Source organism: Brevundimonas sp. (genome assembly GCF_035626975.1).
In the GTDB taxonomy this organism is placed as follows: domain Bacteria; phylum Pseudomonadota; class Alphaproteobacteria; order Caulobacterales; family Caulobacteraceae; genus Brevundimonas.
In genome coordinates this window covers 1-55,661 of sequence record NZ_DASPMQ010000012.1, presented here as the reverse complement: position 1 = coordinate 55,661, position 55,661 = coordinate 1, and the positions used below count along the sequence as shown (strand labels likewise).

At 66.6% G+C, this 55,661-nt stretch carries 54 protein-coding genes and 1 tRNA gene; 31 read left to right on the top strand and 24 right to left on the bottom strand.

The window, feature by feature from the left end:
• Positions 1–344: 344 nt before the first annotated feature.
• From VEB62_RS03840 to ku, 5 genes are all read left to right on the top strand, one after another.
• Positions 345–644, top strand: coding sequence for a hypothetical protein (locus VEB62_RS03840; RefSeq protein ID WP_324795621.1), 300 nt, complete (start codon positions 345–347; stop codon positions 642–644).
• A gap of 144 nt (positions 645–788) precedes the next feature.
• Positions 789–2,681: a TOL_0244 family TonB-dependent receptor gene (locus VEB62_RS03835; RefSeq protein WP_324795618.1), complete on the top strand. Its 1,893-nt coding sequence runs from the start codon at positions 789–791 to the stop codon at positions 2,679–2,681.
• 73 nt (positions 2,682–2,754) lie between these two features.
• Positions 2,755–3,222, top strand: coding sequence for a TOL_0243 family YfiR-like periplasmic protein (locus VEB62_RS03830; RefSeq protein WP_324795616.1), 468 nt, complete (start codon positions 2,755–2,757; stop codon positions 3,220–3,222).
• A 4-nt stretch (positions 3,223–3,226) separates the two neighbouring features.
• Complete coding sequence (locus VEB62_RS03825) at positions 3,227–4,990, top strand: ATP-binding protein (RefSeq protein ID WP_324795614.1); 1,764 nt, start codon at positions 3,227–3,229, stop codon at positions 4,988–4,990.
• Between the two features lie 56 nt (positions 4,991–5,046).
• A complete protein-coding gene (gene ku / locus VEB62_RS03820) occupies positions 5,047–5,898 on the top strand; it encodes a non-homologous end joining protein Ku (RefSeq protein ID WP_324795612.1) in 852 nt (283 codons plus the stop codon).
• Positions 5,899–6,095: 197 nt separating this feature from the next.
• Here the strand turns inward: ku and ligD are convergent, their stop codons facing one another.
• From ligD to greA, 3 genes are all read right to left on the bottom strand, one after another.
• On the bottom strand, positions 6,096–8,699 hold the full coding sequence (ligD, locus tag VEB62_RS03815) for a DNA ligase D (protein ID WP_324795609.1): 2,604 nt from the start codon (positions 8,697–8,699) through the stop codon (positions 6,096–6,098).
• 67 nt (positions 8,700–8,766) lie between these two features.
• Entirely contained in the window at positions 8,767–8,910 is a 144-nt protein-coding gene (locus VEB62_RS03810; RefSeq protein ID WP_324795606.1) for a hypothetical protein, read from the bottom strand.
• Between the two features lie 114 nt (positions 8,911–9,024).
• Entirely contained in the window at positions 9,025–9,501 is a 477-nt protein-coding gene (greA, locus tag VEB62_RS03805; protein ID WP_324795603.1) for a transcription elongation factor GreA, read from the bottom strand.
• A gap of 61 nt (positions 9,502–9,562) precedes the next feature.
• Here greA and VEB62_RS03800 point away from each other — a divergent pair, with 61 nt between their 5' ends.
• From VEB62_RS03800 to VEB62_RS03785, 4 genes are all read left to right on the top strand, one after another.
• Complete coding sequence (locus VEB62_RS03800; RefSeq protein WP_324795600.1) at positions 9,563–10,765, top strand: TIGR03862 family flavoprotein; 1,203 nt, start codon at positions 9,563–9,565, stop codon at positions 10,763–10,765.
• A gap of 183 nt (positions 10,766–10,948) precedes the next feature.
• Positions 10,949–12,595, top strand: a complete 1,647-nt coding sequence (locus VEB62_RS03795; protein WP_324795597.1) for a M20/M25/M40 family metallo-hydrolase — start codon at positions 10,949–10,951, stop codon at positions 12,593–12,595.
• A gap of 9 nt (positions 12,596–12,604) precedes the next feature.
• Complete coding sequence (locus VEB62_RS03790; RefSeq protein ID WP_324795594.1) at positions 12,605–13,039, top strand: hypothetical protein; 435 nt, start codon at positions 12,605–12,607, stop codon at positions 13,037–13,039.
• A gap of 42 nt (positions 13,040–13,081) precedes the next feature.
• Complete coding sequence (locus VEB62_RS03785; RefSeq protein ID WP_324795592.1) at positions 13,082–14,215, top strand: serine hydrolase domain-containing protein; 1,134 nt, start codon at positions 13,082–13,084, stop codon at positions 14,213–14,215.
• 25 nt (positions 14,216–14,240) lie between these two features.
• Here the strand turns inward: VEB62_RS03785 and VEB62_RS03780 are convergent, their stop codons facing one another.
• Genes VEB62_RS03780 through VEB62_RS03770 form a run of 3 tightly spaced genes read right to left on the bottom strand, consistent with a single transcriptional unit; the run spans position 14,241 to position 17,772 of the window.
• A complete protein-coding gene (locus tag VEB62_RS03780; protein WP_324795590.1) occupies positions 14,241–15,731 on the bottom strand; it encodes an MFS transporter in 1,491 nt (496 codons plus the stop codon).
• Positions 15,732–15,758: 27 nt separating this feature from the next.
• Positions 15,759–16,688 carry an EamA family transporter RarD gene (gene rarD / locus VEB62_RS03775; RefSeq protein WP_324795589.1) on the bottom strand — a complete coding sequence of 310 codons (930 nt, stop codon included), beginning with the start codon at positions 16,686–16,688 and terminating at the stop codon, positions 15,759–15,761.
• Between the two features lie 37 nt (positions 16,689–16,725).
• Positions 16,726–17,772, bottom strand: coding sequence for an aspartate-semialdehyde dehydrogenase (locus tag VEB62_RS03770; RefSeq protein ID WP_324795586.1), 1,047 nt, complete (start codon positions 17,770–17,772; stop codon positions 16,726–16,728).
• Positions 17,773–17,939: 167 nt separating this feature from the next.
• Between VEB62_RS03770 and zapE the strand changes: the two genes are divergently transcribed.
• Together zapE and VEB62_RS03760 are read left to right on the top strand one after the other, a co-directional pair.
• Positions 17,940–19,052 carry a cell division protein ZapE gene (gene zapE / locus VEB62_RS03765; RefSeq protein ID WP_324795582.1) on the top strand — a complete coding sequence of 371 codons (1,113 nt, stop codon included), beginning with the start codon at positions 17,940–17,942 and terminating at the stop codon, positions 19,050–19,052.
• Positions 19,053–19,106: 54 nt separating this feature from the next.
• A complete protein-coding gene (locus VEB62_RS03760) occupies positions 19,107–19,634 on the top strand; it encodes a YbjN domain-containing protein (RefSeq protein ID WP_324795579.1) in 528 nt (175 codons plus the stop codon).
• Positions 19,635–19,641: 7 nt separating this feature from the next.
• Here the strand turns inward: VEB62_RS03760 and VEB62_RS03755 are convergent, their stop codons facing one another.
• The 3 genes from VEB62_RS03755 to tsaD are packed head-to-tail and all read right to left on the bottom strand — an operon-like array spanning position 19,642 to position 22,176.
• Entirely contained in the window at positions 19,642–20,028 is a 387-nt protein-coding gene (locus tag VEB62_RS03755; RefSeq protein ID WP_324795577.1) for a Rieske (2Fe-2S) protein, read from the bottom strand.
• A complete protein-coding gene (locus VEB62_RS03750) occupies positions 20,025–21,023 on the bottom strand; it encodes an NAD(P)H-dependent glycerol-3-phosphate dehydrogenase (protein ID WP_324795573.1) in 999 nt (332 codons plus the stop codon). The genes VEB62_RS03755 and VEB62_RS03750 overlap by 4 nt, the downstream gene beginning before the upstream one ends.
• A gap of 16 nt (positions 21,024–21,039) precedes the next feature.
• The gene (gene tsaD / locus VEB62_RS03745; protein ID WP_414641978.1) at positions 21,040–22,176 is read right to left on the bottom strand and encodes a tRNA (adenosine(37)-N6)-threonylcarbamoyltransferase complex transferase subunit TsaD; all 1,137 of its coding nucleotides are present in this window, start codon (positions 22,174–22,176) and stop codon (positions 21,040–21,042) included.
• Between the two features lie 43 nt (positions 22,177–22,219).
• On the opposite strand from tsaD, the gene hemC reads away from it, so the two are divergent.
• The 3 genes from hemC (at position 22,220) to VEB62_RS03730 (ending at position 23,965) form a co-directional block, all read left to right on the top strand.
• Complete coding sequence (gene hemC / locus VEB62_RS03740) at positions 22,220–23,170, top strand: hydroxymethylbilane synthase (RefSeq protein WP_324795567.1); 951 nt, start codon at positions 22,220–22,222, stop codon at positions 23,168–23,170.
• Positions 23,167–23,847, top strand: a complete 681-nt coding sequence (locus tag VEB62_RS03735) for a uroporphyrinogen-III synthase (RefSeq protein ID WP_324795637.1) — start codon at positions 23,167–23,169, stop codon at positions 23,845–23,847. Before hemC ends, VEB62_RS03735 begins: the two co-directional genes overlap by 4 nt.
• A gap of 42 nt (positions 23,848–23,889) precedes the next feature.
• Positions 23,890–23,965 (top strand) — tRNA-Thr (locus VEB62_RS03730).
• A gap of 353 nt (positions 23,966–24,318) precedes the next feature.
• Here VEB62_RS03730 and VEB62_RS03725 read toward each other — a convergent pair.
• On the bottom strand, positions 24,319–24,573 hold the full coding sequence (locus VEB62_RS03725; RefSeq protein ID WP_324795565.1) for a helix-turn-helix domain-containing protein: 255 nt from the start codon (positions 24,571–24,573) through the stop codon (positions 24,319–24,321).
• 23 nt (positions 24,574–24,596) lie between these two features.
• The gene (relB, locus tag VEB62_RS03720; protein ID WP_324795562.1) at positions 24,597–24,821 is read right to left on the bottom strand and encodes a type II toxin-antitoxin system RelB family anti-toxin; all 225 of its coding nucleotides are present in this window, start codon (positions 24,819–24,821) and stop codon (positions 24,597–24,599) included.
• A 133-nt stretch (positions 24,822–24,954) separates the two neighbouring features.
• On the opposite strand from relB, the gene VEB62_RS03715 reads away from it, so the two are divergent.
• The 4 genes from VEB62_RS03715 to VEB62_RS03700 all read left to right on the top strand — a co-directional run bounded on the left by VEB62_RS03715 (position 24,955) and on the right by VEB62_RS03700 (position 28,509).
• The gene (locus tag VEB62_RS03715) at positions 24,955–25,776 is read left to right on the top strand and encodes a hypothetical protein (RefSeq protein ID WP_324795559.1); all 822 of its coding nucleotides are present in this window, start codon (positions 24,955–24,957) and stop codon (positions 25,774–25,776) included.
• 615 nt (positions 25,777–26,391) lie between these two features.
• Positions 26,392–27,426: a tyrosine-type recombinase/integrase gene (locus tag VEB62_RS03710; protein ID WP_324795556.1), complete on the top strand. Its 1,035-nt coding sequence runs from the start codon at positions 26,392–26,394 to the stop codon at positions 27,424–27,426.
• A 5-nt stretch (positions 27,427–27,431) separates the two neighbouring features.
• Complete coding sequence (locus VEB62_RS03705) at positions 27,432–27,956, top strand: hypothetical protein (RefSeq protein ID WP_324795553.1); 525 nt, start codon at positions 27,432–27,434, stop codon at positions 27,954–27,956.
• Positions 27,957–28,071: 115 nt separating this feature from the next.
• Positions 28,072–28,509 carry a hypothetical protein gene (locus VEB62_RS03700; protein ID WP_324795550.1) on the top strand — a complete coding sequence of 146 codons (438 nt, stop codon included), beginning with the start codon at positions 28,072–28,074 and terminating at the stop codon, positions 28,507–28,509.
• Positions 28,510–28,719: 210 nt separating this feature from the next.
• Here VEB62_RS03700 and VEB62_RS03695 read toward each other — a convergent pair whose 3' ends face one another.
• From VEB62_RS03695 to VEB62_RS03680, 4 genes are all read right to left on the bottom strand, one after another.
• The gene (locus tag VEB62_RS03695) at positions 28,720–29,187 is read right to left on the bottom strand and encodes a hypothetical protein (protein WP_324795547.1); all 468 of its coding nucleotides are present in this window, start codon (positions 29,185–29,187) and stop codon (positions 28,720–28,722) included.
• A gap of 308 nt (positions 29,188–29,495) precedes the next feature.
• Entirely contained in the window at positions 29,496–29,864 is a 369-nt protein-coding gene (locus tag VEB62_RS03690) for a hypothetical protein (RefSeq protein ID WP_324795545.1), read from the bottom strand.
• Between the two features lie 8 nt (positions 29,865–29,872).
• Positions 29,873–34,177: an RHS repeat domain-containing protein gene (locus VEB62_RS03685; protein WP_324795542.1), complete on the bottom strand. Its 4,305-nt coding sequence runs from the start codon at positions 34,175–34,177 to the stop codon at positions 29,873–29,875.
• Between the two features lie 11 nt (positions 34,178–34,188).
• On the bottom strand, positions 34,189–34,665 hold the full coding sequence (locus VEB62_RS03680; protein ID WP_324795541.1) for an RHS repeat domain-containing protein: 477 nt from the start codon (positions 34,663–34,665) through the stop codon (positions 34,189–34,191).
• Positions 34,666–35,050: 385 nt separating this feature from the next.
• Between VEB62_RS03680 and VEB62_RS03675 the strand changes: the two genes are divergently transcribed.
• Positions 35,051–35,758 (top strand): recombinase family protein, encoded by a 708-nt coding sequence (locus VEB62_RS03675; protein WP_324795538.1) that lies wholly within the window; start codon positions 35,051–35,053, stop codon positions 35,756–35,758.
• 127 nt (positions 35,759–35,885) lie between these two features.
• Here VEB62_RS03675 and VEB62_RS03670 read toward each other — a convergent pair whose 3' ends face one another.
• The 6 genes from VEB62_RS03670 to VEB62_RS03645 all read right to left on the bottom strand — a co-directional run bounded on the left by VEB62_RS03670 (position 35,886) and on the right by VEB62_RS03645 (position 39,885).
• A complete protein-coding gene (locus VEB62_RS03670) occupies positions 35,886–36,458 on the bottom strand; it encodes a hypothetical protein (RefSeq protein WP_324795535.1) in 573 nt (190 codons plus the stop codon).
• Between the two features lie 9 nt (positions 36,459–36,467).
• The gene (locus VEB62_RS03665; protein WP_324795532.1) at positions 36,468–36,977 is read right to left on the bottom strand and encodes a hypothetical protein; all 510 of its coding nucleotides are present in this window, start codon (positions 36,975–36,977) and stop codon (positions 36,468–36,470) included.
• Between the two features lie 104 nt (positions 36,978–37,081).
• The gene (locus VEB62_RS03660) at positions 37,082–38,017 is read right to left on the bottom strand and encodes a CBASS oligonucleotide cyclase (protein WP_324795530.1); all 936 of its coding nucleotides are present in this window, start codon (positions 38,015–38,017) and stop codon (positions 37,082–37,084) included.
• A gap of 3 nt (positions 38,018–38,020) precedes the next feature.
• The gene (locus tag VEB62_RS03655; RefSeq protein ID WP_324795527.1) at positions 38,021–38,884 is read right to left on the bottom strand and encodes a hypothetical protein; all 864 of its coding nucleotides are present in this window, start codon (positions 38,882–38,884) and stop codon (positions 38,021–38,023) included.
• Positions 38,885–38,982: 98 nt separating this feature from the next.
• A complete protein-coding gene (locus VEB62_RS03650) occupies positions 38,983–39,528 on the bottom strand; it encodes a 7-cyano-7-deazaguanine synthase (protein WP_324795525.1) in 546 nt (181 codons plus the stop codon).
• 57 nt (positions 39,529–39,585) lie between these two features.
• Positions 39,586–39,885, bottom strand: coding sequence for a helix-turn-helix domain-containing protein (locus tag VEB62_RS03645; RefSeq protein WP_324795522.1), 300 nt, complete (start codon positions 39,883–39,885; stop codon positions 39,586–39,588).
• A 155-nt stretch (positions 39,886–40,040) separates the two neighbouring features.
• Here VEB62_RS03645 and VEB62_RS03640 point away from each other — a divergent pair, with 155 nt between their 5' ends.
• The 4 genes from VEB62_RS03640 (at position 40,041) to VEB62_RS03625 (ending at position 46,071) form a co-directional block, all read left to right on the top strand.
• Entirely contained in the window at positions 40,041–40,673 is a 633-nt protein-coding gene (locus VEB62_RS03640; protein WP_324795519.1) for an 8-oxoguanine DNA glycosylase, read from the top strand.
• Between the two features lie 461 nt (positions 40,674–41,134).
• Entirely contained in the window at positions 41,135–42,193 is a 1,059-nt protein-coding gene (locus VEB62_RS03635; protein WP_324795517.1) for a carbohydrate kinase family protein, read from the top strand.
• 861 nt (positions 42,194–43,054) lie between these two features.
• On the top strand, positions 43,055–44,593 hold the full coding sequence (locus VEB62_RS03630) for a hypothetical protein (protein ID WP_324795514.1): 1,539 nt from the start codon (positions 43,055–43,057) through the stop codon (positions 44,591–44,593).
• Positions 44,594–44,679: 86 nt separating this feature from the next.
• On the top strand, positions 44,680–46,071 hold the full coding sequence (locus tag VEB62_RS03625) for an AlbA family DNA-binding domain-containing protein (RefSeq protein WP_324795511.1): 1,392 nt from the start codon (positions 44,680–44,682) through the stop codon (positions 46,069–46,071).
• A 53-nt stretch (positions 46,072–46,124) separates the two neighbouring features.
• Here the strand turns inward: VEB62_RS03625 and VEB62_RS03620 are convergent, their stop codons facing one another.
• Both VEB62_RS03620 and VEB62_RS03615 read right to left on the bottom strand, forming a co-directional pair.
• Positions 46,125–46,868, bottom strand: a complete 744-nt coding sequence (locus VEB62_RS03620) for a hypothetical protein (protein ID WP_324795508.1) — start codon at positions 46,866–46,868, stop codon at positions 46,125–46,127.
• A 259-nt stretch (positions 46,869–47,127) separates the two neighbouring features.
• Entirely contained in the window at positions 47,128–47,673 is a 546-nt protein-coding gene (locus VEB62_RS03615) for a hypothetical protein (RefSeq protein ID WP_324795505.1), read from the bottom strand.
• Positions 47,674–48,074: 401 nt separating this feature from the next.
• On the opposite strand from VEB62_RS03615, the gene VEB62_RS03610 reads away from it, so the two are divergent.
• The 4 genes from VEB62_RS03610 (at position 48,075) to trmB (ending at position 51,422) form a co-directional block, all read left to right on the top strand.
• Positions 48,075–48,722 carry a helix-turn-helix domain-containing protein gene (locus VEB62_RS03610; RefSeq protein ID WP_324795503.1) on the top strand — a complete coding sequence of 216 codons (648 nt, stop codon included), beginning with the start codon at positions 48,075–48,077 and terminating at the stop codon, positions 48,720–48,722.
• 99 nt (positions 48,723–48,821) lie between these two features.
• Entirely contained in the window at positions 48,822–49,286 is a 465-nt protein-coding gene (locus tag VEB62_RS03605) for a hypothetical protein (RefSeq protein ID WP_324795499.1), read from the top strand.
• A gap of 150 nt (positions 49,287–49,436) precedes the next feature.
• Complete coding sequence (metK, locus tag VEB62_RS03600) at positions 49,437–50,639, top strand: methionine adenosyltransferase (protein ID WP_324795496.1); 1,203 nt, start codon at positions 49,437–49,439, stop codon at positions 50,637–50,639.
• A 75-nt stretch (positions 50,640–50,714) separates the two neighbouring features.
• Positions 50,715–51,422 (top strand): tRNA (guanosine(46)-N7)-methyltransferase TrmB, encoded by a 708-nt coding sequence (gene trmB / locus VEB62_RS03595; protein WP_324795493.1) that lies wholly within the window; start codon positions 50,715–50,717, stop codon positions 51,420–51,422.
• Here the strand turns inward: trmB and VEB62_RS03590 are convergent.
• Entirely contained in the window at positions 51,419–51,907 is a 489-nt protein-coding gene (locus VEB62_RS03590) for a protein-tyrosine phosphatase family protein (protein ID WP_324795491.1), read from the bottom strand. The genes trmB and VEB62_RS03590 overlap by 4 nt on opposite strands.
• A gap of 218 nt (positions 51,908–52,125) precedes the next feature.
• On the opposite strand from VEB62_RS03590, the gene rimP reads away from it, so the two are divergent.
• The 4 genes from rimP to VEB62_RS03570 all read left to right on the top strand — a co-directional run.
• Positions 52,126–52,665, top strand: a complete 540-nt coding sequence (gene rimP, locus VEB62_RS03585; RefSeq protein WP_414641977.1) for a ribosome maturation factor RimP — start codon at positions 52,126–52,128, stop codon at positions 52,663–52,665.
• 3 nt (positions 52,666–52,668) lie between these two features.
• Complete coding sequence (gene nusA, locus VEB62_RS03580) at positions 52,669–54,417, top strand: transcription termination factor NusA (protein WP_324795486.1); 1,749 nt, start codon at positions 52,669–52,671, stop codon at positions 54,415–54,417.
• Between the two features lie 18 nt (positions 54,418–54,435).
• Positions 54,436–55,104 carry an RNA-binding protein gene (locus tag VEB62_RS03575; RefSeq protein WP_324795483.1) on the top strand — a complete coding sequence of 223 codons (669 nt, stop codon included), beginning with the start codon at positions 54,436–54,438 and terminating at the stop codon, positions 55,102–55,104.
• A gap of 82 nt (positions 55,105–55,186) precedes the next feature.
• Positions 55,187–55,661, top strand: a 475-nt coding sequence (locus tag VEB62_RS03570; RefSeq protein ID WP_324795481.1) for a translation initiation factor IF-2 associated domain-containing protein, incomplete at its 3' end; no start/stop codon positions are given.

Here is a 55,661-nt window from a genome sequence, read left to right as displayed (position 1 = left end):
TCCCGGCGCAAGCCGGGACCCAGTGCTTTGGGTGATGGGGCGTTCGGGGGTGAGGCCGTCGGGTCGTCCTGAGGCGCCGGCGTCAGGCTGGACAGGACTGGGTCCCGGCTTTCGCCGGGATGAGCGGAAGGGGTGGAGCCACCCGCGCCGGGTCGGGCGGCCGGGGGCTGGGCAGGTCGAGCGCGCGGGGCGCGCCGGGGGGGGGATGAGAGGAATGCTGTAGCTGGGAAGGCGACGGTGCGGCGGATGGAGCCCCCTCATCCGGCCCTCCGGGCCACCTTCTCCCTCAAGGGGAGAAGGACGCTGTGGGGTGAACCGCCGCCCTTGCGGGGCGTTCGGCGGGGATGACGCGTTTTCACGATCCACAGACCTGCCGGCGGGCGCTGCGCGAGATCGGGGAGATCGCGGCCGTGGCGGGGCTGGAGGGCGGGCGGATGACCGACCAGGAGGCGCTGGCCAGCATCGCCGCCATCGCCGAATGGGTGATGGAGGCGGCGCCGGGGGCGCGGGCGGACTGCGGGGATGTGGTGCGGCGGCTGGAGCGGATGACGGCCGGGGTGGACTTCGAGGCGCTGGGGGACCGGGAGGCGCAGGGGCTGTTCGGGGAGGTGCTGGGGGTGCTGGAGGGGGCGGGGGCGGGGTGATTTTCTGAACCGCACGCCGGAACAGCGCCGCTGCGTCGGGCAACCGATTGGCGGGCCGGGCGTTTTATCCGATCGCAGGAGGCGAGGGGGGAAGGTGCGATGCGTCATCTCCGGCGGGGCGCCGCCGCAGCCATTTTTCTCGTCATGCCGGCCGTCGTCCAGGCGGAAGAGGCTCCGGCCGCGCCGTCCCATGCGCCCGGCGGCGCGCGGCAGCTGATCGGGGCCGGGTGGCAGGACCCGGACCTGACGCGGCTGTCGCTGGAAGAGCTGTCGATGGTCGAGGTGACCTCGGTGTCGATGCGGCCCGAGGCCCTGGCCGACGCGGCGGCGGCGATCTACGTCATCAGCGCCGACGACATCCGCCGCTCGGGCGCGACCAGCCTGCCGGAGGTGCTGCGGCTGGCCCCGAACCTCAGCGTGCAGCGGGTCAATGCGGTGGACTATGCGATCAGCGCGCGGGGCTTCAACGGCTTCGAGACCTCCAACAAGCTGCTGGTGCTGATCGACGGGCGCAGCCTCTATTCGACCCTGCACTCGGGCGTGTTCTGGGACGCCCACGACGTCATGCTGCAGGACGTCGAGCGCATCGAGGTGATCAGCGGGCCGGGCGGGGCGCTGTACGGCTCCAACGCCATGAACGGGGTGATCAACATCATCACGCGTACGCCGCATGAGACGCGGGGCACGCTGCTCAGCGCCGGCGCCGGCGACGACGATGCGGCCTTCGCCCTGCGCCACGGCGGCGATCTGGGCGGGGCGGGGGCGTGGCGGGCCTGGCTGACGGGCCACGAACGGGGCGCGAGCCGCACCCGGACCGGCGAGGACGCGAATGACGACGCCGGGGGCCTGCGGGCCGGGGCGCGGGCGGACTGGGCGATCGGCGCGAACCGTCTGACCCTGCAGGGCGACGTCTTCGACAACGAGGTGGCGATCGACGCGGACGTGCTCGGCGTCGACACCGGCGTGCGGGGCGGCCATGTGCTCGGCCGCTGGAACCGGCCCCTCGCCGGCGGCGACCTGCAGGTCCAGGCCTATTACGACGTGCTGGAGCGGTCGGGACCGCAGATGCTCGACGAGGCGAAGACCTGGGACCTGTCGGTGCAGCACGCCTTCGCGCGGGGCCGGCACCGGTTCGTGCTCGGCGCCGGTCACCGCGAGGTCGAGTCGCGGATCCTGACGTCATCGGCCGCCGTCTTCCTGGATCCTGCCGATCGCACGCTGACGCTGACCAACGTCTTCGCCCAGGACCAGATCGCCCTGGGGCACGGCCTGACCCTGACGCTGGGCGCGAAGCTCGAGGACAACAGCTTTTCGGGCGAGGAATTCCTGCCCAATGCGCGACTGGCGTGGCAGAGGCCGGGCGGCGATCTGGTCTGGGCCGCGGTCAGCCGCGCCAGCCGCACCCCGAACCGCGTCGAGCGCGACCTGACCTTCCCGGGGTTTCTGGTGGGGGCGGACTTCCGGTCCGAGACGGCGACGGCCTGGGAGCTGGGCTACCGGGCCAACCCGCTGCCGAGAATGTCGTTCTCGATCAACGCCTTCTACAACGTCTACGACGACCTGCGGACCGTCTCGATCACGCCGGTCACCGTCCTGCCGTTGACCCTGACCAATAACGGCGAGGCGACGACCCGGGGCGTCGAGGCCTGGGGCAGCTACGACGTCTCGCCGGCGTGGCGGCTGAGCGCCGGCGTCAGCACCCTGACCAAGGACTATGACGCGACCCCGACGCCGGAGGACACCAGCGGCCTGAGGTCGATCGGCGACGATCCCGACTTCCAGATTCTGCTGCGTTCCCAGCACGACCTGACCGACGCCGTGGAGCTGGACGTGCGGCTGCGCGCGGTGGACGACCTGAAGGTGGTCGACGGCTATGTCGAGGCGGACGTGCGGCTGGGCTGGCGGCTGACCGACCGGCTGGAGCTGTCGCTGACCGGCCAGAACCTGATCGGGGACCGCCGCGTCGAGACCGGTGATCCGGTCCGGGGCCGGGCCTTCGGCCGCAGCGTCTTCGCCGCCCTGCAGGCGAGGTTCTGACATGGGCCCGGGGCGGCGCTCACTCGGGTTGCTGACAGCCCTTCTATGGAGCGTTTCGTCTCCGGCCCCCGCCATGCCCGGGCCTCCCCAGACCAACCTCGAATATTCGGTCAAGGCCAACTACCTGGTGCGGTTCGCGGCCTTCGTGGAATGGCCGCGGCGGGCCTTCGCCACTGACCAGTCGCCGGTGGTCCTCTGCATTGTCGGGCGCGACCCGTTCAGCGGCGCGCTTGACCGGGCCGCGCAGGCCCGGACGGCGTACGGCCGGCCGCTGGCGGTGCGGCGGCCGGGCACGGCGGAGGCGGCGACGGCCTGCCACATCGTGTATGTCGGGCACGGCGGCGGCGGCGTTGTCCCGAACGGCGACCGCCCCGTCCTGCTGGTCACCGACGCCGCCGTGTCGGCCCAGCGGGGCATGGTCCACTTCGTCATCAGCGACGAGCGCGTGCGGTTCCACATCGACCTGCAGGCCGCGTCGCGCAGCGGGTTGTCGATCAGTTCGCGCCTGCTGAACCTGGCCCTCAGCGTGCGGGGAGGCTGACGACATGCCCTGGACCCGCCTCCGTCACAGCCGGTTCCCTCTCGTCGCGCTGGCGTCGCTCCTGGTTCTGCTGATCGCGGGCGTGGCGATCGCGGTGCTCAACGAACGGGCGCTGAGGGTGCAGACCGCGCGGGAAGCGGGCGCCCAGGCCGACCTGCTGGCCTCGGCGGTCAGCGGCGCGCTGGCCTTCGACGACCGCGAGGCCGCCCAGGACTATGTCGAGGCCGTCCAGATCAATCCGAGCGTGCTGGCGGCGGCGGTCTATGACGAGGACCACCGGCTGGTCGCCAGCTTCGTGCGGGACGGCGAAGCCGCGTCCCCGACCGTCGCGCCGGGGGATCGCGCCACTGTTTTCGAGAATGATCGCCTCACCGTGGTGCGGCCGGTCGAGGAAGCGGGGCAGAGGCTGGGCGCCGTCCGTCTGCGCCTGCTGGAAACCCCGGCGGCCCAGCGGTTCAGCCGCTACGCCAGCCTGTTGCTGGTGCTGGGGCTGGCGGGTCTCGTGGTCATCGTGCTGGCGGTGGCGCAGGGAGCCCTGCGCCGGGCCAATCGGCAGCTCGCCGACCGGGCGGCCGACCTGGTGCGGGCGAACAGCCTGCTGCAGCAGCAGATGATCGAGCGGGAAAAGGCCGAGGACGCGCTGCGCCAGAGCCAGAAGATGGAGGCGATCGGCCGACTGACCGGCGGCATCGCCCACGACTTCAACAACCTGCTGATGGTGGCGTCCAGCGGCATCGAACTGCTTGACCGGACGGACGATCCGAAGCGCCGCGAGAGCCTGAGCGCGGGGATCAAACAGGCCGTCGAGCGGGGGGCCGCCCTGACCCGCCAGCTGCTGGCCTTCTCGCGGCGCTCGCCCCTCAAGGCCGAGGTGCTGAACCTGGCCGCGCACATCGACGGTCTGCGCTTCCTGCTGGAGCGGTCTCTGCGCGAGGACATCGAGGTCCTGCTCGACCTGCCCGCCGACCTGTGGCCGATCGAGGCGGACCGGGGCGAGCTGGAGCTGGCGCTGCTGAACCTGGCGGTCAACGCCCGGGACGCCATGCCCCAGGGCGGACGGCTGATCATCTCCGCCTGCAATGAGGAGGGGACAGACGGGGGCGCGGACATGGTCTGCCTGAGGATCGCGGACACCGGGGCCGGCATGCCCGAGGCGGTGGCGCTGCGCGTGTTCGAACCCTTCTTCACCACCAAGGCGGTCGGGCGCGGCACCGGTCTTGGCCTGTCGCAGGTCTATGGCTTCGTGAAATCCTCGGGGGGCGAGATCGCCGTGGAGTCCCGCGAGGGCCAGGGCACGACCTTCACCCTCTGTCTGCCCCGGACCGAGAAAACGCCGCCGCCGCAGGTTCAGCCGGCGCAGCCCCTGCCACCGGTCGGGGACGATGCCGCGGCGAGGAATGTCAACGGTCGGCTGCTTCTGGTCGAGGACGACGACGCGGTCGCCGCCGGGGTGGGCCACATGCTGGATGACCTCGGCTACAGCCATGTGCGGGTGTCGAACGCGGCCGAGGCCCTGTCGGTGCTGGACGGGGACGGCGATTTCGACCTGATCTTCTCGGACATGGTCATGCCGGGCGAGATGGACGGCCTGGGTCTGGCCCAGGAGGTGCGGCGGCGGCTCCCCGCCACGCCGGTGCTGCTGACCACCGGTTTCAGCGAGGCGGCCTCGGCGGCGACCGGCGAGGCCTTCCGGCTGCTGCCCAAGCCCTACGGCATCGAGAGCCTGTCAGAGGCCCTGTCCGCGACCCTGTCCGAACAGACGGCCTGAACGAATCCGCCGCCCGCGGCGTTCGAGTCGCGAAATTCCGCGATGAGGAGGCGATCATGGCCGCGAGACCGACCTGGCAGGGGCATTTGAAGCTGTCGCTGGTGACGTGCCCGGTGGCGCTCTACACGGCGACGTCGTCGGCGAGCCATGTCAGCTTCCATCTGATCAATCCCGAGACCAACAACCGCATCCGCATGGTGCCGACCGATCCGGACGCCGGGCCGGTCGAACGGTCGGACCTGGTCAAGGGCTATGAGGTGTCAAAGGACGAATACGTCCTGTTCGACGACGCCGACTTCGAGAAGGTCAGGCTGGAGTCGACACGGACCATCGACATCGAGCAGTTCGTCGACGAGGACGAAATCGACCGGCTGTACTGGGACGACCCCTTCTATGTGGCGCCCGAGAAGGGCGTCGGGGCGGAGGCCTTCGCGGTCATCCGGGACGCCATGAGGGCGGCCGGCAAGATCGCCATCGGCCGGCTGGTGCTACGCAACCGCGAGCGCCAGATCGCGCTTGAGGTGCGGGGCAAGGGGCTGGTCGCCTACACCCTGCGGCCGCACGAGGAGGTGCGGGACGCCGACGACTATTTCGACGACATCCCGACGGTCAAGGCCGACAAGGACATGGTCGACATCGCCACCCGCATCATCGCCCAGAAGGAGGCGGAGTTCGATCCGACCCGGTTCAAGGACCGCTACGACGAGGCCCTGAAGGAGATGATCAAGGCCAAGCAGAAGGGCGGCAAGGGCCTGGTCGAGGCCCCGGAACCCGACGACACCAATGTGGTGGACCTGATGGCGGCGCTCAGGGCCAGCCTGAAGGGGGCGGCGGGCAGCGAGCGGAAGGCCCCGGCCAAGAAGGCGGCCGCCGGGAAGGCTCCGGCGAAGCGGAAGAAGGCGGCGTAGGGCTCGCCCTGCTGCCAGTAAAGTTCTGCTTCCGGCTTCATCTCCCGCCCGTCATCCTCGGGCTTGACCCGAGGATCAGAGGTTGGGCTGGACTGTGCGTGGATAGCGGCCCGCGATCGCGCCCGTAACGCCTGATACCGAGCACCGGAAAGTCTGATCCTCGGGTCAAGCCCGAGGATGACGGGGTTGGGGTGGAGTCAGAGGATCTTCTTCAGGACTGGCCGCAGGTTCACCGCGCCGTCCCGGAAATCCTTCCACGGGTCGGGTTTCCTGAGCAGGGCGGCAGCGTCGTGGAGGGTGTAGGCGCGCGGGTCGAGGCCGGACTTCACCTGGCCCCACGACAGCGGGAAGGCGATGCCGGCGCCGGGGCGGGCGCGGGGCGACCACGGGGCGACGGCGGTGGCCATGCGGCCGTTGCGCAGATAGTCGAGGAAGATTTTTCCGCCCCGCGCCTTCTTGGCGATGGTGGTGGTGAAATGCTCCGGGTCGCGGCGGCGGACGATCTCGGACACCTCCTTCGCGAAGGCCTTGCACTGGTCCCACTCGATGCGGCTGCGGGAGTCGGCGAGGATCGGCACGACGACGTGCAGCCCCTTGCCGCCGGTGGTCTTGACGAAGGGGTTGAGGCCGAGGCCCTCCAGCTCCTTCTTCATCGTTTTGGCGGCGGCGATGACGTCGTTGAAGTCGAGGCCCTCGTCGGGATCGAGATCGAAGGTGATCTGGTCGGGGGTTTCCGGATCGTCGGGCTTGCAGCCCCACGGGTGCAGCTCCAGCCCGCCCGACTGGCCGATGGCGACGAGGCCGCCGGCGTCGGTGACGCCGACGTAGGGCTTGCGCTCCCGGACGTCGATCAGCTTCAGCCGTGGATTGGAGCCGGGCATGGCGTGGCGCTGGAAGAATTTCTCGCCGCCGATGCCCTCGGGCGCGCGGATGATCGAGACGGGGCGGTCGGCGACGTGGGGCAGGAGGCGCTCGGCCGCCATCTCGTAGTAGCGGACCAGTTCGGCCTTGGTGATCGCCGGCTTCCCGCCTTCGGCCGGCCACAGCACCTTGTCGGGGTTGGAGATGGTCACGCCGGCGACGACCAGCTTGCCCTTTGCGGGCGGACGCTCGCCCGGCATGGCCAGCGGCGCGGCGGCCGAATGCCGGCCGGGCTCCTTCGCGGGATCGGCGGGGGCGCGAGGCCGCTCGGTCACCTCGGACGGGGGCTTGTCCTCGCGCAGGCCCTTGAAGGCGGCCTGGCGCAGCGATCCGGTGTCGGTGTAGCCGCCGTGCTCGACCTCGGCGACCAGCACCGGCTTCGTCCAGTGGATGGTCATGCCGCCGGCGCGCGACTTCTTCGGCGCGTCCTTGCCGACGAAGGGGTTCCGGTCGGTCTCCGCCGCCTTCAGCTTCGGCAGAAGGGTCTTGAGCAGGGTCTGGTTGTAGCCGGTGCCGACGCGGCCGAGATGGCGCAGGCCGTCCCGGTCGTGGACGCCGACGATCAGGGAGCGGAAGCGGTCGCCCTCGGAGGTCCAGCCGCCGATGACCACCTCGTCGCCGCCGCGGCATTTGGACTTCAGCCAGGTGCTGGAGCGGCCGGCCTGATAGGGGGCGTCGAGCTTCTTGGAGATGACGCCCTCGAGGTCCATGCGGCAGGCGCTCTCGAGGATGGCCTGGCCGGTGGTGGCGAAATGGTCGACGTAGCGGATGCGCTTGCGGGCCGATTTGGGGATGCGGTCGATATACGCCTGCAGTCGGGCCTTGCGATGCGACAGCGGCAGTTTGCGCAGGTCCTCGGGGCCCTCGAACAGCAGGTCGAAGGCGAAATAGACCAGGTCGCCCGTTCTCTGCGCCGAGATGGCCGCCTGCAGGGCCGAGAAGTCGGGCATGTGGTTCTCGGCCAGGGCGCAGAGCTCGCCGTCGACCACGGCGTCCGGCCATTGCGCGGCGTCGGCGGCCAGTTCGGGGAATTTATCGGACCAGTCGAGGCCCTTGCGGGTGCGCACCGTGGCCCGGCCGCCGCCCGCCGCGACCTGCAGGCGGTAGCCGTCGAACTTGATCTCGTGGGCCCAGCCGGTCCCGTGGGGCGGATAGTCGGCGATCTTGCACAGCTGGATGGGGACGAAGGCGTGCGGTTTCGCGGCGTGGCTGGTCACGGCGGCGCGGGCTTCCGGCCTGGGCGGGGCGGCCTTGTTCGTCTTGGCCGGCGAGAGCCGGCGCTTCCTGCCCTCGGCGATCTCGGCGAGGCTGCGGCCGGTGACGATGGAGGCGTCGATCTCCATGTTGGCGTCGCCCTCGCCGGGGACGGCGTATTCGTCCTTCTCCTTGATCAGCAGCCAGTTGTTGCGCTTCGACGGCTTGCCGCGATCGGAGCGCAGCCGGATCAGGGCCCATTTGCCGCGCAGGCGCTCGCCGTGGAGCACCATCTTGACGTTCCCCTTCTCGAAGGCGGCGTCGAGATCGTCCTCCTGCGGCTCCCATGTGCCGCGGTCCCACATCTGCACCGTGCCGGCGCCGTAGTTGCCGGCCGGGATGGTCCCCTCGAAGGTCCCGTAGTCGAGCGGATGGTCCTCGACCTCGACCGCCAGCCGCTTGACCGAGGGGTCGCGCGACGGGGCCTTGGTGACCGCCCAGGACTTGAGCACGCCGTCCAGCTCGATGCGGAAGTCGTAGTGCAGCCGGGTCGCGGCGTGGCGCTGGATCAGATAGCCGAGCCCGGCCTTGCGGGCGCCGGTCCTGCCATGGCCCTTCCTGCCCTTCGGCTCGGGCGTGTCGCCGAATTTCCGCTTGGCCTGATAGGTCTCCAGTTCGCCGCGCACCCACGCCTCCCGTCCCTGACCCGCTGGTCAAGGACGTGGAACGCGCGGGGGGCGATTTCGCTCAGCTTCAGTCCTGGGGCTCTTCCGACGGGGTCTCGCCCCGGGCGGCGGCGCGCTTTTCGGCCTTGGCGGCGGCCTTTTCGGCGGCCTTCTTGGCGTCGGCGCGGTCGCGCTCCATGCGTTCGAAACTGTAGTTGGGCTTACGGGCCATCGGCGTGGCTTCCTTTCCGGCGCGGATGCGCCTGACGCGGGGGCGTCGGGAGAACGCCGGAGAGCGGCGCGGGATGCGTACAAGGTGGGGCGTGTCGGCCCCGGCCACAACCGATCAATCGACGGCGACGATCTCGACCGTCTGGCCGGCCACCGTCGCCTCGTCGCCGACGCGCTTGCCGGTCAGGGCCACGGCGAGGGGCGAGACGTGGCTGACCGAGCCCCTGGCCGGGTCGGCCTCGTCCTCGCCGGTGATGCGCCAGGTTTGGGTGCGGCCGTCCTCGCGCAAGAGGCTCACCGAGCCGCCGAAGCGCACGCGGCCGTCGGCGGGGGTCTCGACCAGCTGGGCGGTGGCGCGGCGGGCCGACCAGTAGCGCAGGTCGCGCGTGGCGCGGGCCATGGCGGTGCGGTCGGCCTCGATCGAGCCGTGGGCCTGGGCGGCGCTGTACGCGGCGCGCGCGGCGGCCAGGGCGGCCTCGATCGCCGCCAGCCCCGCCGGGGTGACGAGGTTCGGGTGGGGCGAGATCGGACGGTCGGGAAGATCGGCGGCCGTGGCCTCCAGATCTTCCTCGCGGGTGAAGGCGACGCTCATGGGGCGGAAGCGTATGCCGGTCGCGAGCGTTCCGGTCTAGGAAGGCGACATGAGTTCTCCCATGAAGACTGTCCATGTGATCGGGGCCGGGCCGGCCGGGCTGATGGCGGCCGAGCGGCTGGCGCGGGCCGGCGCGGCCGTGGTGGTGCACGAGGCGATGCCGTCCGTGGCGCGCAAATTCCTGATGGCCGGGCGGGGCGGGCTGAACCTGACCCATTCGGAGCCGCTGGAGGATTTCACCGGACGGTATGGCGAGGCGGCGGGAACGGTCGGGGCGTGGCTGGAGCGGTTGTCGCCGACGCACCTGATCGGCTGGGCCGAAGGGCTGGGGCAGCCGGTGTTCACCGGCTCGTCGGGGCGGGTGTTTCCACGGGCGATGAAGGCGTCGCCGCTGCTGCGGGCATGGCTGGGGCGGCTGGCGGAACTGGGCGTCGAGGTGCGGACGCGGTCGCGCTGGACCGGGCGGCGGGACGGGGCCTGGGTGTTCGGGACGCCGGACGGCGAGCGGGAGGAACGGCCGGACGCGGTGGTGCTGGCGCTGGGCGGGGCGAGCTGGCCGCGGCTGGGCTCGGACGGCGGCTGGCGCGCGCGGCTGGAGGCGGAGGGGGTGGAGGTCGCCCCGTTCCGGCCCTCGAACATGGGTTTCGACGTGGCGTGGTCGGAGGTGTTCGCCGAACGGTTCGCCGGGCAACCGCTGAAACCGATCGCCCTGACCTTTGGCGAGACCACGGTGCGCGGCGAGGCGATGGTGACGCGCTACGGCCTCGAGGGCGGGGCGGTCTATGCCCTGTCGGCGCGGCTGCGGGACGCCATCGGGCGGGACGGGTCGGCGACGCTGACCGTCGACCTGCGGCCCGATCTGCCGATCGAGGCCCTGGCCGGGCGGCTGGCGAAGTCGCGCGGCAAGGACAGCGTGTCCAACTGGCTGAGGAAGGCGGCGGGGCTGTCGCCCGTCGGGGTCGGCCTGCTCCGGGAAATCCCGGGCGCGCTGCCCGAGGGGGCGGACAAGCTGGCGCGGCGGATCAAGGCGGTGCGGCTGACCCTGACCGGGGTGCAGGGGATGGCGCGGGCGATCTCCTCGGCGGGCGGGGTGCGGCTGGACGCCGTCGACGACCGGCTGATGCTGAAGGCCCTGCCCGGCGTGTTCGTGGCCGGCGAGATGCTGGACTGGGAGGCGCCGACCGGCGGCTATCTGCTGCAGGCCTCGATGGCCTCGGGCGTCACGGCGGCGGAGGGGGTTATGGGCTGGCTTAAGGCGCGGTGATTTTCCCCCATCTCAGTCGTCATCCTCGGGCTTGACCCGAGGATCAGACGTGGGGGCGAACTCGCTGCCCCGGGATGGCTTCACGGACAGCGAACCATTGGCCCGGACGGAGCACCGGACGGTCTGGCCCTCGGGTCAAGCCCGAGGGTGACGGTCCTTGTTTGAAGGGGCTAGAACGGTCGCATGACCCAGCACCGCATCCTCATCGCCGCCCTGATGACCCTCCTGTCCGTGACGCCCGCCCTGGCGCAGCAGGCCGAGGGCGCGCGGCTGAATGCGCATGTGCGGGTGCTGGCCTCGGACGCGTTCGAGGGGCGCGGGGTGGCGACGCCGGGCGAGCAGAAGACCGTCGACTATCTGGTCGGCCAGTTCCAGGCGCTGGGGCTGGAGCCCGGCGGGCCGGACGGCCAGTGGGTGCAGACGGCGCAGCTGGGCCGCACGCGGCAGGAGGGGCCGGCGACCATCGCCGTTCACGCGGGCGGCGAGACCCGGACGCTGGAGCGCGGGCCGCAGGTGCTGGTGTCCAGCGACCGGCCGGTGAACCACATCAGCATCGAAAATGCCGGGGTGGTGTTCGCCGGCTATGGCGTCGACGCGCCCGAGCGGAACTGGGACGACTTCAAGGGCGTGGACCTGAGGGGCAAGGTCCTGCTGGTCATCGTCAACGATCCGGACTTCGGCGCCCCCGAGGGCCATCCGGTGGCCGGGCGGTTCGACGGCAATGCGATGACCTTCTACGGCCGCTGGACCTACAAATTCCAGGAGGCGGCGCGGCGGGGCGCGGCGGCGGTGCTGGTGATCCACGACACGGCGGGCGCCGGCTACGGCTGGAGCGTGCTGGAGGGATCCTCGACGGCGCCGAAGTTCGACATCGTCCGGGCCGATCCGGAGGCCGAGCGGGTCCAGGCCCAGGGCTGGATCCAGGGGGCCGTGGCCGAACAGCTGTTCCGCGACGTGGGCCTCGACTACGCCGCCCTGCGCGAGGCGGCGCGGACGCCGGAATTCACGCCGGTGACGCTGGAAGGCGTGACGATGTCGATCGACTTCGGCCAGACCGCCGACCGGATCGAGAGCCGCAACGTGCTGGCCCGCATCCCCGGGGCGGAGCATCCGGAGGAGACGGTGCTGTACGGCGCCCACTGGGACGCCTTCGGCCGGGCCACGCCGGTGGGCGACGACGACATCTATAACGGGGCCGTCGACAATGCGACGGGCGTGGCCGGGCTGATCGAGCTGGCGCGGCTGTTCAAGGCCGGCCCGCCGCCCGAACGGTCGGTGGTGTTCGCGGCCTGGACGGCGGAAGAGGCCGGGCTTCTGGGAGCCGAATACTACGCCGCCAATCCGGTCTGGCCGCTGGAGACCACGGTGGCCAACATCAACATGGATTCCTTCCTGCCGGGGACCGAGGTCTCGCCGCAGATCGTGGTCATGGGGGCGGGCAAGAGCCAGACGGATACATGGCTGGAGCGGCGGGCGACGGAACAGGGCCGCGTCCTGATCCCGGACCCGGCGCCGCAGGCGGGCGGCTTCTACCGCTCGGACCATTTCCCGCTGGCGAAGAAGGGCGTGCCGGCCCTGTTCGGGGCCGCCGGCTTCACCGGCCACAACGCGGCCAGCCGCGACTATGTGGCCAATCGCTACCACAAGCCGTCGGATGAATGGACGCCGGAGTGGGTGATGGACGCCGCGGCGGTGGACGTGGACCTGCTGTACGCCGTGGGGCGCGACCTGGCCGACAGCCGCGCCTGGCCGGAATGGAACGCGGGAGCCGAGTTCGAGGCGGCGCGTCAGGCCTCGGCGGCGGCGCGGGAGCAGGATCAGCATCGGTGAGGCGAGGTCATGCCGAAACGGACAGTCAGCCTTATTCTGCCGACAGGAACGATCCTCATTGTGGCTTCGTGGGCGGCCCTCGAGTGGCTGCGGCCGAGAGCTGACCTCGGCTACGAAGCGCCGACCTGGATCGGCCTGTTCGAGGGAATGGCGAAAGAGGAGCTTGCCAGCGTCGCCATCTCATTCGCGACGCCGGTATTGATTCTATTGGGCCTCCGGTTTCACAGACTCAGTCTTCTACCTCTCCTGCCTGCGGCCGCGGTGGCGGCGATCCTGATCGGGGAACTGGTTCGCTACCACGCCACCATCGGCTCCCTGCCGCTCCCCCTGTGGGTCGTGAACCTTGCAAGCGCGGCCGCTGTCGTCGGGCTCGCAGCGGTCTCTTCCGGCATCTGCGGCTTGCTGGTGACGCGGCGTCACGGGCAGTCCGGCACCACTTCCTGATCGACGGATGACGCGCGCCGTCCGCTTGTTTAGGACAGGTCCATGACCACCCCCCCCGACATCCACGGCCTCTGCCCGCCGCGCTTCGCCGCGGTGAAGGACGCCTTCGCCGCCAATTTCACCGGGGCGCCCGAGGGGCTGAATGAGCGGGCGGCGCGGTTCAGCGTCTGTATCGACGGCGAGCCGGTCATCGACCTGTGGGGCGGCTGGGCCGACGCGGCGCAGACGGTTCCGTACGGGCCCGACACGCTGACGCCGGTGTTCTCGGCGGGCAAGGCGGTGATGGCCCTGCTGATCGCGACCTGCGTCGAGCGCGGGCTGCTGGACTACGAGCGGCCGGTGGCGAGGTATTGGCCGGACTTCGGGCAGGCCGGCAAGGAGGCGATCACCGTCGGCGAGCTGATGAGCCATCAGGCCGGCCTGCCGGGGTTCGCCGAGGGGATCGAGCCGGGCGACTGGTTCGACCGCGATCTCGTGCTGACGAAACTGTGCGCCCAGGCCCCGATGTGGGAGCCGGGCACGGGCTCGGGCTATCATCCGATCACCATCGGCTATCTGGCCGGCGAGCTGTTCCGGCTGGTCGACGGGCGGACCATGGGCACGGCGCTGCGCGAGGACTTCCCGGGTCTGGACCTCTGGATCGGCCTGCCCGAGTCGGAGCACGGGCGGGTGGCGCAGATGCGCAAGCCGTCGGCGCCGCCGAGCCTCGGCGCGCTGGACCCGATCAAGCGCTCGGCCTTCTTCGACCGGGGCTCGTCGCCGGGTCCGCGCGAGGCGGTGGAGTGGCGCACGGCGGAGATTCCGTCGGCCAATCTGCACGGCACGGCGAAGGACCTGGCGCGGATCATGGCCGTTGTGGCGACCGGTTCGTTCGAGGGCCGGAAGGTGCTGTCGGCGGCGACGCTGGACGCGGCGCGGCGCGAGCGGGTGCACGGGCAGGACCGGGTGCTGCCCTTCGTGATGGGCTGGGCGGCGGGCTGGACCGCCAACCGCGGGCTGGAGATCTTCGGGCCCAATCCGGCGGCGGTGGGCCACTACGGCTGGGGCGGGAGCTGCGTGTTCGCCGACCCGGAGGTGAAGTTGTCGGCGGCCTATGTGATGACGCGGCAGTCGCCGCATCTGATCGGCGATCCGCGGGCGGTGCGGCTGCAGCAGGCGCTCTATTCAGCGTTCTAGGGCCTCCTGGACCCCTACCCCGCCGTCATCCTCGGGCGTGGGAGCGGGAGGGAGAGGCGCCGTGTTTCCTCCCCGGAGCCGTCAGGCCGCCGATGACGCCGGACAGGACCGCCAGGCCCGCGCAGGTCAGGATGACGGCGCGGAAGGCGGCGTGGAAGGCGTCACGGGCGGCGGGCTCGAGATCGGCGCCGCCCATGACCTGACCCAGCAGGGCGCGGGCGTCGGGGCTGGCGGCCTGGGCCGTGAACACCGCCGACAGGATGACGCCGAGCAGGGCGATGGCCAGCAGGCCGGCGACGCGGGCCACGGCGTTGTTGATCCCCGAGGCCACGCCGGTGTGGCCGGGCGGGACGGCGCCCATGACCGCGGCGGTCAGGGGACCCACGGCCAGGGTCATGCCGACAGCCATCATCGTCATCCCGGCCAGCGGCCCGTCGACATAGCCGGCGCCGGGCGCGGGCAGGGCGAGCAGGGCGAGGCCGACGCCGGCCAGCACCGGGCCGAGGCTCAGGGACAGCTTCGCCCCGAAGCGGTCGGCCATCTTGCCGGCGAGGCCGGAGAACAGGCCCATGATCACGGCGAAGGGCAGCATGGCGGCGCCGGCCAGGGTGGCGCTCCAGCCATGCACCCGGATCAGGTCGAACGGCAGGAAGAACATCGCCCCGCCGAGCGCGAAATAGAGCAGCAGGGTCAACAGGTTGATTCCGCTGAACACGGACGATCTGAACAGGCCCAGCGGCATCATCGGATGGCGTTCGCGCGCCTCGACCCACAGGAAGGCGGCCAGCAAGGCCGCGCCGCCGGCGAGGCCGGCGAGGACCAGCGGATCGCTCCAGCCGAGATCGGGCGCGGCGGTCAGGGCCCAGGTCAGGGCGGCCAGGCCGGTCATGGCCAGCAGGGCGCCCGGCCAGTCGAGGCCGCGGGCGCTCTCGTCGCGGCTCTCGGGCACGGCCCTGAGGGTGATGACGGTGGTGAGCACGGCCAGCGGCACATTGATCCAGAAGATGAAGCGCCAGTCAGCGGTGTCGGCCAGCCAGCCGCCGACCAGCGGCCCGATCATGCCGAAGATGGCGCCGGCCCCGGCCCAGGTCCCGAAGGCCTTGCCGCGCTCGTCGGGCGGGAAGGCCGAGCCGATCACGGCGAGGGCGCCGGGAGTCAGCAGGGCCGCGCCGACGCCCTGCACCGCCCGTCCGGCGATCAGCAGCTCGACGGTGGAGGCGAGGCCGCAGGCGATCGAGGCGAGGGCGAAGACGGCGACCCCGATCAGGAACACCCTGCGCCGGCCAAAGCGGTCGCCGGCCGCGCCGCCGATCAGGACCAGGGCCCCGAGGGTCAGCAGATAGGCGTTGGAGACCCACTGGGTCGCGGCGGGTCCGGCGCCGAGGTCGTTCTGGATCGCCGGCAGGGCCACGCCCAGCGCCGAGCCGTCGATGAAGGTCAGGCTGGAGCCGAGCACGGTGGCCACGAGAATCCAGCGTTTGCGGACGGCCGACAACGATTGATCAGCGTCGGCCATGGCGCGCTCCGGGACGGGGAGCGGAAGCTAGGCCGGTTCCGCGGCGTCCTTCAAGGCCTGCCGGGCGGCGCGGACGCGGAAGAAGGCGGCGGCGGCGAAGACGGCGGCCCCGCCCCAGATGAAGGCGAAGGACAGGATGCGCAGCGGCGTCAGCGCCTCGCCGGCCCAGACGCCGACGGCGAACTGGAGCGTCGGGGCGAGGAACTGGATGAAGCCGATGGTCGACAGCGGCAGGCGCCGCGCCGACCAGGCGAACAGGGCCAGCGGCAGCACGGTGGCCGGGCCGTTGGCCAAGGCCCAGAGGGCGTTGCCGGGGCTGTCGAAGGCCACGCCGGCGCCGGTATGCTGCAGCCACAGCACCCAGGCCAGGCCGAAGGGCACGAGCAGCAGGCACTCGACCAGCAGGCCGGCCTGGGCGTCGATGGGCACGCGCTTGCGGATCACGCCATAGCTGGCGAAGCTGAGCGCCAGGACGATCGAGATCCACGGCGGGCGGCCGAGGGCCAGCGCCTGGAACAGCACGCCGACCGCGGCCAGGCCGATGGCGACCCAGCCCCAGCGGTCGATCTTCTCGCGGAACAGCCACAGGCCCACGATCATGTTGAGCAGCGGGTTGATGTAGTAGCCGAGACTGGCCTCGAGCGTGGCGCCGTGGGTGGTGGCCCAGACGTAGACGCCCCAGTTGACGGCGATCAGCACCGTCGAGGCGCCGAGCCAGGCGAGGGTCTTCGGTGACGTGAAGACGGCGCGGACCTGTCCGCCCTGCTTCGCCAGCCAGACCAGCAGGCCGGCGAAGACCACGGCCCACAGGGCGCGGTGGGCGAGGATCTCCAGCGCATCGAAGCCGATCGCCGCCTGGCCCATGAACAGCAGCGGCATCACGCCCCACAGGACGTAGCAGCCGAAGGCGGACAGGAGCGCGGCGCGGCCCTGGTCGGAGCCGGTGACGGTGGTCATGGTCATCTCCTTCGCCGGGGGAGCGGCGAGCGGACGGTCAGACGGTGATCGAGCGGTATCCGGACGACGGTTTGATCACGCCCGTCTCGTCGAGCAGCTGGGCGATCTGGACGGCGTTCAGGGCGGCGCCCTTGCGCAGGTTGTCGGACACGATCCACAGCGACAGGCCGTTCTCGACCGTGGGATCCTTGCGGATGCGCGAGACGTAGACGGCGTGCTCGCCGGCGGCGTCGACCGGCGTGATGTAGCCGTCGTGCTCCTGCTTATCGATGACCATGACGCCCGGCGCCTCGCGCAGGATGGCGCGGGCCTCGTCGGGCGAGATCGGACGGTCGAACTCCAGCGTCACCGATTCCGAATGGCCGACGAAGACCGGCACCCGCACGCAGGTGACGGTCAGCTTGATCGACGGGTCGAGCATCTTTTGGGTCTCGTCCCACATCTTGGCTTCCTCGTCGGTGTAGCCGTCGTCGCGGAACGAGCCGATGTAGGGGATGACGTTGAAGGCGATCTGCTTGGGGAACAGTTTCGGCGTGGCGTCGCCGAGGCCGTAGATGGCCTTGGTCTGGTTCCACAGCTCGTCCATGCCCGCCTTTCCGGCCCCGGACACCGACTGGTAGGTCGAGACCACGGCGCGGGTGATCTTCGCCGCGTCATGCAGGGGCTTCAGGGCGACGACCAGCTGGGCGGTCGAGCAGTTCGGGTTGGCGATGATGTTCTTCTTGCGCGCCAGCTTGATCGCGTCCGGGTTCACCTCGGGCACGATCAGCGGCACGTCGGGGTCCTTGCGGAAGGCCGAGGAGTTGTCGATCACGATGGGGCCGGCCTTGCCGATCTTCTCGGACCACTGGCGCGACACGTCGCCGCCGGCGCTCATCAGCACGATGTCCATCTTCGAGAAGTCGAAGCCCTCGATGTCCTGGCATTTGATGACCTTGTCGCCCCAGGCGGCCTCGACGCCCTTGGATTTGCGCGAGGCGACGGCGTGCATTTCGTCGACGGGGAATTCGAGTTCCTCGAGGATGTTCAGCATCTCCCGGCCGACATTGCCGGTGGCGCCCACGATAGCGACGCGATAGCCCATGTTACTCTGTCCTTCGGACGCGCTACGCTCGGCTCGCGGAGCCTCGCTGCTTGAGCGCAAGATTGGGTAATGCCGACCGTGCCGGACGACGATGGTTCTATGTGGGCTTTCGCAGCCGCGAAGCAATCGCTTTTCAGCGGCGGCGGGCTGTGCCAAGCCCGAGATCGATGGGATCACGCATTCGCGCTGCTTATGAGAAGCGGCTGGCCGACGGCCGGCTGACGCCCGATCCGTCGCAGGTTCCGGTGGTCGAGGCGCTGGCCCGGCTGGAGATCGACCTGCGCCGCAAGGGGCCGCTCGGAGGCCTGCTGGGCGGGCGCCCGGAGCTGCGGGGAGTCTATCTGTGGGGGCCGCCGGGGCGGGGCAAGTCCATCCTGATGGACCTGTTCTTCGCCTGCGCGCCGGAGCCGCGGAAAAGGCGGGCCCATTTCCATGCCTTCATGGCCCGGGTGCACGGGCTGATCCGGCAGTGGCGCGAGGGCGACGCGGACGCGCGCAAGGCGGTGTTCGGCCAGTCGAAAGGCGACGATCCGATCCGGCCCGTGGCCGAGCTGATCGCCTCGGAGGCGCGGCTGCTGTGTTTCGACGAGCTGCAGGTCACCGACATCGCGGACGCCCTGATCCTCGGCCGGCTGTTCGAGGCCCTGTTCGAGAAGAAGGTGGTGCTGGCGGTGACCTCGAACCGGGCTCCGGACCAGCTGTATCTGAACGGGATCAACCGCGAGCTCTTCCTGCCCTTCATCGACCTGATCGAGGCGCGTTGCGAAGTGGTGTCGGTGGCGGGCGCCCGCGACTGGCGGCTGGACCGGCTGATGGGCGACCGGGTCTGGTTCACGCCTCCGGACGAGGCGGCGCGGGCCGGGTTCGAGGCGCTATGGTCGGATCTGAAGGGGGAGCAGGCCGAGGCGCCCACGCATCTGACCGTGCTCGGCCGGGACGTGGTCATCGAGCGCACCGACGGCGGGCTGGCGCGCGCGACCTTCGACGAGCTGTGCGGCCGGCCGCTGGGGCCGCAGGACTATCTGGCCATCGCCGGACGGTTCCACACCCTGTTCGTCGAGAACGTGCCGGTGCTCGGCCCGTCCAATCACCACGAGGCGCGGCGCTTCGTGACCCTGATCGACGCCCTCTATGAGGCCGGGACGCGGCTGGTGGTTCTGGCCGAGGCGGCCCCGGAGGCCCTGTACCGCAAGGGCGTCGGGGCGTTTGAGTTCGAGCGGACGGTGTCGCGGCTGAACGAGATGGGCGGGGCCGAGTGGCTGGCGCGCGAGCGGGACTGACGCCTTGCTTTCGCCGTTCATCCATCGATAGGTGAAGGCCTGCAGGAGACCACGATGATCCGTTTCGCGACCCTCGCCGCCGCCGCCGTGATGGCCTTCGCCGCGCCCGCCGCCGCATTCGCATCGGCCGCCGTCCCCGTCCAGGCGGCGCCCAGCCCCGGCCTCCCGATCGAGGCGGTGCGGGCCTGGCTGACCTCCAAGGGCGGAAACGTCAGCCCGATCAACCGCCAGGGCGGCGACACCTGGATCAACATCGCCGACGGGCCGATGACGTGGCAGGTCTTCTTCTACGGCTGTCAGGCTGATGTGTGCAGCGACATCCAGTACGCCGCCAGCTTCTCCAATCCGACCATAACCCAGGCCCTGGTCAACGACTGGAACCGCGACCGCCGCTTCCTCAAGGCCTTCTTCGCCCCCGGCGAGGCGGGCGGGGACAGCACGGCCGTGGTCCAGTACGACGTGCTGATCGCGAGCGGCGACGTCGAGCAGCTGACCGAGCCCACGGCCCTGTGGCTGGAGCTCGTCGGCGCTTTCGGCACGACGGTGGGCTATTTCGCGGCCCCCGCGCCCGCGGCCGAATAGGGACGGCTCAGACCGTCCGGATCATCCCGTCGGCCACGGCGACCGGCCACGGCGTCAGCCGTCCGCCCGCGCAGGGACCGCCGGTGCATTCGCCGGTCAGCGGCTCGAACACCGCCCCGTGCCAGCCGCACAGGATCAGCGACCCGTCGGGCGTCAGATAGCGGTCCAGCTCGAGGGCGAGGGGAAAGCCCTGGTGCGGGCAGCGGTCGACATAGCCCGCCACCCGGCCGTCCTTGCGCACCACGAAGCCATGGAAGAAGGCCTCGCCGATCTGCAGCACGAAACTGCGCGCCCCGGGGTCGGAGAGGGCGGTCTCGGGGCATAGCGGCACATTGGGCGGGGTGGACCAGACGCGCTTGCGTTCCGATGCGCCGGGGGCGGCCGGTTCGCTCAATGGCGCTCGACCTTGAGCGGGCGGGACAGCAGGTCCTCGATCACCTCCTGCACGGTGGTCTCGCCGTTGAGCAGGGCCGCGACGGCGAGGGAGATCGGCATGTCGACGCCCATCCTCGCGGCCAGTTCGCGCACGGCGGGGGCGGACTCATACCCCTCGGCGACCGAACGTTTGCCGGCCAGCGCCTGTTCGACGCTCTGGCCCTGGCCGAGGGCGAGGCCGAGGCTCATGTTGCGCGACTGCGGGCTGGAGCAGGTCAGGACCAGGTCGCCGAGGCCGCACAGGCCGGCGACGGTCTCCGCTTGGCCGCCCAGGGCGACGCCCATCCGGGTCATTTCGGCGAAGCCGCGGGTGATCAGGGCGGCGTGGGCGCTGCGCCCGAGGCCGCGCCCCTCGCTCATGCCGCAGGCGATGGCCAGCACGTTCTTGATCGCCCCGCCGACCTCGGCCCCGACCAGGTCGGTGGCCAGATAGGGGCGGAAGGCGGGGGCCGACAGGGTCTCCATCAGCGCCTCGCCGAGGGCCTCGTCGGCGCAGGCCAGGGTGACGGCGCTGGGCAGGCCGCGGGCCACCTCGGCCGCGAAGCTGGGGCCCGACAGCACCGCCGCGGGCGCGGCCGGCAGGGTCTCGGCCAGCACGTCGGTCATCAGCTTGAGCGAGCCGCGCTCGATGCCCTTGGAACACAGCACCACGGGAACACCCGCGCGGTGATACGGCGCGAACGCCGCGAGGGTCGAGCGCATGTGCTGGGCCGGGGGCACGGCGAGGATGACGTCGCACGACGCCAGATCGGCCAGATCGCCAGTCACCGCGACATGGTCGTCGAGGGTGACTCCGGGCAGGAAGGCCTCGTTGACGCGGCGGGCGCGGATGCTCTCGACCACCTCGGGCTCGCGCGCCTGCAACAGGACGTCGAGGCCCGCCCGGCCCGCGACCTGGGCCAGGGCCGTGCCCCAGGCGCCCGCGCCGATCACTCCCGCTGTGCGAAATTCCATACCTGTCCCTGAACCTCTAGGCCTTGGCGCCCTTGCGGCCCGGCTTGTGGGCCGGGTCGGCGAGCGCGCTCTTTTCATCCAGCGGCCAGCGCGGACGGGCGATGGCGTCGATGTCGGAGACCCAACCCTTCTGCAACCGTTCCGCTCCCGCCAGGGCGATCATCGCCGCATTGTCGGTGCAATAGGCCATCGGAGGCGCGAGGAATGCAAAGCCGTTCTTCGCGGCGGCGGCCTCGAGCGTCGAGCGGATCGTCCGGTTGGCCGCCACGCCGCCGGCCACGACGAAGAGGCGGTGATCGTGGCGTTCCGCATAGGCCTTCATGGCCCGGTCGGAGCGGTCGCTGAGCTGGCGGGCGATGGCGGTCTGGACGCCGTCGGCGAGGTCGGCGCGGTCCTGACCGGTCTCGCAGGCGTGGGCCAGGCGCGAGGCGGCGGTCTTGAGTCCGGAGAAGGAGAAGTCGCAGTCCTTGCGGCCCAGCAGCGCCCGCGGCAGGTCGAATCGGGCCCCGTCGCCGGTTTCGGCCAGCGCCTCGAGCGCCGGGCCGCCGGGATAGCCGAGGCCCAGAGCCTTGGCGATCTTGTCGAAGGCCTCGCCGGCGGCGTCGTCGATGGTCGTGCCCAGCCGGGTCATGTCGCCGATGCCGCGCACCTCGAGCAGCTGGCAGTGGCCGCCCGAGACCAGCAGCAGCAGGAAGGGATAGTCGACCCGCGCGCCCAGCCGGGCCGACACCGCGTGGCCCTCCAGATGGTTCACGGCCACCAGCGGCAGATCCCGCGCCAGCGCCACGGCCTTGCCGTAGCTGAGGCCGACCATGACCCCGCCGACCAGCCCCGGCCCGGCCGTCGCCGCGACCCCGTCGAGGCCGTCGTATCCGAGACCCGCGTCGGCCATGGCCCGGCGGACGACGCCGTCGATCATCTCCACATGGCTGCGGGCGGCGATCTCCGGCACGACCCCGCCATAGGCCGCGTGGTCGTCGATCTGGCTGTGCACCACCGACGACAACACCGTCGCCGCGCCGTCCGGGGTCAGCCGCACCACCGAGGCGGCGGTCTCGTCGCAGCTGGTCTCCAGGCCGAGCACCGTCAGCACGCGGCCGGCAGTCGCGGTTGCCCGGCTCCCTTCGCTGCTATAGTCGGCGGACCTGTCCATCGGGTCGAGGTAACGACCCCGACCCCCCGGCGCAACGGCTCTCATGGCTCCTCTCGTCCGCATCGGCACGCGTCGCTCCAGACTGGCCCTGACCCAGTCAGGCATGATGCAGCGCGCCATCGGCCACGCCCTGGGCGTCGCCGACGCCGATCTGGCCGAGGCCGTGCCGCTGGTCGAGATCGTCACCACCGGCGACCGGGTGCAGGATCGCCGCCTGATGGAGATCGGCGGCAAGGCCCTGTTCACGAAAGAGATCGAGGAGGCGCTGCTGGGGGGCCGCGTCGACGTGGCGGTGCATTCGATGAAGGATGTGCCGGCCGAGCAGCCGACGGGCCTGTGCATCGCCGCCGTTCCGACGCGCGAGGATCCGCGCGACGCCTTCGTCAGCGAGGCCTTCGCCGCCTTCGCCGACCTGCCGATGGGGGCGCGGCTGGGCACGGCCTCGCTGCGGCGCCAGGCCCAGGCGCTGGCGCTGCGGCCGGACCTGTCGATCGAGATGCTGCGCGGCAATGTCGACACCCGGCTGCGCAAGCTGGCCGACGGCGAGTTCGACGCCATCCTGCTGGCCGCGGCCGGCCTCAACCGGCTCGGGTTCGAGGCGGCGATCCGCGAGCGGCTGTCGCTCGACGCCTTCCTGCCGGCGCCGGGCCAGGGCGCCCTGGCGCTGCAGACCCGGACGGACGATCGAGGCGCCACCTGGGTCGCGGCGCTGGATGATCCGGCGACCGCCCTGGCCGTGGCTGCGGAGCGCGGGGCGATGACGGCGCTCGAGGGATCGTGCCGCACGGCGATCGGGGCTCACGCCGAGATCGCCGCCGGCCGGCTGCGGCTGACCACGGAGATGCTGGCCCCCGACGGCTCCGCGCGCTGGCGCCGGGCGGGCGAGATCGGCGACGTCCACGCGGCGGATGCGAGGACGCAGGCCCGCGCCCTCGGCCTGCGTCTGGGGGCCGAGGTGCAGGCTGCGGCGGGCGACCAGCGAGTTCACCTCTGAGCCCGATCCGCCGCGTCTGGATCACCCGCGCCGAGCCCGGCGCGACGCGCACCGCCGCCCGCCTGGCCGCCGCCGGCTTCGAGCCGGTGGCGGCGCCGCTGCTGGCCATCCGGCCGATCCCGCAACCGGAGCCGGACCTGGACGGGATCGCCGCCCTGGCCTTCACCAGCCGCAACGGCGTCGACGCCTTCGCGGCCCTGTCGGGCGATCGCGCCCTGCCGGTGTTCACGGTCGGGGACGCCACCGCCGACGCCGCCCGGGCGGCGGGGTTCGCGTCCGTCCGCTCCGCCGCCGGAGCGCTCGATGATCTGGCCCGGCTCCTGAGCGGGGCCGCGCCGCGCGGAGGGGTGGTGCTGGTTCCCGGCGCGCTCGAGCCTTCCGGGGACTTGCCGGCGCTGCTGTCCGGTCACGTCGAGGCGAGGGCCCTGCCGATCTATGAAGCGGTCGAAACCGGCGCCGCCGCGCCCGCGGCTTTCGACGCTGTCCTGATCCATTCCGTCCGCGCCGCGCGCGCGGTGGCGGCGCTGGGCCCGTTCGCCGGACAGGCCGCCGTGGCCATCTCCGACGCCGCCGCGGCGCCCTTGCGCCAGACAGCGGGACTGGAAATCCGCGTCGGCGCGCGCCCGGTTGAGGCGGCGCTCGTCGAGGCGCTTGGCAAGCCCGCGCCCCGCGTATAAAGAGCGCCTCTCGCGCGGGCGGGCTCCATCCGCCGCGCCAAGGCCGCTTTAGCTCAGCTGGTAGAGCATCGCATTCGTAATGCGGGGGTCAGGTGTTCGAGTCACCTAAGCGGCACCACCATCTTCCTCGGGAGCTCGACTCCGACTAGCGGCACCAAGCGTTGTCATTGTGGGTCTGATGCCGAAGCCGAGGAAGTACCAGCCTCTCGTCGACTATCTGAATGCCTTTAAGGGCGACGAGGTCACATTGTCGTACCCGGAGCTGGAGGCGATGGTCGGACCTATGTCGCCCAGCACCCGGTCATGGACCTATTGGTCGAATGGACCGTACCTGAACACCAAACCGCCACGGTGGGTTCAGGCTGAGACCGGGTTCGCTACCTATTTTCAATCGACGCCCCAGAAGGTCTGCTTCAAGCGCCGGAAGCCATAGCCGCCTCAACAGCGTCCGTCTGGTCTGGACGTAGGGATTCAGACCAGACGTATCTCCTCCTCGCTGACGGCGAGTAGCTCCTCAAGCGGCGTGTCGAGGGCGCAGGCGATACGGTGCAATGTGTCAAGGCGAGGGTTCGCCCAACCCTGTTCCAGTCGATACACGTAGTCGGCCGACACGCCTGCTTTTGCGGCCAACTCCGACCGTCCCAGACCAGCGGCCAGTCGCCAGAGATAAGCCCTCTGGCCGACGGCGATCTTGAACCGTTCCGCATCCGACAAGTCTTTGGACATGGCAGCCTCCAGGAGGCTGACCGTCAGCCTTCGGCGGCCGCTTCCCCGTCTGGCGTGATCAAGACAACAGGGGTCGTGCCGAGGGCTTGGGAGAGTTCGTAGAGGCTGACGATGGTGGGGTTGCGAAGACCCCGCTCCATGTCGCTGATGTACTGCTGGCTGAAGCCGGACCGCTCGGATAGCTGCTCCTGCGTCAGGCCGGCTTCGATCCGGCATTTCCTCACATTTCGGCCGAGCAGCCGCCGCATGTCCATGCGGCCACCGTTGACCTCCCCGCACGGCCAAGTTTATCAACTATAATATGTATTCGGATTGAGTGCTTCGTTGCCCGTGGTCGAGATCGGGCGGAAGGCGGCCCCTCAATCGAACGGGGGGAAAAGCATGTCCAAATCGTCTTGGGTTGCTGGTGCGGCCATTGTCCTGAGCCTGAGCATTGGCGCCTGCACGGAACCCGAAGCCCCGCAAAAGGGCGCAGATGGCGGCGTCGACATCAGCGAGCCCGTGCGCTGGCTGGCGCAAGGAGACGGCCGGGCCTGCGGCCACTTCTCCGTCACCCAGACGATAGCGGCGATGGTCTCGGTCGAAGACGTGCTGGAGCGAGGCTTTTCTTCACTCCAGCCCGGACTTGAGGACGGTGATTTCTTCCTCGAACACCTCAGCAGCGATTTTGAGAACATCACGCTTGAAAGCGTGGATCTCGCCACCAGCAGCGTGACCTGTAGCGCCGACTACATCGCCTCGTTCGGCGAGAATCCGCCGGCCGCCGGCCGGATCACCTATTCAGTCCAGCCAACCATCGACAAAGCCGACCTCCTCATCGAGGTGGATGATCTGACACCGATGGAGGATGCGATCCGTTCGGTCGCCAGGGCATTCCTTGCGGAAGGGCGGCAGATGACGGCTGCGGCCCGCACTGGAGGCGGGGACGGTGGCAGCGTCTTCCTCCATGCCGAGCCTCTCCCCGAAGGAGGACTGGCGGAATGGCGGGGGCGCATCGTTCATTCCGAAGGCACACACCGCACGATGACCATTCGGACCGAGCGTCCGGTCGACGTCACGGCTAACGTCAGCTTCACCTGCGAGGACAGCGTCAACACATCATGGTCCGATGTACGCCGTGCCGGCGTCGAGACGACGGTGGAAGAGGCGGGCATTCCGCCGAAGGTCCTGACCATGGCCCTTCGCCACGGCTGTAACTGGTGAGATCGCCCCTTCGCCGGTTCGGCTTATGGCCACGGCGTAGAATCGATTTTCCGGCGATTTGAACCGGCTCTCCGACGATCGCCGGAGCCCAGCGCAGTCAACGGCCCTCGCCACTGTCCTGCCTGATTAAACCGGACTCTGACAAACGGCTTACTTCATAAAGGTTAGGTGCCATTTCGATTCCTGCTGTGGTGCACTTCCAAAACCCACATGAGGTGTCATTCCTGCTGAATGTGGTCACTGTTTCGCCAGTGCATCGCAAGTCTGAAACCTGATTTCCGCGTCTGGTTTATTCAAGACGATTGGCCTAAATGCGCCTCCCCGCAATCACGAGGTCACAATGGTCAAATCTCCAAGCAAGCCCACAGCCAACAATTATGTCGTTGCCTGCGCAGGGAACGACAACCCGAACGCACCGACAAAACTCCCTGTGATCCCCCCGACCGGGGCTGTCGTCAGCGCCGACGATCTCGCACGGTCCAATCGCTCCCAGCCTCTCGGCTGATCTCCATATGCGGTCCCATAGTACCGCATAACCGACCGCCCCACCCCACACGCCCCACAACCTGATCACCACCCTGCACCGGGCTCGCCCGGCGCTGCCCGGAGTCCTGCATGAAACCCAAACACACCTTCATCACAGCCGCCGAAACCCTCATTCGGGACGGAGAGGCCCGAGTCCGGATGGGCCAGAACAGCGCCCGCCTGGTCCCGGACTATAAGGACCGGCTGCGGTGTCACTGCGCTCCGTTCTTTGGCGACACACCGCTGGCCAACATCGACTCGGCGATGCTGCGGCGTTTCCGTGATGAACTGGTGGCCAAGGGTCTCAAGCAGGCCACCGTGTTGGTGGTCATGTCGTTCGTCAGCAAGACGCTCCGCATGGCCCACGACGACGGCCTGATCCGTCAGATGCCGGCCATTCCTCGAAAGGGGCAGAAGCCAAGTCCTCGCCCGGCATTCACCGCCGCCACCTATACGAAGCTGCTCACCACGCTGAAGCAGGTGGAGAAGGGCAAGCCCGTTATCGCCTTCAAGGGCAATCGGGTGGACTGGGAGTTGCGGGCCATCGTGACCTTCATGGTCAACACGTTCACCCGGCCGGGCGACGTGTTCGCCTTAAAGAACGAGCACATCATCGTCGTACCTGAAGATGCGGATGGTCCGGCATACCTGCGGATCGATGCCCCGTCGTCCAAGGGCCACGAAGCCCCGATCATCTCCATGCCGGTGGCGGTGCCCGTCTATCAGCGCACCATCGAGCGGCACCGCAAGGCCGGCTTCGGCAAGCCAGACGACTACGTCTTCCTCCCGTCGAAGAAGAAACGGGCTTACGCCCATGAGCTCGTTCGCCGCCAGTTCCGCCTGGTCCTGAAACACGCAGGCCTGCTGCAGTCGACCAAGGGGGTGGAGCACTCGCTCTATTCGCTTCGGCACACTGCCATCACGCTGCGGCTGCTGCACGCCAAGGATCTCGACTTGCTCACGCTAGCCCGGACAGCCCGCACCAGCGTCGAGATGATCGACCGCTTCTACGCCAGTTCGCTCACCGCCGAACTCAACCGGGACAAGCTGCACAGCTTCCGCCGCCCCACCCGCTTCCTCACCGACGGCGTGTCGCCCGTCGTCGCCAAGGGGAGCTGCGCATGAAGCCTGTGAACGTGAATCCGCTTTACGACCTTATCAGGTCGGCCAAGGCGCAAACCACTCGCCAAGGCCTTATCGGCCAGCGAGACGACGCCCGGGAGACCGAAGCGCCGGACGAGAGCTGCCGTCGCTATGTACTGCGGACCTTCGACTTCCATCTGGGAGGCAAGGGGCAGACCAGCTTCATCTTCAACCTCGATGACCAGATCAGCTGCGTCATATGGAAGGGCGAGTTCGGCGGCGACCTGGACGGCGAGGGAGCGTTCTATGACCTCTCGGACCTGATCCAGAAAGGTTTCAAGCGCACCTACAACGAGCGTGCCTTTTCGCCGAGGGACGGCATGGGGGAACTGCGCTGGCGGACGTTCAAGCTCGCCAAATATGAGCGGCTGACCATCACCACCCGGCAGCGCAAGATCAGGTTTCCCAACCGGACGCTGGAGGTCTCCCGATCCTTCCTCCAGCCGCAAGCCTCCTTCCTGCCAAAGGTGGCGGAGCTGACCACTCGGCCGCTGGACGACCTCTTCTGCTGAAGCCTCCCCAAGGCTCCTGAACTCCCGACCAACCGGTCTTCCCCAATTCGGACGGCATCCCGCCGCCCGGATGCGGCCGCCTGCGGCCTTTTCTAACCCAAACGAGGAACGACGAATGAGCACACTGGACTGGCTGCTGAACATCCGGGCGGACGACTGCCGAACCCGGCTGGAGACCTACCTGCCCTGGGCCTACTGGGACGAGCGACCTCATCCCATCACTGAGGAAGGACGGGTCGAAACGCTTTGCTCGCCCGTAAGCGGTCCTTGGGATGAGGCGGAGAAGGAGCTGACCATCACCTTCGACGGCGAAGGTCGGCCGTGGACGGCCCAGCTCGTGACCTGCTTTGAGTCCCGGCGAGCGCTCCGTGAGGCCTCCGATCATCTGGCGGGTGAACTCGATCAGGCCCTGACGCCGTTCCGGGCTCCCCTATTTGTCGCCCTGCCCGAGGGCGATCTGGCCGTCATCGACGAGCGATGGTGGCTGACGGATAGCGCCTGCTCCATGCAGGTGTTGGCGGCAGAGGCGGCCGACGCCCGGGCCGCGTATTAAATCGTCGCCCGGGTGTTCTTCGATCGACCCCTGCTGCCGTTCGAGCGCCGGCTGCGGGCCCTGCCGCTCGGCGAGATGAGATTGGCTGACCTCGCCGCCGCCGTGCACTGCGGTCTCGCCGAGGACTGCCCAGCGCCGTTGTCCAGGCCCCCGCGACGGAAAGCGCCGGAGCTTGAGGGCCCCGGCGTTCCGCTGGTCAGCGTCTAAACCTCAAGCCTTGGGTTTCGCCGCCTTGTTGGTGGCGAAGCGGGCTTGAAGTCCGGACGCCGCCTCGGCCAAGGCGGCGTCCAGCGCCCCCGTCAGCACCTCCTGCCTGAGCGGCGGGAGGAGCTGGCGCAGGTCGTTCAGGGTCGGCAGCACGAAGGTGTCCTTGCCGTCCTTGACCTTCAGGCGAGCCGACCCATAGCGAAGGGCGAACTGCACCTGGCCCCCGTCGTCAATCCACCACCAAGGCGACACAGACCGACGATCCTCCGCCGTCTGCACCTCGTCGGTCTCCAGATCACGACGGCGGCGGACGCAGACCTTCTGATAGGTGCCGCCGCCATCGATGGCGTCGAGCAGTTTCAGCTGATCCGCCAGCCCTTCCGCCAGTTTGCGACGGCGGACCCGGACAGGATCATAACCCCGCTGCCGCTCGACGCCATCGATCACTTCAAGTTTGTCCAGAACGCTCATGCCGACCTCCGCTGTTGGTGAGGGCGGCTTCCAGCAAACTGTCGCCGAGAACAACGGGGGCTCGTTGCAGGAGTCCGAAACGTCTGTCCCACCTCGAACACCGCTACCGCCCGTCGGACAGACACGTCGTCAGCTGGTCGAACGTTGCATCGGGCACGTTTGCTTCTCGCTGACCGGCTGGAACCATCTCACTGATATCCCGCCCTATTTCATCTAGTGGGGCGGCGGTATCTCGGTCCGTCGGCTACTCAGGCTAGAGGCCGACCCGCTCAAATCACCCCGAGGCCTCGGCTTCTACCTTTATCACTCTAATCGCGATCCCTAGCACGACGAAAAGGAAGCGAAGCCGCCTTAAGAAAAGAAGCAAGAAGGTAAGAAACCTGATCGGCACCGCTCGGTGAAAGCTTATAACTCCGCCCCGCCCTATCAACTATTTCTATGAAATTGCAATTGCGCAGTGCTCCGCCAATATGCGTCTTAACCTCAACTATTGAGTCGTATCCGAGGCTGAATATACCGGCAATAGAGATTCTGTCCTTGAATATCTCCAATACCTGCCCTTTTTCGGTAAGTTTTAGTTCGCCGAGTCGATCGTTCGATTCAGAATTATCGCCCAGCCTCAGCCCCTTGTGAGGATAGGCTGAAATATACTTAGCGAAATGACGTTCAGAGGACATTTTTATTCTCAGAGAGGTACATAGAAGAAGTCACGACTTCCTCTAGTGGCAAGGCCATATCGAGAACGCAAGACGTCATAAAGCCGTGGGTTCGCGAGGGTGCCCTCAATTCGAAGATAGCGGGCCCCCTGCGATCGAGCCAGGTCTGCTAGAGCATTCACGCCCCCAGCAAGACTTGCGCCTGATGCTTCGACCAATTCGACGCGCACAATAGCTACCGGTCCTCTCACTGCTAACTTGGCCGTAAAAACTGATACGCCAGGAACCCGTAGGCTTGCTGCTGACAGGTTAGTAACTCGTGTCCTTCCGCCTAGCCCCAGCCGTCCTCCGTACATCGCCAGCATGACATCAAGCTGCAAGCCCGCGATCATCGCCTCTTGCTGGTTGAGAAGCTCAGTCTCAAGCCACACACAAGTATGAGGATCATTGCTACCGGCGCACGCTTCCAAGATACGTTGTTCGGCAATCTCTCGTCGCGCTTCTGCGCCAGGATCTTGGTTGGTACTCTCTCCCAGCGTGCCTATTTCGTTCCACATGTCGAAGTCGTCGAAGAATAGTCCGGTTGGGTCTGTTGCGTTCAACGGATCATTGCCGACGTAGGCGTATAGATTTAGGGAATCTTCGTACCCGATCGGGTCGGTCTGAAGGAAACGCCCAATCACCGGCGCGTAAGCTCTCGCCTTGTAGTGCCAAAGCGGAGGGGCTCCGGGCAGGCTCATCTGACCTGTGAAGCGGAACCGAGGCCCTGAATAGATGCCGCCGGCGGGCTGGCCATAAGCGTCGTAGACGTAGGGAGAACCCACGATCGTACCAGTGTTGTCTGCCATGGCGACCGTCGTGTTCTGGTGGTCGGCCTGGAACCACTGCCGTACGCCGGACGCCGTGACGGCCAAGGGTTCGTCGGGGCCGGGGCCGTGGGCGTAGCTGGCCGTGAGCGTTCCCGAGCCGTTGTATTCCGCCACCAGCTTGTCGCCGTCCCACAACCAGTCAGTGGTGACGCCGCCTGTGGTCACCCGGTGGAGCCGGCCTAGCGGATCGTAGGCCAATGTAAGGGTGGGCGAGCCAGTAATTGAGGTCAGGCGGTTCTCAAGGTCATAGCCATAGGTCAGCGAGCCGTCGCTGGTGAGGTTCTGACGAGCGTCATAGTTGAAGCTGGCCACGCCGACCGCCGTGTAGCGGTTGAGCCCGTCCCGAGTGTAGCTCTGATTCACGGTCGGCGGCGCATAGCGATAGGCCGAGTTAGACACCGAGCGCGTGATCGCCTGTCCAGCCGGATTGAACCCAAAGGCGTAGGTCACGTCGTTCGTCGTGCCAGCGAGGTTCACCGTCAGCGACCAGTCGCGGCTGTTGGCAGTGTAGCTCCAGGTGCTCGACCCGCCGCCCTTTTGAAGGACCGTGCGGCGTCCGAGATTGTCGTAAGCGTAGGCGCCGAAAAGGTAGCTCCCATCCGGCGAGCCCGCATTGTCCCACGTCAGGACCATGCGGTTGGCGAGATCCCAGTCATATTTGGCCTGAAGCACGCTGGATGGCCAGGTCAGCGACGTGCGCCGTCCAGCGAGGTCATAGGTCGACGTCAGAGTGCGGCCATAGGTGCTTTCAGTCAGCGGTCGGCCCAGCGCGTCCCAGGTCCAGATCACGGCATTGGTCGACGAGGTGCTATCATGCCGAGCCGAAAGGCGGCGACCGAGGTTGTCGTAGGTCGAGAAGACGTCGTTCGCGGTGCCGCTGCCCGGGACGGTCTTCGCTGTCTCTCGGTTCAGGGCGTCGTAGGTATAGGTGATCGTGTCGTTACTTCTTAGGCGACGCGACGTGAGGTTGGCGTTGGCGTCGTAGCCGTATGCTTCATAGTCGGTGGAGCTCGACCCTTGGGCACCCAGCGTGGTCGATGGGAAGTTCAGTTGCGAAAGCCGATCATAGGTGTCGTAGGTGTAGTTGCTGCGGTTTCGATTGGCGTCCTGCACCCAGTCCAGGTTCCCGTTTGCGGTCCATGCGTTGGCCCGCGTGGTTTGGGCCAGCGACGTCCCGTAGGCTGAGGTAACTAGCGTCAGCCGGTTGGCCGCGTCGTAGGTGTTCTGAGTGATGCGGTCGTCGCCGTACGAGCCGGCGGTCCCGAGCGTACAGGCCGACGAAGGGAGCGATCCATAAACGGCGGGGTTCATCCGCACGGCTGTGCAGGTGAGACGGTCGCCAGCGTCATAACTGTACTGCGTCAGGCCGATTGTGCCGGTTCCAACCACTTGGGTGTCGGTCACCTTGCGGGCCTGACTATCATAGGCCGTGTCCACGCGGCTGAGCTGGGTGAAGGCGGCGAAGGCCGTCTCGCTCTGGCCTGTAGTCGTGCCCTGTTGCGCCGAAGTGACCAGCCCGTCGGCGTCGTGGAGCGTCTTTGTCGCCGGGAAGGCCAGCGAGCCACCGCCGTCCGGGTCGGGAGCGATAACACCAACCTGACGCCGCAGAGCGTCATAAGCGTACCAAGTCGTGTCGGCGCTTCCGCTGAGCGGACCGTTCACGGTCTTGCGGTCGCCGCGCGCATCCCAAGTCGAGGTGGTCGTCGCCGTCAGGGAGCCGTCACCCGCACCGCTCGACGTGGTGACAGGCAAGAGGTTCGAGGCGACCGAGGCGGAGCCACTCTGATAGCCGGTGGTGGACAGCACCTCATCCGAAGTGCCGGCGCAGCCGGGGCTGGGCACCGCCGCCGTGGCGCAGGCCGAGGTCGAGATCGGCAACCAGATCGGCGCCGCCTGGGTGAAGGAGCCCGATGACGACGTGCGGTACCAAGCGGTGCCCTGGCTATAGCTCATGCGGGTCTGGGGCCGCACAGCGCCGGAAGTGGGGGCTGAGGGCGTCTCGGTCAGAAGGCCGCCGTGGGTGTTGTCCCACGAAAGGTCGGTGGTGGCACCACGCGCGTCCGTGATCGAGGTTGGCTTGTTGCATGTGACGGCATAGGTGCACGTCGTCGGATAGGTCGCCGTCACGTCCAGGTTAGGATCGGTGCTCGGCGATTTGCCGGTCTGGCGGCTACGCGTGATGTTGCCGCGCGCGTCGTAGGTGTACTCGATCCGATTGCCCTCGGGCATTTGGACGGCAATGACGCGACCCTGAGCGTCGTAGTCGAAGTCGGTGCGGTTGCCGACCGGATCGATGATGTAGTTGAGCCGGTTGATGGCAGTGACGTCGCCCGTCGGCCCGGGGTTCGGACCAATCCGCAGTCGCGACCGGTAGCGCGTCTGGTTGCCGTTGGGGTCAGTAACGGTGGTGTTCTGGAAGTTGAGGCCGGAATCCTCGAACAGATAGGTCCAGGCCGATCCGCCGTCGGAGTAGGTCGCAACCCGGCCGACAGTGTCGTAGGTCAGTACGGTGGACGTCCGCCCGCTTTGGGCCCAATCAATGGTGTTCAGCAGGTAGCCGCCGTCGATTCCGGGTTGGTAGACGTACCCCCTCGTCTGGCCGAGCGCGTTGGTGACGTCGACCCGCTTGTTTGAGCCCGCCGTGGAATAGGCATAGGTCGCGACCGGCCACGTCTCGGTGAAGCCGGAGCAGGCGTCGGCGTTCGGGTCGCAATAATCGACGGCGTTGTTGATGCCGCGCGCGCTGGTCAGCTCCTGGAATGATGTCAGTTGGGCGGTCGTCGTGGGCGTGCCGTTGAAGGCGTATTCGAACTTGATCTGATACCCGCGCGTGTTGGTGACCGACTGGACGCGATAGGCGTTCGTCGTCCCGACGGTAGCCGTCCGATAGTGCCAGTCCGTTCGCGTGCCATCCGGGGCGGTCATCTGCGTGATCTGTCCGCCGGGCCCTGAGATGGCAGATGAACTCCCAGAACTTGGGACCGCATAGGCCGTGCTGAACAGCCTGACCGTGCCGGAGGAGTCGACGTGGGTGTACTGGTTCGACCCGTTGTAGGTCAGCGTCGACCCGTCCTCGCTCTTGGCGGTCATGGTCGCCGTGGGCGAGTTGGTGCTGAGGTTCTGATAGAAGCCCTTCTGCCCGCCGATGCTGACGGAATAGGCCCAGATGTCGTAACCCGGGCCCGATCCGGCCAGCTCCACCTCGATCAGGCCGTCCAGGTTGCTGCGCTGGCTCTCGCCAGAGCTAATGCGGGTGTAGGACAGTCCACCCTGTTCCGGTCCGATCGTGACGTCGGTGGCAGAGTAGTTGTAGGTGCCTTGCACCACATCGATGTGGTTGGCATCGAGCGTGTAATGTTCCGGCGCCTGCGGCCCCTTGGCGGTCTGAGCCTGTGCCGAGAGCGCAAAGCCAAGAACCGCCAGAACGGCAACTAAGGCGACCGACGATTTCGCTGAAAGGTTCATGTCGCTTCCTCTCAGCTCAGGTCGATCGTGGCGACCACGTTCGGTGAGTAGACGGTCGTCGAGGCCGCATCGATGACGCGGCACCGCCAAGTCGCTTGCTTGGTCGGGGGCGTGGGATTCGAGCCCGTCCAGACCCATTCGGTCCAACTGGCGTTAGGCGTGTTCGGTTGAACCGTCGCCAGCCCGCTCACACGTTGCCACGTGAAGGAGTAGGGCGGCACCCCGCCGCTCACGAGCGCGGCCACCGGCGGGTCTTCTCCTGTGACGGGGCTGCTCAGCCACGTGGTGGCAGTGACGCCGACGGCGAGGGTCGACGGTGTCGGCGGACCTGGCGGCGAGGGGGGCGCGGGCGGCGTGCCGTTGCGTTGCACCTGTGTTCGGTTCCCGGCGGCATCGTAGACGTAATATAGGACGTCGCCGTTGTCGTAGGTGACGCTGGTCAGCCGGCCGAGCGCATCATAGGCGTAGACCTCCGGGTCCCTCGCCATTGCAGCGCGAGGCAGAAAAGCGAGGAGGGCGCCCCCTGCCAAAAGGCGTCCAAGAGTGGTTCGACGATCGTGTGACAAGAGCCCCCTCCATCAACCGCGTCTTCCCCTAATGGGCGCACGAACGGTGAAGCTCGTCAACTAACAGGCGAGTGCGCCAGGTTCGGTCGCAATCTGAGGAGAGGCCCACCAAAGGGATTCTCGTGTCTTTTCGACACCGACCGGTCGCACCGGCGAACCAAAGCCGCAGAACCGCATGATGGCGATGAACTAAGCACTTTCCGGCGGTGAGAGCCCGCAAGGCCGTTGAGAAGCCCTCGCCCAAGGTGGAAGGGCCGTTTCGACAAACGCTCGTTTGCCGAAACGCTAAGCCAGCCTCGGAGGGTCGATGAAGGCAGTCGCCTATTACCGCGTCAGCACCGCTGCGCAGGGCCGTAGCGGCCTCGGCCTAGAAGCCCAGAAGGCCGCCGTCGCCGATCTTGCCCGCCAGCGTGAAATGACGATGCTGGCCGAGTTCACCGAGGTCGAAAGCGGCAAGCGAAATGACCGGCCGGTCTTGGCGCAGGCCCTGCATCACGCCCGCATCACGCACGCTACCCTCGTCATCGCCAAGCTGGACCGCCTGTCCCGCAATGCGGCCTTCCTGCTGACGCTCCGCGATAGCGGCGTCCGCTTCCTTGCTGCCGATGTGCCTGATGCAAATGACCTGACTATCGGCGTGCTAGCCGTCATCGCCCAGGCCGAACGCGAGGCGATCTCCCGCCGCACCAAAGAGGCGCTGGCGGCGATCAAGCAAAAGATCGATCGCGGAGAGGTTCATGTCTCTGCCCGTACCGGCCGTTCGGTTCATCGTTTAGGTAATCCAAACGGCTCGATCGCGTTTGGCAGCCGAGTGGGTGACCTGACCCTTGCCCGAGAAGCCAAAGCTCTCCGCATTCGCCGACGTACCGCCGACATAGCCACTACAGTTCAGGCGATCAAAGCCAGCGGCCACACGAGTTCCTACGCCATCGCCATCGAGCTCAATCGGCGCGGCGTTGCGAGTCCACGAGGAGGATGCTGGTACCCATCAACAGCGGCAAGGTACGTCGGGTAAGCGCCGTCCGCGGACTTACGCGCTCCTCCAAGAAGGCGACGTTCATGCTCCTTAATCGTTGCATTGCCGCCGGTCGTGAAGGGCATCTGCAGTGACGCTCGGGATGAACGATTTCACTCAATACCGATCATTTCCCCGCCGGCTCAAACTCCAGTCGGTCGAGAACTGTTTCCAAAAAATTCTCGACGAAGAGCGTAGCCTGCCACTGCTTCTTACCCAGCATTCCCCCCAATTCGATTTGCCCATCGAGATGCCAAACACGCTGCAGCTCTTGGTTCGGAACCTCCCGATCGACATGTTCGTATACAGGGCGGAAGTCAGTCGCGTGGATGATCTTGTTGCACGCCTCACGGAGGCGCAGGTCACCGCCGTCCAGAACGCCGATGAAGTTCGCACCGTCTGTCCCACTCGCAAACTCGGTGTAGGCGTCAGGTGCAGCGTCGCTCATCACATCATCAAACGTCCGCACGAACACTGCGATATCGAGAAGCAGCTGGGATAGACGGGGTTCTGCCAAGCGATGGTGCAGGCTGAACATCGCGGAGGGTTCGACGGGATCTTCAGGTTCCGCCATTTCGTACTCGCCAGCCAGGGCAACGCTGGCTGACATGATGTTGAAGACATCGAAGCATTTAATGCGGCATGCCTCCCGATCGAGATAGTGAGGTTTGAGTTCAGCCTTTTGGTAGGGATTTTCCATGCGTCCCGCTTACGTCTTGGGCGCGTCGTCCGCAGCCCCTGCGCCAAGCTCTTTGGGCTTGCCAAAATTGTCCCGCCACCACCACGAAAGACTTACGAGGGTCGGCGACGCAAACGGTTGGTCGTCGAGGTGCCGGCTCAGCGCCACCTTTTGCAGATGTCTTCGCTTCAGGCGGACGAACTCTTGTTCCGGGATCGGCACCCCTATGGCGGCCGCGAGCCCCAACTGTGCCTCCACCTCTTTCAAACGGGCGGGATCATCGCCCTCTTGTCGAAGAGCGTCTCCCGCTGACTTTTTGACGCTGGCGTGCGCTTCGCAGGCCCGCCTGTGACTATCGGACCGCCCTTTCAGATCGAGTTTGAGCTGTGCCAACGTAGCAATAAAGATCGCCACGCCCATCAAGCCGGTCCAGATGACGGGCGACATCTCGAAGGGTGCAAGCAGTGCAGCGATTCTGGCGTCAGCAAACGAGAGGGCTAAGGTCCATGCCGAGGCGCTCAATATGATCAGATCGAACATGAAGGCTTGGCCCGCGTACTGATCCCGGAGGTGAGCGTGAGCGCTGCAACTCTGATCAGCGATCCGTTTGATGGTCTTGAGCCGTGTTGTCGTCGCGTCTTCTGTCACTCGCCCAGTCCGAAAAAGTCACTCCACCGATCGCGGGAAGCGGCCGCAGAGGCCGTACGCATCTGTCGCGCGATCCGACCGAGGGCGAGGCTGACATGTTGTCGTTGTTCGTTGTGAGCTTGGCCGAGGTCGGAATCCACATGGATCGACTGGCCGGTCGAATCCTTGATGGGCTCGAGGACCAACGTCCTCGCACGCTCAAAAAATGCCGGTAGCATCGCCGCAGTGGACTTGGTGCCGCTGTACCCTCGGAAGGCCTCGATCGCGAGACTTTCCACGTGATAGCCGCTCAGTCCCAGATCGGAATCCATACTGGCGAGTACAGCTTTTGCGAGCTTGATTGTCGGGACCAGTTTGCCGCCACATTCTCCGTTCCGCCGAACAAGAGCGTCGCGGAAATTTTGCGGGTTGACCGTGGACCATCCCTTTCCGTCGCTCGTCGGAATTGAGACCTTTCCGTCATCCCCGCGCATGGCCGGCAGCAACTGGACTTCCATGCCGTCCGCGAAGCTGACCGTGACGGCCATCCGGCCCACAGTCACCGTGGCGCCGGATGAAACCTCAGCAGCCATATTCGCGATCTTCCTGAGGGCGGCTCCCGGGGTATGCTCGGCTAGGTCGCTACCGTCGATGGTGATGAGGCAGTCAATATCGCTCAGACCATCGACGTAGGTGTGTTTGGCGACGGACCCTCCGAAGAGGCGCTCAATCGATCCGGAGTATTCGCCACAGAGCGCCTCGACGATCGGCTCGACCCGCTTTTCGACTAGCGCATAGTCGCGCTGATTGTAGCTGGCGAGCAGGGTCGCCAGCAGTTCCCCAAGTTCGGTTTGAAAGGCTTCGACCGCCGCGTCCTCGACGCTTGGGCGCGCCGGAACGGCGGAGCTGGACAGCCCTCGATAGTTGCTTCCTCCGCTTGAACTGCCGCCCATCTGTCAGTCCTCCAAGCTCTCGGAGAGACTGACCCACGCTTGCTGAAGCAGGGGGGCGTTCTCCCCGAAGTGGGAATAGTCCTCGGCTTGTAGGAACCGCCGCATCGCGCTCTCCAATTTCAAGAGGCTATAGTAATTGTGCGCCCACATGCGGGTCAGATTGACCTGCGTATTTTTGCGTGTGCTCAGCTCCACGGCTTCGAAGTTCTGAGGGTAGATGGCGCGGCCCGCGTCGAAGGCGAATTTGAGCCAGGCCAGTCCGTCGAAAATGTCGGCGCCTGCGATAAAATAGAGCGGGGCCGTCAGCGGATCCAAACTACCAAAAACGTGGATCGGCGTATCGCTTCCGATCGCGTCCAACGCGTAACGAAGACGAGCAACGGTTCGCATTTTCTCAAAAAGTGAATCGCCAAGCTCCTTATCTGTGACGCCGATGATTGGGTATTGGACCAGTCGCGGCAGATGCGGCTTGATGACCTCAAGGCTTACGAAATCACCACCGGGGTCAGGCTTGATGAGAAACTCTCTCAAGAGACCATCGCGGTTAGGAAATAGTCGATCAGCTCGATCCAGCTGTTGGTCCAGCGACATGGGATGATCCGGGTGATCGAAGCTCACGGCGACGACCGGTTGATGCAGCGGAAATTCCTCCAGCACGTTCCGGTAGGCCTCTTCGTTCCAAGGAGTGTTGTCGACGCCCCGACGGTCTCCATGTTGCGCCGCTTGGGCGTCGCGGAGGGCCTCGTAACCGCCGCTGTCAAGAAAAATCACCGGCGCGAATTCTGGGATTTCAACCAGACGATAGAAGATGTCGTAAGCGCTGATCAAAGTGGCGCCTGACAAGAGCTCCGGAAAAAACCGGGGCATGGAGTCAGGTACAGCCGGAAGGCCGCTTTTGCTCGACAGAGCGGGCAAAAGCATGGGCGTCCGTCCGCCCGCGATGCCGGTGATAAGGCGCTTTTTTGCTAGCATTTGAGTGATGCACGGTCCTGACAGGACAGGCAGGTTCCACAAGGCGTCGCGCCCGCTTCACAGCTGTACGTGTTCTCGACGGCCAAGCCGCTCTCTTGGAAGACGCGATACACTTCAGTCTTCGTCCAAGTGACGAAGGGGGCGGTGACGGCGACCCTGCTGTCAGTCTGCTCCTGCACGAGCTGGTTGATCGCTTCGATGAAGGGCACCGAGCAATCATAGTAGCGTGTTCCAGCATGCACGCCGATCCCCACCAGTCCGGCGCGCGTGCCGAGCTCGAAGACACCGAGCGAAATCAGCAAGGCATTTCGCCCCGACAACTCTCCCTCGCCGAGCGCATAGGACGGCCCTATCGACCGCACTGTGAGGTCAATGCCGAGCGTCTTGGCGACAGCGGTGGACGCTTCACGTTCGCGCGACGCCGAAGCCTGTCCGAAATCCACAAACAGCCCGGACACGGCCAGCCCCTGCTGCTTGAGCACATAGGCGCATGCCGCCGAGTCCAAGCCGCCGCTGAGTAGCACCAGTGCTGTGGTCACAATCATCCCCCCCGAGGGGGCGACTATGCAGCTTGGGGTTTATTCTCGCAACGCCGCCTACTTTACAGCTGTGGGCGAGCATTCATGCATAAAACGCATTAGAGACTCAAGCACGGCCCGGAACGCTGGAGACTGCTCCGCCAAGTCAGATAGCTCCGCGAGGTTGCCCTGAGCGACGTACCCAGGGATCAGGCACTCAAGTGGCTCTATATATTTGTCTATTTTGGATATTTTTCCATGACGGAGTCGCCAGACGGTCGACTGATTTGTCCCGAGATGTTCGCTGATCTGACGGTCATTTAGCCCGCTCTTTTCGAGAAGGATTTTGACGCGCTCCTGATCAATGCGGGTGGCCATGGCAGGTTTTATGCAATATTCTGCATAGAACGCAAGGAGAGCGATTCGTGCAACTCGTCTGGGCTGGGGCTGGCGACAGCGCTCATCGTCTCGTTCTTCCTGACCCTCACGAACCTGTTTTGGATTGCGTGCCGTGGGGGCGCCCCGAGGAGCCCATGACCCCCGCCTACTGGGCGGTGCGGTGCGGCTGGGAAGACGCCGATCAACCGGCGTTCGTTTCCGAGGGCGGCTCGCTCGTTGAGGAGGCTGCTTTCTGCCTCTTAGGCGGCTTCGGCATCACTTATGAGGTCAACGCCGCGGCGTTTGAACGACTCAGAATGGAAGGTGCCTTCCAACCGGGCGCGAGGCCGAGCGAAACTTGGCTCCTTGAGCGCCTGCTGGAGCCACTGGACGTCGCCGGTCGACGCATCCGCTACCGCTTCCCCAATCAGCGCGCGCGACGCCTCGCGGCCATGCTCTCAAGTCTGGATAACATCGACGCCGCAAGCTTCACCGCCCTCGAACTACGAGACTATCTCCTTGGGCTCGAAGGCGTGGGTCCGAAGACGGCATCCTGGATCGTACGAAACATCCTTGGCAGCGACGAGGTGGCGATCCTCGACATCCACGTCATTCGGGCATGCACCGCGATGCACATCTTTCCGCAACAGATGACCCTGCCGAAGGACTATGAAGTTCTCGAGCGCCGGTTTCTGGAGTTCGCCTCGGCAATCCAAGTGCGGGCGTCAGTCCTCGATGCAGTCATGTGGACCGAGATGAGAGCAGGGCGAAGCCCCTTGGCCGCATAGCTAGGCTTAAGGTCTGAGTGAGCCTAGGATCGGGGCCCGACACAATGTGAGGCTGATATGGGCGGAACGACACCCCCGGACACGACGCCCCCTCCCGGCGATCCGAAGCCGACCTGCCCGCCAAAGGTGATGGTCACCATGCCTAACCCCGGGGGCCTCCACGAGGGCGATAAGCTTGCGCTTCTGCTGGAGGGGGCGAGCCAACCCATTTTGGCGTTGGCTACCCTAGACGGAATTCGGCTCGGCCCGGTTGCAGGGGTGCCTGAACTGAAGAAGTTGATCGAGTGCCTGAAAGATCAGGTGCTCTATGCAGCGTACATAGAGACGATCAGTCCGGGCTTGCTGACCTGTGTGATCACTCGCCAGTACGGATGATCGTCGCAGGCGGCATCTATTCGGAGGTCTGCGTTGCCCCCCCTTCGACTTCGCTTTTCGGATCCGGAGGGCGGGCCGCTCTAGCCTTGACCGGCCTCATAAAGGCGGTTGAGCTGCACGCTTTCCAACCGGCGCGATTGGCGGACGAGGTCTATCCCAACTTCGAGCCCTTCGGGGTGGACGTGCACCTGTATCCGTCCTCCGACCGCGTACACTTTCACTATCTGCATCCTTTGGCTCGGCCCCGCATCTCGCCCATCCCGCTGCCGGCTGCCGGGTCGGTCGGTGTTCAAGGCAAAGCGATCCTCAGGTTTGGTTGCCTTGAAGGCGACTTCCGGGTCGTGGGAGAAATGGCCGTCTATGATCCCCAGACCGCCGTCGCGCCCGTCCCTTTTCGGGCCAACGGTTCGGCGGCGAAACGCTTGGCCATCGTTCTGAACCGGGCCGAACTCCGGGCTGTGACGGCGGTCTCGGATATGGCTGCGGCAGCACAAAGTCTTTGTGAAAAAGACGGCGCGGAAGTCGCCGTGGTGAAGGCCGGTCCCAATGGCGCCTACGTCTTCGAATCTGGAATTCTGATTGGTCAGATCCCCGCCTACGAAGCTTCCGCGATTCACAAGGTTGGCTCGGGGGATACATTCAGCGCCGCTTTCGCTTACTACTGGATGCACAGTGGCCAATCGGCGTTGGAATCGGTCCGCCTCGCCTCTCTCCACACCGCTGAATATGTGGAAACCCGGAGGGCCGTCTTCAGGGCCGATGTAGTTGAACGTCAGCCCCTGGTACGGGCGCCCGGAACATCGGCTCTGGTCGCGTTAGGCCGTCATGGAGCCTCCGGGCAATGGCTCTTGGATGAAGCCATGAGCGGGCTGTGGGACCTCGGGGTAGATGCGCGCGTCCACGAGGGCGAACTGGCTAACGCCCCAGAAAGTCTTCGGGACGGCGAGGTTCTCCTCCTCCTGGACCCGGGAGCGCGTGCAGGACCAGTCGCGAAGAAGTGCGTGCCTAAGGGACAACGCGTCGTCGCGTACTGTGAAGCGTCTCTAGGCGAAATATCCGCCGCCGCCGCAACGGTATTGGACGTAAAGGCGGAGCTGGCCGCAGCGCTGTATGCCGTCGCTTGGGCCCCTGTTGGCATGCGCTAGTCATTTTCAGGCGTCAGCGCCGTTCTCGTAATAGGCCAATATACGAGGCAGATCAGACCGCAGGATGGCTGTGTCCACCACCAGCTTGCGATCTGAGCCCAGCACGGATTCGAATGCATCATATTCAGCGCTAGCGAGGTCGATCCTCTCAAGAGGCAGGTGCTGACCCCAACGGCCGTAAAGTGTCCCCGCGCCGTGGACGGCTGCGTTCCTCACCAGTGCTTGAGCGTGCTCATCTATGCTGTCGAATGGGCTCGGAACGCCTCGCCTAATAACCCCCCGCAGGTTCTCGCTGCCGTGGCTGTAAAGCCAAACGCCAGCCTCGTGCATGGATACGTATTCCCAACCTAGACCGGGCGGGCGATGGCCGGCGGTCGCGAGTTTCCGGGACCTACGCTTGGATTTCGTCAATCGGCGATCAAGGCCTACCGCATAGCCCGCGCACCCAAGGCCAACGAGAACGCATAGGACGCCGAAGGCGACTTGCCACGGCCCGGTCCAATCCGCCCATTCCCAGCCCATCGTCTCCAACCCCGCTCCAATGGCGGGAGGGGCTGCAGCGATTGTGAATGCGGCGATTGAGCCGTAGCCGACTCGCTGGCGTCTCGTGAACATTCACAAGCTATAGCATGGGCTCACAACTGCCGGTGCGAGAAGCCGGATGATAGGCACCCCTAGCGCTCGCGGTTTTAATTGGTCGCCTCGCTTCGCTCGACGACGGTCCTTCGGACCCTCTCCTGAGACTCTTTGAAGTACCCTTTAGGCAATACTCCATGATCAAGGCCGGATAAGGTTGGGCGACATCGGCCGCCCATGGCGTCGTCGGAGAATCGCCGCACAGTGTTCGGCCGAAGGGTCGAAATGCTTAACCTGTCTGACACGCTTGCCGTTATCGGAGCCCTCGGCCTTGGGGCGCTTCTTGATGTCGCCATCCGTCCGCAGATAAAGGCCCGTTTTAGCTCGTGGCTGGCGCAACTTGCCTCCCGGATCGGGGGCGTGAACTACGGCGGCTCAGCCTTTCTCGATCGCTGGTTCGGCCCGTCAGTTCTCTCTTGGCGGGCAGTACCACGGTACGTCCTAATCTCCCTGACATCGATTGCACTCTCTTACGGCTTTGCCGTAATGACATCCGGGCCTCACGTGCAGCCCTTGATCACGATCTTTCCCGGCCGAGTAACAGGTCTGGGCGTTGTGATCGTGCTAGTGTGCCTAACCGCAGCCGTTGTCGGCGACATCTTTTCCTATGCCCAAACGCGATTGTTTGTTCGGGCTATCGACCAGTCCCGGTCGGCTATTGTTTCCCTAGCCTTGGTCGCGGCGGATGTGATCGTCAGCCTTTCCATCTTCTTCGTCACCTTCTCCGTGGCCCGGCTGATCTGCGTTCTGCTGGTTCTGCAAATCACGCCGGTCCAAGTGTTGAGCAAGACTGACACGTACGCGCCTGTTCAACTCGCGGCAGCTCTCGCCGAGGCCGACGTCGAGGTGGGATCGGAGAATGAATCGGTGACTGCGTTCGCGATAGCTATCGCGAACGGTCGCACAGCACCGGAGCTCCAACGCGTAGCCGATTGGCAGCGCAGGGGCGTGGCGGCTCAGTTGGAAGATCCAAAGTCGATTCGGCAAGTAAAGTTCACTGCGCATCGAGCCTGCGCGCCTGGCACCCGGGAGGGTAGGGTCGACGCTGGGACTGCCTTGACTGCGTCACAGGAGTTGTTCGAGGCCGTCATGGCTGAGCAGGCCCAGCGAAAGCCGGTTACGGCGGATATTGGCAAAATCAGCGAAGCAATGTCTGACGATTACTATGCGAGGGCGGCGCTCGCCCGCCGGGCAAACGACGGACGATGTTTTATGGATGTGACGGCGGTGCGCAGCAGCATTGATGCCGCTGATCTTGTCGGGGCAGCCGGCGTCCACAATGCTTGGTGGGCCGCATTCGAGCGAACCCTCTATGACGCTTATCAGGTCGTCGGTTTCAAACTGGCGCCTTACGTAGGGTTCGACCCCTACTCGTCCGCGCCGGCCTACTTCGGATCGCTCAACCTCCAGCTCCAAAACTCCTTCTTAGGAGCCTTGCCGATCGACCGGGATCGCGCGTCGATTGTCAGCTATCTCAACGACCCGATCATTCCACCCAAAGGGCAGGTCAACGTTCCTTTCTCGCCGATGGTCGCATCGGCCTTGACGACGTCCGGGTTCCTGATCGCCTATCTGCTGACCCTCGCGCTGGCCGCGTTCAGGGGACGTGTAATGCGCGTGATTCGCTACCTCATGCCGGCGCTCGACTTGGACCGGGCAGTGTTTACTTCCTTATCGGTGGCGTTGGCGTCGATCTTCCTGCTTTTCACCGCCCTGATCTGGACGCTGCAAACCGTTTGGCGGTTGATCCTGGGGTTCCTCTAGCGAGGCAGCCAGCCACGGGCGGTGCCGATCCTACGGCTTGTCGGCGCTACCGTTGGTGCGGCCGTCGTTCATGTCATATCTAGGCGATGGCCACCTACACCCCCTTCCAGCGCCCTCTCGAAGACCTCACCGTCGATGACCTGAGTCGACTGACCACCACCTCCGAGGGCTGGTACGTCGAGTACAAACGCGAAGTCCCCAACGCCACGTCCATCGCCAAGTCGATCTCGGCCTTAGCAAACACCTACGGTGGTTGGCTGTTTTACGGCGTCGAGGAAGCTTCCAAGGACAATTCGGTGGCCGGGTCTTTTCCTGGCGTACCGACCATCGAAATGGACGCCAACCTTCAGCGCATCCGACAGGCTGTGGCCGGACATCTCAACCCTTCGCCGCACTTCGACGTCAAGGTCCTGACGGGCCCGCACGATGGTGGCCTCGCGGCGGACCGGGGCGTGATCTGCATCTACGTCCCACGCAGCTTCGCCGCGCCCCATGTCCACCGATCCGGGCAAATCTATCGACGGGTCGGTGATGGGTCCGAGCCTCGGCCCGAGAACGATCGCCATCTCCTCGACCAACTATTTCGTCGTGGCGACGAACTGCGCAAGGATTTCGAGACCTGGGTCGAACGGGACCCCGAATTCTCGAAGGGTGAGGAGGAAGCGCCCTATCTGCGCTTGATGATGGTGACCGATCCGTGGCGCGATGAAGATCCTTGGCTCGAGATCGACTCGTCCGAGCTGCGCGAGATTTTCAACGTCTCGCGGGGCGTAGTCAGCTCAGTCCCCTTCGAGACACTTTATACATCCGCCAACGGATTTATCGCGCGTCAGGTCAACGTCAACGATCCACATAATCTCGGACTCACTTGGCGCTTCCGTCAGACCTTGGTCAGTGACGTCATTGTTCCGTTGAACTTCTATGCTGTCGATCAAGCGTGGCGCCTTGAGGAGCACCTCGAGGGATACGAGCAGGCCTCCTCGTTTATAGCCTCTCTAGAACGCCGGAACTATGCCTCCCCGCGCGTGGTCGACCTCAACATGCTGTTCAACCTGCTTGTTGGTGTTGTCGAGATTCAGCGCCGCCTGCTGGCACGGGCTGGGTGGACGAAACCCTACTATATCAAGGCCCGGCTGCTGAACGTGTGGCGCACCGTCCCTTTCCTCGACATCCGAGCAGTGCTCGACCGTTTCGAGGCATTCGGACTTCCCCTGTGCCTGGACGAGAAGGTGACCACGCCGCCGGGAACTGGGCCGGAGTCGTTCGACGAAATCCCGCCGTTCGAAGATGTCGAGAGCGAGTCCGTGCGTGTGCTTCTCCAAACGCTAGCTCTCTTCACGCCGATTGCCCGGGCATGGGGTCTCCCCGAGCATCTCGGGCCGGACGTCCAGCCTCCCTACTTCACGCAACTTCAGCAGGCGGGCATTCGGGCCATCGCCGTTCAGGATCGAAAGAACGCAGCCCACAACGACGGCTGATGATTTGAGGTTCGCCATCTACCCTTTCTGGCGCTCTTTTTCGCACTGCTCGCCTAACGACGCGGCTGTGATCTCTGCCCCTTGGCGGAGGAGACCTTCGTTGCGTGAGAGGTCATCAAGACCGCATTTTCCGGCCAGACCGCGGTTGCTTTTGTCGAAGCGCAGCGGAACGCGCTGAGCGGCCACCTACCATCCAAATCTCGGGCGCAAGACCTGTGCATGGAGCGCTTCTTTTCGTGCCCCCAACGATCAGGCTTGGCTTTGAATTTCGCCTTTCCCTCTCCATGCACTTCCACAAAGAGCGGATGCGGATCCTCGATCTTCGCATACTTGGTGTCCCACGAGAGGATCACATTCGACCGCGACTGACTCCGGTCCAAATAGTGATAGTGCCACCCCACAGGGCCATGATGTTCCCGAAGTAGGAAGTCCTTACCGCCAGGAAGGCCGACAACGAACTGGACAACTGCGACCGGAACTCTTTCCAGCAGAGGCACGCGTTTCACCGGCTGAAGATAGCCGCGTGTGATCTTCCGTGTCGGGCCATAGACCAGCTTGCTGCCGAGCGATTGGCTTCCGATGCCCCGTTGCTGGCGATCAGCGTTTGAGAGTCTCAGCCCACGAGAAAGCTCTGCCAAGAGGTGCTCGGCCAGCGCGCGATTTTCCCAAGCCGGGTGCTCTTCATTCGCTGGCAGCGGTCGCCACGGGCCATCTACATCGTGAGACTCCCAGCTCTGAGTGCTGGCCTCCTTCAAGACTTCAATCAGGTGGAGACCCAGAGCAGTGTGCTGACGCATAAGGAATTCCGGCGAAGCAATGGCGGCCTACGTAGCCTCCAGCTTGACTGGAACCCCGACCCTTTAAAAGTGATCTCCTCGCGTCGCTCGTCGATGGTCCTTCGGACCCTTTGCGAGACTCTTCGAAGTGCCCTTTAGGCAATACTCTATGATCAAGGCCGGACGGGTGTCTGGCCAAGGGCTGGTAGGGTGTGTTGTTCCGAGGGGAGCGGCTGCCGCCGAGTTTATGGATTATCCCGGACGTTGCCGGGACAGGCGCTCAAAAACTGGGAATGATGGTGTTGTGGACATCGGCGTTGTCGAAGTCCGCAAGGGTTTTGACGCCCTTGTATATGTAGCGTCGGACGCCCGAGAAATCGTAGACGTCACGGGCATCCTGGCCGTTTGCACGGCGGTATTCAGGGTCGCCCGCAATCCACGTGGCGACGATCAGTTCGGGCACGGGGATCGGGCAGGGATTGGCCTTCAATTGCAACGAACCCTCGGGCACGCCGACGATCATGTGGGTGTGCAGGCCGTCGTTGAACGACCGCTCCTGCGTCGCCATCGTCGCCAGCATCATGGTCCGACGACGCTTGTAGGCGGTGCCGAACAGATTGCCGTTGACCCGGTGCATTGTCTTGGCGACCTCCGCCGAGAAGGCGAGGTAATCCAACCGTCGTTTCGTCGTGAGAGTGATGAAGTACCGATCCGGGCAGCCGGCGATGAACCGCTCGACGTTGGGGAGTCGAAGGTGGGTGTCGGAGCGGTGATTTTGGGAGGGCACGGACGCAGGGCGTGGGTGCCCAACGGTGACGTTGGACATGGGTGTGGAATGACAATTGGGAGAGTGAAGACGCACGGTTATTGGGCGGCTCAGGAGAACCTTAGTGAAGTTGGATTGTGAGGGGTGTGGGGAGGTACGTGAAAACGTACTGCAACTCTCGAATTATAGCCGATTTCGCCCCAGAAATCTCAATAAATTCAACAGTACCGTCGTTTTTCTTCGATCCGCTTTCGTTTGATTAATCGAAATAAATCAAGCGGTTATGATCGAGTTTCCGCATTCGTAATGCGGGGGTCAGGTGTTCGAGTCACCTAAGCGGCACCATTCTTCCATCGACCCGATCCGGGCGTGAACAACGCCGGCGCGAAGGTTCCAGGCGCTTCGCCACTGGACGACGCTGTTCGCACGCCGTAGCTAATCAGGCCGTACCGGAGCGTAGAATGTCGCAGCGCCTCAGCGCCCGCCAGGAAGAATGCCTGAGGCTCACCGCCTTCCTGACCGACAAGGAAATCGCCGTCCGGCTGGGCCTGTCCGAGACCACGGTCAAGAAGCACGTGCACGAGGCCTGCCGCCGGCTCGGCGTCAACCGGCGCAAGGCCGCGCTCGCCCTCCTGGAACGAAACGTACCAGAGCCGAAAGACCCCATTGGCGACGCCGGCGGTTCCACCGTTGATGAATCCCTCGACAGGGAGTCAGACCATGGCATCGAACAGTACGCCGCTTCCCCACTGGACGTGGGAGGATCTGGAGGCCGCGCTGGACAGGTTCAGCCCGATGGGACGGAACGATCCGGTCCGCAGCCATCTCCTCAGGGGACTGGCGGACGACGCGCAGCGGTCGGACCCGAGGGAGCTGCTGCAGCAGGTGTTGAGCGCGGGCTGGGTGATGGCCCAGGTGGGAGCCCAGAGCGGCGCTTCGGCTACCGCCCACCGCCACGAAGCTGGGCCGTCCGTCTCCTGATCCTGTTCGTCATCATCGTGGTGACGGCGGTGATGCTCAAGGCCGTGGCCGACCTGATCCTCGACTATGCGGGACAGGCCCAGGAAATCGGCGAGGCGACCGCCTTGCCGTCCGGGGGCGGTGAGTAGGGCCGCGGCAACTATGGGCCTGCCGGTTCGGCAGGATCGTCGGAGAAACCTGGACGCCGTCGACGGGAGCGCCACATCACCTCGCCCTTCTACATAGCCTTGCAGGTTCTCGCCCTGCTTTCGGTCAGCTGCGGCTGGTTGAGAGGCGGGCATCCCGAGCGTTTCGGCGCGCTGGTGCTCCTCGTCGACTACCTGGCCACGACGCTCGGCGCCGAGTTGAATATCCGTCAGCTCGCTTCCGTCTCGGTGACGCAGGACGTCGTTGTCTTGCTGGTCTTTGGCTGGCTGGCCCTCAAAGCCGATCGATGGTGGCCGATCGCGGTGACCGCCTCGCTGGCGTTGTGTGTCCTGGTCCGCGTCCTGGGGTTGGCGAACCCGGAGCTGTCCAGGTACGCCATCCTGTCCGCCCTTCTCGGATTCTGGATTCTTCTTTACGTCGTCGTCCTCGGCGGCGCCGCGGAGCGCTGGCTGGCGGGGGAGCGGGCGGTCAGCGAGGACCGGATCTGGAGACGCCGGTCGCCGCCTCGCCCTTCGGAGGGAGCGGCGACATCACGACAGGTCTGATCGCCGGACACATCGTCGCTTGCCGGTCCAGGCGAGCGATGGCGGGCCGGCGAGCCGGCGACGACCTGGCGCCGCCGCATTCCCACGTCTTGAACATATAAACATATCTTTATATGTCTGGCGGCCGTTTCCGCGCTCCAGGAGTCCGCCTTGGCCCGTTCGTCCTTCCTGTTCACCTCCGAAAGCGTCTCGGAAGGACATCCCGACAAGGTCGCGGACCAGATCTCCGACGCCATCGTCGATCTGTTCCTGTCCAAGGATCCCGAGGCCCGGGTGGCCTGCGAGACGCTGACCACCACCAACCGGGTCGTTCTGGCGGGCGAAATCCGCGGCAAGGGGATCATGGACGTCGACGGGGCCTGGGCTCCTGGCGTGAAGGACGAGATCGAGGCGACCGCGCGCAGGGTGGTGCGCGACATCGGCTACGAGCAGGATGGCTTCCATTGGGAGAAGTTCGTCTTCGAGAACTATCTGCACCCGCAGTCGGCCCATATCGCCCAGGGCGTGGACGCGGCGGGCGACAAGGACGAGGGCGCCGGCGACCAGGGCATCATGTTCGGCTACGCCTCGAACGAGACGCCCGAGCTGATGCCGGCGACCCTGCAGTACAGCCACAACATCCTGAGGAAGCTGGCCGAGGCCCGCCACGCCGGCCGGGAGCCGAAGCTCGAGCCCGACGCCAAGAGCCAGGTGACGCTGTTCTACGAGAACGGCCGTCCCGTGCGGGCGACCTCGATCGTGCTGTCGACCCAGCACGCGCCGGGCCTGTCATCGGATGACGTGGCGGCGATCGTGAAGCCCTACATCCGCGAGGTGCTGCCCGACAGCTTCATCACCAACGAGACCGAGTGGCATATCAACCCCACCGGCTCGTTCGAGATCGGCGGACCCGACGGCGACGCCGGCCTGACCGGACGCAAGATCATCGTCGACACCTACGGCGGCGCGGCCCCGCACGGCGGCGGGGCCTTCTCGGGCAAGGACCCGACCAAGGTCGATCGCTCGGCCGCCTACGCCGCCCGCTATCTGGCCAAGAACGTCGTGGCCGCCGGCCTGGCGGACCGCTGCACCATCCAGCTGAGCTACGCCATCGGGGTGGCGCGCCCGCTGTCGGTGCACGTCGACCTGCACGGCACCGGCCGGATCGATCCGGAGATTCTGGAAGCCGAACTGCCGAGGATGATCGGCGGGGCCACGCCGCGCGCCATTCGCGAGCATCTGGGGCTGAACCGACCGATCTACGCCCGCACCGCCGCCTACGGCCATTTCGGCCGCGCGCCGGACGCGGACGGCGGCTTCTCGTGGGAGCGGACCGATCTGGTCGACCGGTTGAAGGCGCTGGTCCCGGGATGAGGGGCGAACAGGGCATGGCCGCCGCCGGCTCCTTCGCCCCTCGCCCCCCGTTCCCCGCCCCGCTATAGGGCGCCCATGTCTTCCGACCCCGACGCTCCCTCGCCCCCGACCCGGGGTCCGCTCCGCTCGTTCGGCCGCATCAAGTCGCGCGCGCTGAAGCCGCGCCAGGCGGCGCTGTTCGACACCCTGCTGCCGGCCGTCGCCGTGCCCGATCCGGCGGCGGGGCCGATCGATCCGGCGACGCTGATGCCGGAGGCCAGGGCGGTCTGGCTCGAGATCGGCTTCGGCGGCGGCGAGCATCTGGCCGAACAGGCGGCGCGCCATCCCGATACGCTGATGATCGGCTGCGAACCGTTCCTGAACGGCGTCGGCTCGGCCCTGCGCCACATCGACGAGCGGGGGCTGAAGAACGTCCGCATCCACGCCGACGACGCCCGCGCCGTCATGGCCGCCCTGCCCGACGCCTCGCTGGACAGGGTCATGATCCTGTTCCCCGACCCGTGGCACAAGGCGCGCCACAACAAGCGGCGGCTGGTGCAGGATGAGCTGGCGGTCGAGATCGTGCGCCTGCTCAAGCCGGGCGGCCGGTTGCGCTTCGTCACCGACTGGAAGGACTACGCCGACTGGGCGCTGGAGCGGTTCGAGCGCACGCCGGGGCTGGAATGGACGGCGGACCGCGCCGACGACTGGCGCGAGGCTCCGGCCGACCACGTCGTCACCCGCTACGAGGAGAAGAAGCTGGGCGACACCCCGCCGATCTTCCTGGACTTCATTCGGACCTAGACCTCGCCCGCCGCGAAGGCGCGCAGGAAGGCCAGCTGTTCGTCGGTCTCGGGCACCGGCCGGCCGCGCGCCCGGCCGACGCGCAGGATGGCCTCGTCGACGTTCATGCCGCCGGCGATCAGGGCGCTGATGGCCAGGGACGGAGCGCGGCCGAGGCCGGCGTGGCAGTGGACCACCAGCGCCTGCCCGGCGCGCAGCCGCCGGTCCATGGCGTGGGCCACGCGGCGGTAGTGCTCGACGTTCGCCGGCACCCCGTGGTCGACGATCGGAAAGTTGTAGAAGCCGACGCCGTGCCGCTCGCAGATCGCGGCTTCGTCGGCCAGACCCAGCTTCGCGGCCTCTTCGGGCTCCAGCAGGGTGACGACGTGGTCGACCATGCCGTGCGCCAGCTTTTCGATCTGTCCGTTCAGGGCTTCGCCGCCGTCGGGCTTGCGCGACACCCCGAGGCGGCCGGGCGTGTCGATACCGATCCAGTAGACTTTCATTGAGGACTGTTCTGGCGGGGCGCGGCGGTGTTGGCAATGCGTCCCGCGGTCCTCGCAACGTCAGGGGCTGACAAACCCCGTTCGCGGGTCTATATGCCCCCTCACATCGTTAGACCGGCGTCCAACGGCGCCGTTTGAAGCGGCGGCCCCTGGAGGCCAGCCGCTTTTGTTTTGTCTGGACCGTGGCCGCCTCCCTGGCGACCCGAATGAGAAGTGACTTGAAGGCCAGGACCGTCGAAGACCGCGCTCTGCTGGAGCTGATCGAACCCGTGGCGGAAAGCCTCGGCCTCGACATCGTGCGCGTGCGGCTGATGGGCGGCACCCTGCGCCGGCGGCTGCAGATCATGGCCGAGCGGCCGAGCGACCACGATATCGCGGTCGAGGAGTGCGCCCGGCTGAGCCGCGCGGTGTCCGAGGTGCTGGACGCCGCCGACCCGATCAGCGGCGAATACCTGCTGGAGGTGTCGTCGCCGGGCGTCGACCGTCCCCTGACCCGCCAGAGCGACTTCGACCTGTTCGAGGGCCATGAGGCGCGGCTGGAGACCGATCGCATGATCGAGGGCCGCAAACGCTTCAAGGGCGCCATCGCCGGGACCGAGGGCGAGAACATCGCCATCGACCTGGACGGGGAGGCGGACACCGCCCTGATCCCCTTCGACTGGCTGGTCGACGCCAAGCTGGTGCTGACCGACGAACTCCTGAAGGCGGGCGCCGAGAAGCGCGCCGCCCGTAACGACAACACTGAGACCGAGGACTAGACCATGGCTGTCGCCGGCGTTTCCGCGAACCGACTCGAACTGCTGCAGATCGCCGACGCGGTCGCGCGTGAGAAGAACATCGACAAGGAGATCGTCGTCGAGGCGATCGAGGAGGCGATCCAGAAGGGCGCCAAGTCGCGCTACGGCGCCCACCACGACATCCGCGCCAAGATCGACATCAAGTCGGGCGAGCTGGCCCTGACCCGTCACGTCACCATCGTCGAGGACGACTGGCAGCCCGAAGACGAGCTGGAGGAGTTCAACGACAGCGCCATGGTGCGCCTGAAGGACGCGCTGAAGCGCGACCCGGAGGCCTTCGTCGGCAAGGAATACGTCGAGAACCTGCCGCCGTTCGAGTTCGGCCGGGTGCAGACCCAGATGGCCCGCCAGGTCGTCATGGGCAAGGTTCGCGACGCCGAGCGCGCCAACCAGTACGAAGAGTTCAAGGACCGCGTCGGCGAGATCGTCAACGGCACCGTCAAGCGTGTCGAATACGGCAACACCGTCGTCGATCTGGGCCGGGGCGAGGGCATCATGCGCCGCAACGACTCCATCCCGCGCGAGGTGTTCAACATCGGCGACCGGATCCGCACCTACATCTACGACGTCCGCGCCGAGGCCAAGGGCCCGCAGGTCATGCTGTCGCGCTCGCACCCCGGCTTCATGGCCAAGCTGTTCGCCCAGGAAGTGCCCGAAGTCTACGACGGCGTCATCGAGATCCGCGCCGCCGCCCGCGACGCCGGCTCGCGCGCCAAGATGGCCGTGCTGTCCAACGACTCCTCGATCGATCCCGTCGGCGCCTGCGTCGGCATGCGCGGCTCGCGGGTGCAGGCGGTCGTCGCCGAGCTGCAGGGCGAGAAGATCGACATCATCCAGTGGAACCCGGACGAGCCGACCTTCATCGTCAACGCCCTGGCCCCGGCCGAGGTGTCCAAGGTCGTGCTGGACGAGGAAGCCGACCGCGTCGAGGTGGTGGTGCCCGACGAACAGCTGTCGCTGGCCATCGGCCGCCGCGGCCAGAACGTCCGCCTCGCCTCGCAGCTGACCGGCTGGCAGATCGACATCATCACCGAGAGCCAGGACTCCGAGCGCCGCCAGCGTGAGTTCAGCGAGCGCACCGCCCTGTTCCAGGAAGCCCTGGACGTCGACGAGGTCATCGCCCAGCTGCTGGTCACCGAAGGCTTCGCCACGGTCGAGGACCTGGCCTTCGTCGAACCCTATGAAATCTCCGACATCGAGGGCTTCGACGAGGACACGGCGGAAGAGCTGCAGGCCCGCGCCCGCGACTTCCTCGACCGCCAGGCCGCCATTCTCGATGCGAAGCGCAAGGAACTCGGCGTCGAGGACGGCGTCATGGAGGTTCCGGGCGTCACCGGCGCCATCGCCGTCGCGCTCGGCGAGGGCGGCGTGAAGACCGTCGAGGACCTGGCCGACCTGGCCACCGACGAGATCCGCGGCGGCTACGAGGTCAGGAACGGCGAACGGGTCAAGGTCCCGGGCGTCCTCGAGAGCTTCAACCTGGCCCAGGAAGAGGCCGAGATGCTGATCCTGCAGGCGCGCGTGGCGGCCGGCTGGATCGACGCCTCCGAACTGCCCCAGCCGGAGCCCGAGCCCGAATACGAGGAAGAGGGCGAGTACGACGCCGAAGCGGTGTTTGCGGCCCCTGAGGACGAGGGCGGGGAAGAGGCGGCGCCGGAAGGCGACGAAGACGAGGTCCCCGCCGGGGACTCCGAACAGCCCGAAAACGCGTGATGGGAGACCGGGCCCTCCATGAGTCTGCGCGAAGCGACGATCGATAGGGAACGCCGCGACCTGGTCACCCACCAGGTCATGGATGAATCTCGCCTGATCCGCTTCGTCGCCGCTCCGGACGGCACGGTCGCCCCCGACTTGGCGCGCAAGCTGCCGGGCCGCGGCCTGTGGGTCGCGGCCGACCGCGCCTCGCTCGAGGCGGCGGTGAAGAAGAACCTGTTCTCGCGCGCGGCCAAGGCCCCGCTGAAACCGGCCGCCGACCTGCCCGATCTGGTCGAAACCCTGCTGGTCCGGCGTTGTCTGGACCAGTTGGGCCTTGCCCGGCGCGAAGGCGTGCTTATCTCTGGCTTCGAAAAGTCCCTGGCCAACGTCCGGTCGGGCAAGGCCGCGTGGATCATCGAGGCGGCGGACGGGTCCGCCGACGGCCGCGGCAAGCTGCTTTCGCTGGCGAAACACATGACGCCGCCCCCGAAAGTCTGCGGCGCCTTCACGGCGGACGATTTGAGTTTGGCCCTCGGGCTGGAAAATGCGATACACGCCGTCCTGCTTGAGGGCGGGCGGGCCGATCGCTGGACCTTCGAGGTCGAACGACTGGCGGGATTTCGACCGCTTCTGCCCCCGGAGTGGGGCGAGAGGCCGGCTGAGGACCCGGACAAGGATTTGAGCGGGCGGGGTTCTGCTCCCTGATCAGGGGGCGGGGCGCCGCACGATTTTTTGTGTTTGAACGAGACGATGGCGGATATCCCGCCGTCCCGAGTAAAGCGACCGGATGACTGACGAGAACGACAAGACCAACGACGGCCCGCAAACCCCGACCGGGACTCCGTCCCAGACGGGGCCGCGCGCGCCGCTGAGCCTGAAGCCCCGGCAGGCGGGGTCGGTTTCGACCGGCACCGTGCGCCAGAGCTTCAGCCACGGCCGCACCAAGACCGTGGTGGTCGAGACCAAGCGCCGCGTCGGCGCGGTCCCCGGGCATCAGCGCCCGCAGGGCTTCGATGTCGCGCGTCCGAAGACCGAGGCTCCGGCCGCCCCGCGCCCGACCGCTCCGTCCCGCGACGGCGGCGGCCTGTCGGCGTCCGAGCAGGAGGCGCGCCGCCGCGCCATCGAACTGGCCACCCGCCAGAACGCCGAGCGTGAAGCCGCCGCCGCCGCCGAACGCGCCCGCAAGGACGCCGCCGCCCGCGAGCAGGCCGCCGCCGCCGACAAGGCCGCCAGCGCCGCCCAGGCCGAAGCCGCCGCCGCCC

Excerpts from the sequence above, each read along its gene's own strand:
- VEB62_RS03840 (WP_324795621.1), top strand. The coding sequence starts at position 345 with ATGACGCGTTTTCACGATCCACAGACCTGCCGGCGGGCGCTGCGCGAG.
- VEB62_RS03835 (WP_324795618.1), top strand. The coding sequence starts at position 789 with ATGCCGGCCGTCGTCCAGGCGGAAGAGGCTCCGGCCGCGCCGTCCCAT.
- VEB62_RS03830 (WP_324795616.1), top strand. The coding sequence starts at position 2,755 with ATGCCCGGGCCTCCCCAGACCAACCTCGAATATTCGGTCAAGGCCAAC.
- VEB62_RS03825 (WP_324795614.1), top strand. The coding sequence starts at position 3,227 with ATGCCCTGGACCCGCCTCCGTCACAGCCGGTTCCCTCTCGTCGCGCTG.
- ku (WP_324795612.1), top strand. The coding sequence starts at position 5,047 with ATGGCCGCGAGACCGACCTGGCAGGGGCATTTGAAGCTGTCGCTGGTG.
- VEB62_RS03810 (WP_324795606.1), bottom strand. The coding sequence starts at position 8,910 with ATGGCCCGTAAGCCCAACTACAGTTTCGAACGCATGGAGCGCGACCGC.
- greA (WP_324795603.1), bottom strand. The coding sequence starts at position 9,501 with ATGAGCGTCGCCTTCACCCGCGAGGAAGATCTGGAGGCCACGGCCGCC.
- VEB62_RS03800 (WP_324795600.1), top strand. The coding sequence starts at position 9,563 with ATGAAGACTGTCCATGTGATCGGGGCCGGGCCGGCCGGGCTGATGGCG.
- VEB62_RS03795 (WP_324795597.1), top strand. The coding sequence starts at position 10,949 with ATGACCCAGCACCGCATCCTCATCGCCGCCCTGATGACCCTCCTGTCC.
- VEB62_RS03790 (WP_324795594.1), top strand. The coding sequence starts at position 12,605 with ATGCCGAAACGGACAGTCAGCCTTATTCTGCCGACAGGAACGATCCTC.
- VEB62_RS03785 (WP_324795592.1), top strand. The coding sequence starts at position 13,082 with ATGACCACCCCCCCCGACATCCACGGCCTCTGCCCGCCGCGCTTCGCC.
- VEB62_RS03780 (WP_324795590.1), bottom strand. The coding sequence starts at position 15,731 with ATGGCCGACGCTGATCAATCGTTGTCGGCCGTCCGCAAACGCTGGATT.
- rarD (WP_324795589.1), bottom strand. The coding sequence starts at position 16,688 with ATGACCACCGTCACCGGCTCCGACCAGGGCCGCGCCGCGCTCCTGTCC.
- VEB62_RS03770 (WP_324795586.1), bottom strand. The coding sequence starts at position 17,772 with ATGGGCTATCGCGTCGCTATCGTGGGCGCCACCGGCAATGTCGGCCGG.
- zapE (WP_324795582.1), top strand. The coding sequence starts at position 17,940 with ATGGGATCACGCATTCGCGCTGCTTATGAGAAGCGGCTGGCCGACGGC.
- VEB62_RS03760 (WP_324795579.1), top strand. The coding sequence starts at position 19,107 with ATGATCCGTTTCGCGACCCTCGCCGCCGCCGCCGTGATGGCCTTCGCC.
- VEB62_RS03750 (WP_324795573.1), bottom strand. The coding sequence starts at position 21,023 with ATGGAATTTCGCACAGCGGGAGTGATCGGCGCGGGCGCCTGGGGCACG.
- tsaD (WP_414641978.1), bottom strand. The coding sequence starts at position 22,176 with ATGGACAGGTCCGCCGACTATAGCAGCGAAGGGAGCCGGGCAACCGCG.
- hemC (WP_324795567.1), top strand. The coding sequence starts at position 22,220 with ATGGCTCCTCTCGTCCGCATCGGCACGCGTCGCTCCAGACTGGCCCTG.
- VEB62_RS03725 (WP_324795565.1), bottom strand. The coding sequence starts at position 24,573 with ATGTCCAAAGACTTGTCGGATGCGGAACGGTTCAAGATCGCCGTCGGC.
- relB (WP_324795562.1), bottom strand. The coding sequence starts at position 24,821 with ATGCGGCGGCTGCTCGGCCGAAATGTGAGGAAATGCCGGATCGAAGCC.
- VEB62_RS03715 (WP_324795559.1), top strand. The coding sequence starts at position 24,955 with ATGTCCAAATCGTCTTGGGTTGCTGGTGCGGCCATTGTCCTGAGCCTG.
- VEB62_RS03710 (WP_324795556.1), top strand. The coding sequence starts at position 26,392 with ATGAAACCCAAACACACCTTCATCACAGCCGCCGAAACCCTCATTCGG.
- VEB62_RS03700 (WP_324795550.1), top strand. The coding sequence starts at position 28,072 with ATGAGCACACTGGACTGGCTGCTGAACATCCGGGCGGACGACTGCCGA.
- VEB62_RS03695 (WP_324795547.1), bottom strand. The coding sequence starts at position 29,187 with ATGAGCGTTCTGGACAAACTTGAAGTGATCGATGGCGTCGAGCGGCAG.
- VEB62_RS03690 (WP_324795545.1), bottom strand. The coding sequence starts at position 29,864 with ATGTCCTCTGAACGTCATTTCGCTAAGTATATTTCAGCCTATCCTCAC.
- VEB62_RS03685 (WP_324795542.1), bottom strand. The coding sequence starts at position 34,177 with ATGAACCTTTCAGCGAAATCGTCGGTCGCCTTAGTTGCCGTTCTGGCG.
- VEB62_RS03680 (WP_324795541.1), bottom strand. The coding sequence starts at position 34,665 with ATGGCGAGGGACCCGGAGGTCTACGCCTATGATGCGCTCGGCCGGCTG.
- VEB62_RS03675 (WP_324795538.1), top strand. The coding sequence starts at position 35,051 with ATGAAGGCAGTCGCCTATTACCGCGTCAGCACCGCTGCGCAGGGCCGT.
- VEB62_RS03670 (WP_324795535.1), bottom strand. The coding sequence starts at position 36,458 with ATGGAAAATCCCTACCAAAAGGCTGAACTCAAACCTCACTATCTCGAT.
- VEB62_RS03665 (WP_324795532.1), bottom strand. The coding sequence starts at position 36,977 with ATGTTCGATCTGATCATATTGAGCGCCTCGGCATGGACCTTAGCCCTC.
- VEB62_RS03660 (WP_324795530.1), bottom strand. The coding sequence starts at position 38,017 with ATGGGCGGCAGTTCAAGCGGAGGAAGCAACTATCGAGGGCTGTCCAGC.
- VEB62_RS03655 (WP_324795527.1), bottom strand. The coding sequence starts at position 38,884 with ATGCCCCGGTTTTTTCCGGAGCTCTTGTCAGGCGCCACTTTGATCAGC.
- VEB62_RS03645 (WP_324795522.1), bottom strand. The coding sequence starts at position 39,885 with ATGGCCACCCGCATTGATCAGGAGCGCGTCAAAATCCTTCTCGAAAAG.
- VEB62_RS03640 (WP_324795519.1), top strand. The coding sequence starts at position 40,041 with ATGACCCCCGCCTACTGGGCGGTGCGGTGCGGCTGGGAAGACGCCGAT.
- VEB62_RS03630 (WP_324795514.1), top strand. The coding sequence starts at position 43,055 with ATGCTTAACCTGTCTGACACGCTTGCCGTTATCGGAGCCCTCGGCCTT.
- VEB62_RS03625 (WP_324795511.1), top strand. The coding sequence starts at position 44,680 with ATGGCCACCTACACCCCCTTCCAGCGCCCTCTCGAAGACCTCACCGTC.
- VEB62_RS03620 (WP_324795508.1), bottom strand. The coding sequence starts at position 46,868 with ATGCGTCAGCACACTGCTCTGGGTCTCCACCTGATTGAAGTCTTGAAG.
- VEB62_RS03615 (WP_324795505.1), bottom strand. The coding sequence starts at position 47,673 with ATGTCCAACGTCACCGTTGGGCACCCACGCCCTGCGTCCGTGCCCTCC.
- VEB62_RS03610 (WP_324795503.1), top strand. The coding sequence starts at position 48,075 with ATGTCGCAGCGCCTCAGCGCCCGCCAGGAAGAATGCCTGAGGCTCACC.
- trmB (WP_324795493.1), top strand. The coding sequence starts at position 50,715 with ATGTCTTCCGACCCCGACGCTCCCTCGCCCCCGACCCGGGGTCCGCTC.
- VEB62_RS03590 (WP_324795491.1), bottom strand. The coding sequence starts at position 51,907 with ATGAAAGTCTACTGGATCGGTATCGACACGCCCGGCCGCCTCGGGGTG.
- nusA (WP_324795486.1), top strand. The coding sequence starts at position 52,669 with ATGGCTGTCGCCGGCGTTTCCGCGAACCGACTCGAACTGCTGCAGATC.
- VEB62_RS03575 (WP_324795483.1), top strand. The coding sequence starts at position 54,436 with ATGAGTCTGCGCGAAGCGACGATCGATAGGGAACGCCGCGACCTGGTC.